General features: G+C 65.4%; 43 protein-coding genes (1 of these 43 running past the window's edge). 23 read left to right on the top strand and 20 right to left on the bottom strand.

Going from position 1 to position 45932, the window contains the following annotated elements; all coding sequences use genetic code 11:
- The 10 genes from IG122_RS16875 to IG122_RS16830 all read left to right on the top strand — a co-directional run.
- Positions 1-512 (top strand): BMP family lipoprotein (locus IG122_RS16875; RefSeq protein WP_193186032.1); only part of this gene is annotated, 512 nt, incomplete at its 5' end.
- 21 nt (positions 513-533) lie between these two features.
- Positions 534-2111, top strand: a complete 1578-nt coding sequence (locus IG122_RS16870) for an ABC transporter ATP-binding protein (RefSeq protein ID WP_193186029.1) — start codon at positions 534-536, stop codon at positions 2109-2111.
- A complete protein-coding gene (locus IG122_RS16865; RefSeq protein WP_193186026.1) occupies positions 2108-3214 on the top strand; it encodes an ABC transporter permease in 1107 nt (368 codons plus the stop codon). The genes IG122_RS16870 and IG122_RS16865 overlap by 4 nt, the downstream gene beginning before the upstream one ends.
- Before the next feature lie 9 nt (positions 3215-3223).
- A complete protein-coding gene (locus IG122_RS16860) occupies positions 3224-4201 on the top strand; it encodes an ABC transporter permease (protein WP_193186023.1) in 978 nt (325 codons plus the stop codon).
- Complete coding sequence (locus tag IG122_RS16855; protein WP_193186020.1) at positions 4198-5022, top strand: purine-nucleoside phosphorylase; 825 nt, start codon at positions 4198-4200, stop codon at positions 5020-5022. Before IG122_RS16860 ends, IG122_RS16855 begins: the two co-directional genes overlap by 4 nt.
- Positions 5015-5743 carry a deoxyribose-phosphate aldolase gene (gene deoC, locus IG122_RS16850; protein ID WP_193186018.1) on the top strand — a complete coding sequence of 243 codons (729 nt, stop codon included), beginning with the start codon at positions 5015-5017 and terminating at the stop codon, positions 5741-5743. The genes IG122_RS16855 and deoC overlap by 8 nt, the downstream gene beginning before the upstream one ends.
- Before the next feature lie 9 nt (positions 5744-5752).
- Positions 5753-7069, top strand: a complete 1317-nt coding sequence (deoA, locus tag IG122_RS16845) for a thymidine phosphorylase (RefSeq protein WP_193186015.1) — start codon at positions 5753-5755, stop codon at positions 7067-7069.
- The gene (locus tag IG122_RS16840) at positions 7066-8289 is read left to right on the top strand and encodes a phosphopentomutase (RefSeq protein WP_193186012.1); all 1224 of its coding nucleotides are present in this window, start codon (positions 7066-7068) and stop codon (positions 8287-8289) included. The genes deoA and IG122_RS16840 overlap by 4 nt, the downstream gene beginning before the upstream one ends.
- A gap of 11 nt (positions 8290-8300) precedes the next feature.
- On the top strand, positions 8301-8819 hold the full coding sequence (locus tag IG122_RS16835) for a DUF2937 family protein (protein WP_193186009.1): 519 nt from the start codon (positions 8301-8303) through the stop codon (positions 8817-8819).
- On the top strand, positions 8812-9399 hold the full coding sequence (locus IG122_RS16830; protein WP_193186006.1) for a uracil-DNA glycosylase family protein: 588 nt from the start codon (positions 8812-8814) through the stop codon (positions 9397-9399). The genes IG122_RS16835 and IG122_RS16830 overlap by 8 nt, the downstream gene beginning before the upstream one ends.
- A 1-nt stretch (position 9400) precedes the next feature.
- Here the strand turns inward: IG122_RS16830 and IG122_RS16825 are convergent, their stop codons facing one another.
- The 6 genes from IG122_RS16825 to IG122_RS16800 form a co-directional block, all read right to left on the bottom strand.
- On the bottom strand, positions 9401-10318 hold the full coding sequence (locus IG122_RS16825) for a DMT family transporter (RefSeq protein WP_193186003.1): 918 nt from the start codon (positions 10316-10318) through the stop codon (positions 9401-9403).
- A 167-nt stretch (positions 10319-10485) separates the two neighbouring features.
- Positions 10486-11661: a YeeE/YedE family protein gene (locus IG122_RS16820; protein WP_193186000.1), complete on the bottom strand. Its 1176-nt coding sequence runs from the start codon at positions 11659-11661 to the stop codon at positions 10486-10488.
- A gap of 10 nt (positions 11662-11671) precedes the next feature.
- The gene (locus IG122_RS16815) at positions 11672-12160 is read right to left on the bottom strand and encodes a DUF302 domain-containing protein (RefSeq protein ID WP_193185997.1); all 489 of its coding nucleotides are present in this window, start codon (positions 12158-12160) and stop codon (positions 11672-11674) included.
- An 86-nt stretch (positions 12161-12246) separates the two neighbouring features.
- Complete coding sequence (locus IG122_RS16810) at positions 12247-12663, bottom strand: nuclear transport factor 2 family protein (RefSeq protein WP_193185996.1); 417 nt, start codon at positions 12661-12663, stop codon at positions 12247-12249.
- 38 nt (positions 12664-12701) lie between these two features.
- Entirely contained in the window at positions 12702-13448 is a 747-nt protein-coding gene (locus IG122_RS16805) for an SDR family NAD(P)-dependent oxidoreductase (protein ID WP_193185992.1), read from the bottom strand.
- A 10-nt stretch (positions 13449-13458) separates the two neighbouring features.
- Positions 13459-14307, bottom strand: coding sequence for a fumarylacetoacetate hydrolase family protein (locus tag IG122_RS16800; protein ID WP_193185990.1), 849 nt, complete (start codon positions 14305-14307; stop codon positions 13459-13461).
- A 116-nt stretch (positions 14308-14423) separates the two neighbouring features.
- Between IG122_RS16800 and IG122_RS16795 the strand changes: the two genes are divergently transcribed.
- Both IG122_RS16795 and IG122_RS16790 read left to right on the top strand, forming a co-directional pair.
- Complete coding sequence (locus IG122_RS16795; RefSeq protein WP_193185987.1) at positions 14424-15356, top strand: 2-dehydro-3-deoxygalactonokinase; 933 nt, start codon at positions 14424-14426, stop codon at positions 15354-15356.
- Between the two features lie 25 nt (positions 15357-15381).
- Positions 15382-16293 carry an NAD(P)-dependent oxidoreductase gene (locus IG122_RS16790; RefSeq protein ID WP_193185983.1) on the top strand — a complete coding sequence of 304 codons (912 nt, stop codon included), beginning with the start codon at positions 15382-15384 and terminating at the stop codon, positions 16291-16293.
- A 112-nt stretch (positions 16294-16405) separates the two neighbouring features.
- On the opposite strand, the gene IG122_RS16785 is transcribed toward IG122_RS16790, so the two are convergent.
- From IG122_RS16785 to IG122_RS16775, 3 genes are all read right to left on the bottom strand, one after another.
- Positions 16406-17458 (bottom strand): SDR family oxidoreductase, encoded by a 1053-nt coding sequence (locus tag IG122_RS16785; protein ID WP_193185981.1) that lies wholly within the window; start codon positions 17456-17458, stop codon positions 16406-16408.
- Positions 17459-17640: 182 nt separating this feature from the next.
- Positions 17641-20835 carry an efflux RND transporter permease subunit gene (locus IG122_RS16780; RefSeq protein ID WP_193185978.1) on the bottom strand — a complete coding sequence of 1065 codons (3195 nt, stop codon included), beginning with the start codon at positions 20833-20835 and terminating at the stop codon, positions 17641-17643.
- Positions 20836-20888: 53 nt separating this feature from the next.
- Positions 20889-22115, bottom strand: coding sequence for an efflux RND transporter periplasmic adaptor subunit (locus IG122_RS16775; protein WP_193185975.1), 1227 nt, complete (start codon positions 22113-22115; stop codon positions 20889-20891).
- 131 nt (positions 22116-22246) lie between these two features.
- Between IG122_RS16775 and IG122_RS16770 the strand changes: the two genes are divergently transcribed.
- The gene (locus tag IG122_RS16770) at positions 22247-22828 is read left to right on the top strand and encodes a TetR/AcrR family transcriptional regulator (protein ID WP_193185972.1); all 582 of its coding nucleotides are present in this window, start codon (positions 22247-22249) and stop codon (positions 22826-22828) included.
- A gap of 18 nt (positions 22829-22846) precedes the next feature.
- On the opposite strand, the gene ppdK is transcribed toward IG122_RS16770, so the two are convergent.
- The 7 genes from ppdK to IG122_RS16735 all read right to left on the bottom strand — a co-directional run bounded on the left by ppdK (position 22847) and on the right by IG122_RS16735 (position 30461).
- A complete protein-coding gene (gene ppdK / locus IG122_RS16765) occupies positions 22847-25501 on the bottom strand; it encodes a pyruvate, phosphate dikinase (protein ID WP_193185968.1) in 2655 nt (884 codons plus the stop codon).
- Between the two features lie 10 nt (positions 25502-25511).
- Positions 25512-27578 carry a glycine--tRNA ligase subunit beta gene (glyS, locus tag IG122_RS16760; RefSeq protein WP_193185965.1) on the bottom strand — a complete coding sequence of 689 codons (2067 nt, stop codon included), beginning with the start codon at positions 27576-27578 and terminating at the stop codon, positions 25512-25514.
- A complete protein-coding gene (locus IG122_RS16755) occupies positions 27571-28494 on the bottom strand; it encodes a glycine--tRNA ligase subunit alpha (protein WP_193185962.1) in 924 nt (307 codons plus the stop codon). Before IG122_RS16755 ends, glyS begins: the two co-directional genes overlap by 8 nt.
- 132 nt (positions 28495-28626) lie before the next feature.
- Positions 28627-28938 carry a hypothetical protein gene (locus IG122_RS16750; RefSeq protein ID WP_193185959.1) on the bottom strand — a complete coding sequence of 104 codons (312 nt, stop codon included), beginning with the start codon at positions 28936-28938 and terminating at the stop codon, positions 28627-28629.
- Between the two features lie 224 nt (positions 28939-29162).
- Positions 29163-29588, bottom strand: coding sequence for a hypothetical protein (locus IG122_RS16745; RefSeq protein ID WP_193185956.1), 426 nt, complete (start codon positions 29586-29588; stop codon positions 29163-29165).
- 66 nt (positions 29589-29654) lie between these two features.
- Positions 29655-30080: a hypothetical protein gene (locus tag IG122_RS16740; protein ID WP_193185952.1), complete on the bottom strand. Its 426-nt coding sequence runs from the start codon at positions 30078-30080 to the stop codon at positions 29655-29657.
- A 6-nt stretch (positions 30081-30086) separates the two neighbouring features.
- Complete coding sequence (locus IG122_RS16735; protein WP_193185950.1) at positions 30087-30461, bottom strand: DUF4170 domain-containing protein; 375 nt, start codon at positions 30459-30461, stop codon at positions 30087-30089.
- 164 nt (positions 30462-30625) lie between these two features.
- Here IG122_RS16735 and IG122_RS16730 point away from each other — a divergent pair, with 164 nt between their 5' ends.
- On the top strand, positions 30626-32134 hold the full coding sequence (locus IG122_RS16730; RefSeq protein WP_193185947.1) for a UbiD family decarboxylase: 1509 nt from the start codon (positions 30626-30628) through the stop codon (positions 32132-32134).
- Position 32135: 1 nt separating this feature from the next.
- Here IG122_RS16730 and IG122_RS16725 read toward each other — a convergent pair whose 3' ends face one another.
- Complete coding sequence (locus IG122_RS16725) at positions 32136-32690, bottom strand: hypothetical protein (protein ID WP_193185943.1); 555 nt, start codon at positions 32688-32690, stop codon at positions 32136-32138.
- Positions 32691-32859: 169 nt separating this feature from the next.
- Between IG122_RS16725 and IG122_RS16720 the strand changes: the two genes are divergently transcribed.
- Both IG122_RS16720 and IG122_RS16715 read left to right on the top strand, forming a co-directional pair.
- A complete protein-coding gene (locus tag IG122_RS16720; RefSeq protein ID WP_193185940.1) occupies positions 32860-34206 on the top strand; it encodes a TldD/PmbA family protein in 1347 nt (448 codons plus the stop codon).
- 135 nt (positions 34207-34341) lie between these two features.
- On the top strand, positions 34342-34827 hold the full coding sequence (locus tag IG122_RS16715; RefSeq protein WP_193185937.1) for a YHS domain-containing (seleno)protein: 486 nt from the start codon (positions 34342-34344) through the stop codon (positions 34825-34827).
- Here the strand turns inward: IG122_RS16715 and IG122_RS16710 are convergent.
- A complete protein-coding gene (locus IG122_RS16710; RefSeq protein WP_193185935.1) occupies positions 34824-35807 on the bottom strand; it encodes a diacylglycerol/lipid kinase family protein in 984 nt (327 codons plus the stop codon). The two genes, IG122_RS16715 and IG122_RS16710, sit on opposite strands and share 4 nt — an antisense overlap.
- 227 nt (positions 35808-36034) lie before the next feature.
- Here IG122_RS16710 and IG122_RS16705 point away from each other — a divergent pair, with 227 nt between their 5' ends.
- The 5 genes from IG122_RS16705 (at position 36035) to lpxK (ending at position 40943) form a co-directional block, all read left to right on the top strand.
- Positions 36035-36805, top strand: a complete 771-nt coding sequence (locus IG122_RS16705) for a UDP-2,3-diacylglucosamine diphosphatase (RefSeq protein ID WP_193185932.1) — start codon at positions 36035-36037, stop codon at positions 36803-36805.
- A 12-nt stretch (positions 36806-36817) separates the two neighbouring features.
- The gene (locus IG122_RS16700; protein ID WP_193185929.1) at positions 36818-37867 is read left to right on the top strand and encodes a glycosyltransferase family 4 protein; all 1050 of its coding nucleotides are present in this window, start codon (positions 36818-36820) and stop codon (positions 37865-37867) included.
- A gap of 117 nt (positions 37868-37984) precedes the next feature.
- The gene (locus IG122_RS16695) at positions 37985-38701 is read left to right on the top strand and encodes a lysophospholipid acyltransferase family protein (protein ID WP_193185926.1); all 717 of its coding nucleotides are present in this window, start codon (positions 37985-37987) and stop codon (positions 38699-38701) included.
- On the top strand, positions 38698-39975 hold the full coding sequence (locus IG122_RS16690; protein WP_193185923.1) for a 3-deoxy-D-manno-octulosonic acid transferase: 1278 nt from the start codon (positions 38698-38700) through the stop codon (positions 39973-39975). The genes IG122_RS16695 and IG122_RS16690 overlap by 4 nt, the downstream gene beginning before the upstream one ends.
- Complete coding sequence (lpxK, locus tag IG122_RS16685) at positions 39972-40943, top strand: tetraacyldisaccharide 4'-kinase (RefSeq protein WP_193185920.1); 972 nt, start codon at positions 39972-39974, stop codon at positions 40941-40943. Before IG122_RS16690 ends, lpxK begins: the two co-directional genes overlap by 4 nt.
- Here the strand turns inward: lpxK and IG122_RS16680 are convergent.
- Both IG122_RS16680 and xseA read right to left on the bottom strand, forming a co-directional pair.
- Positions 40933-41742 (bottom strand): M23 family metallopeptidase, encoded by an 810-nt coding sequence (locus IG122_RS16680; RefSeq protein WP_319024909.1) that lies wholly within the window; start codon positions 41740-41742, stop codon positions 40933-40935. The genes lpxK and IG122_RS16680 overlap by 11 nt on opposite strands.
- The gene (gene xseA, locus IG122_RS16675; protein WP_193185917.1) at positions 41739-43337 is read right to left on the bottom strand and encodes an exodeoxyribonuclease VII large subunit; all 1599 of its coding nucleotides are present in this window, start codon (positions 43335-43337) and stop codon (positions 41739-41741) included. The genes IG122_RS16680 and xseA overlap by 4 nt, the downstream gene beginning before the upstream one ends.
- Before the next feature lie 51 nt (positions 43338-43388).
- Between xseA and purD the strand changes: the two genes are divergently transcribed.
- Together purD and IG122_RS16665 are read left to right on the top strand one after the other, a co-directional pair.
- Positions 43389-44678, top strand: coding sequence for a phosphoribosylamine--glycine ligase (gene purD / locus IG122_RS16670; protein ID WP_193185915.1), 1290 nt, complete (start codon positions 43389-43391; stop codon positions 44676-44678).
- 179 nt (positions 44679-44857) lie between these two features.
- Positions 44858-45932 carry the 5' portion of a bifunctional diguanylate cyclase/phosphodiesterase gene (locus IG122_RS16665; RefSeq protein ID WP_226893608.1) on the top strand. It continues 680 nt past the right edge of the window, so 1075 of the gene's 1755 nt are visible here — the first part of the coding sequence; the start codon lies at positions 44858-44860; its stop codon lies beyond the right edge, outside the window.

The following is a 45932-nucleotide window of genomic DNA, read 5'->3' as shown; positions in this document are numbered from 1 at the left end:
CGTGCGCCTATGGCGGCGGCCCCCTGTGGGCGAACGAGGACATCAAGGTGCTCCAGAACATGACCGGCAGCCCGCCGCCCGCCTGGAACGACCCGACCAAGGGCGCGGAACTGGCCCGCAGCCAGTTCGACCGCGGCTCCGACGTGGTCTTCGCCGCCGCCGGCTCGACCGGCCTCGGCGTGCTGCAGGCCGCGGACGATGCCAAGAAATTCGCGATCGGCGTCGACAGCAACCAGAACTACCTGCATCCGGGCACCATGCTGACCTCCATGCTGAAGCGCGTCGATATCGCCGCCTACAATGTCTTCATGGCCGGCAGCAAGGGCGAGCTGAAGCCGGGTCTCAACGTCCTCGGTCTCGGCGAGAACGGCGTCGGCTGGGCGCTGGACGAGCACAACAAGGCGCTTGTCACCGACGAGATGAAGGCACTGGTCGCCCAGGCGGAAGCTGGCATCAAGTCGGGCGAGATCAAGGTCCATGACTACATGGCCGACAATACCTGTCCGTACTGACGGCGCGCGCCAGATCAGAATATGACATCCGAAAATCTTCGGCCCGTGGCGGGCGGCGGCAAGCCGCCCGCCATCGAGTTAAGAGGCATCTCGAAAAGCTTCGGGCCGGTGCAGGCGAACCGCGACGTGACCTTCAGGGTCATGCCGGGGACGATCCACGGCATCGTCGGCGAGAACGGCGCCGGCAAGTCGACCCTGATGTCGATCCTCTACGGCTTCTATCAGGCCGATGCGGGAGAGATCCTGGTCGACGGCAAGAGCGTGACCATCGAGTCCAGCCGGGCGGCGATCGATCTCGGCATCGGCATGGTGCATCAGCATTTCATGCTGGTGGAGACCATGAGCGTGCTCGACAACGTCATGCTCGGCTCCGAGGGCGGCGCCCTTCTGGAAACCGGGCAGCAGGCGACGCGGAAGGAACTCGCGCGCCTCTCGAACGATTACGGTCTCACCGTCGATCCGGAGGCGCTGATCGCCGATCTCTCGGTCGGCCAGCAGCAGCGGGTCGAGATCCTGAAGGCGCTGGTCCGCGGCGCCCGTATTCTCGTGCTGGACGAGCCGACCGGCGTGCTGACGCCGCAGGAGGCCGACCGGCTCTTTGAAATTCTCGCCGCGCTGAAGGCGCGCGGCGTCACGATCATCCTGATCACCCACAAACTGCGCGAGATCCTGGCCGCGACCGACAGCGTGTCCGTGATGCGCCGTGGCGAGATGGTCGCGCACCGAACCACATCGAAGACAAGCGCCGAGGAACTCGCCGAGCTCATGGTCGGCCGCAAGGTCCTGCTGCGCGTCGATAAGACGCCGGCCGAGCCAAAGGAGACCGTGCTCGCGGTCGAGGGACTGACCGTCACCGATAGCCGCGGCGTCGAGCGCGTGAAGACCGTGTCCTTCCAGGTCCGCGCCGGCGAAATCGTCGGGATCGCCGGGGTCGCCGGCAACGGCCAGAGCGAGCTTCTGCAGGCGCTTGCGGGCATCCAGCGGATCTCGGACGGGTCCTTCGACATCTGCGGCACCCGGACCGTCGAGCATGACACTCCGCTCGATCCGCACGAGGCGCGCCGGCTCGGCATCGCCCATGTTCCGGAAGACCGGCACCATATGGGTCTCGTCACCGCCTTTTCCGCCCATGAGAACCATATTCTCGGCCATCACGACTGGCCGGCCTTCAATCGCGGCCTGCTGCTCGACCGGGAGGCCGCGATCGCCGACTGCACAGCCGAGATGGAACGCTACGACGTCCGCCCGCCCAACCCACAGCTGACCGCCGCCATGTTCTCCGGCGGCAACCAGCAGAAGATCGTGCTGGCGCGCGAACTGGAGACGCAGCCGAAGCTGCTCCTGGTCGGCCAGCCGACCCGCGGCGTCGATATCGGCGCCATCGAATTCATCCACAACACACTGGTCCAGATGCGGGACCGGGGCGCAGCCGTCCTGCTGGTCTCGGTCGAGCTCGACGAGATCATGTCTCTCTCCGACCGTATCCTCGTGATGTCCGCCGGCCGCATCGTCGGCGAGATGGACGCGGCCGGTGCCGACCCGCGCCGCATCGGCCTGATGATGGCCGACATTCCCGAAGACGAAGCCGAGGTCGCATGAGCCAACCGGTCAAACTGCCGCCCTGGATCGATATCGGCGTCATCCCGGCCCTGAACATCCTCGCCGCCCTGCTGGTCTCGGCACTGGTCATCCTCGCCGTCGGCGAGGATCCGGTGAAGGCGCTCGAGGTGATGCTCTACGGCGCTTTCGGATATGACGAGGCGATCGGCTACACGCTCTATTACACGACCAACTTCATCTTCACGGGCCTTGCGGTCGCCATCGCCTTCCATGCGGGCCTGTTCAATATCGGCGGTGAGGGCCAGGCCTATATCGGCGGGCTCGGCGTCGGGCTGCTGGTGCTCGCGCTCGACGGCTGGCTGCCCTGGTACGCCCTCCTGCCGCTGGCCATTGTCGCCGCCGCCCTGTTCGGCGGCGCCTGGGCCGCGGTGCCCGGATGGCTGCAGGCCTATCGCGGCAGCCACATCGTGATCACCACCATCATGTTCAACTTCATCGCCTCGGCGCTGATGGTGCATCTGATGGTGAACGTGCTGATCAAGCCGGGCCAGATGTCGCCGGAAAGTCGCGAATTCGCCGAGAGCGCCTGGCTGCCGATGGCGCGCCAGATCGCTGGCGCATTCGGCTTCGACATCTCCCGCTCGCCGCTCAATCTCTCCTTCCTGATCGCGCTGGTCGCGGCGGTTCTGGTGACGATCTTCATCTGGCGCACCCGCTGGGGCTATGCGATCCGCACGGTCGGGCGGAACGAGACGGCGGCGATCTATGCCGGGATCGATCCGAAAAAGACCGTGTTCTGGACCATGGCGCTCTCCGGTGCGCTCGCGGGCATGGTCGGCATCAACGAGATCATGGGCGTGCAGCACAAGCTGCTGCTGAACTTCACCGCGGGCTACGGTTTCACCGGCATCGCGGTCTCCCTGATGGGCCGCAACCATCCGATCGGCATCGTGCTCGCCAGCCTGCTCTTCGGCGCGCTCTACCAGGGCGGAGCGGAGCTCGATTTCGAGTTCGAGCAGATCACCCGCGACATGGTGGTGGTGATCCAGGGCCTGATCATCCTGTTCTCCGGCGCGCTGGCCTACATGTTCAACCCGATGGTGGCGCGGCTGGTCGGCCGCCTCGCCGCGGCGAAGGGTTAGGAGGGCGCGATGGAAGAATCCTATCTCCTCGTCCTGCTCACCCTCGACGCCACGCTGCGGGTCGCGACGCCGCTGATCCTGGCCGCCATGGCGGGCCTCTTCGCGGAACGCTCCGGCGTCATCGATATCGGACTCGAGGGCAAGATGCTGGCGGCCGCCTTCGCCGCCGCCGCGACAGCTGCGGCCACCGGATCGGCCTGGGCCGGGCTCGCCGTCGCCATCCTCGTCTCGGTGGCGCTCGCCTTGCTGCACGGCTTCGCCTGCATCACTCACCGCGGCAACCAGGTGGTGAGCGGGGTCGCGATCAACGTCATCGCCTCCGGCCTCACCGTCGTGCTCGGCATTGCCTGGTTCCACCAGGGCGGACGCACGCCGACGCTGGACGCGGAGTTCCGCTTCACCGAGCATGCCCTGCCCTTTGCCGAGGCCGCGCGCAGCATTCCGGTCCTCGGCACGATCTATGCCGAGGTGATCAGCGGCCACAATTTCCTCGTCTATCTCGCGCTCGCCATGGTGCCGCTCACCTGGTGGGTGGTCTACCGCACCCGCTTCGGCCTGCGTCTCCGCGCCGTCGGCGAGAACCCGGCCGCGGTCGACACCGCCGGGATCAGCGTCACCGGGCTGCGCTACAGCGCGATGGCGATCGCCGGGCTGCTCTGCGGCATCGCCGGGGCCTACCTCTCCACCGCCCATTCCGCCGCCTTCGTGCGCGACATGACGGCGGGCAAGGGCTACATGGCGCTGGCGGCGATGATCTTCGGCAAGTGGAAGCCGGTTCCGGCGCTTTTCGCCTGTTTGCTCTTCGGCTTCCTCGACGCCCTTGCAGTGCGTTTGCAGGGGGTCGAGATCCCGGTGATCGGCGTCTTCCCGGTTCAGCTCATCCAGGCGCTACCCTATATCCTGACGGTGGTGCTGCTCGCCGGCTTCATCGGCAAGGCGGTGGCACCGAAGGCCAGCGGAACCCCTTATGTGAAGGAACGGACGTGACCCCCTATTACGATGCGGCCGTCGCGATCCGCAAAGCGCTCCCGGGCCGGGACGCGGCGATCGCCCTGGTGCTGGGCAGCGGGCTCGGCTCCGTCGCCGACGCGGTGGAAGGCGCGGCCAGCGTCTCCTTCGCCGATATTCCCGGCTTTCCGAAACCGAGCGTCGACGGCCATCACGGGCGCCTCGTCCACGGCACGCTGTCCGGCCGCAAGGTCTTCGTCCTGCAGGGCCGCGCCCATGCCTATGAGGGACACCCGCTCTCCGACGTTGTGCTGCCGGTCCGGGCGATGGAAGCGCTCGGGGTCGAGACCCTGGTCCTGACCAACGCCGCAGGCAGCCTCCGCGAGGAGATGGCGCCGGGCGACCTGATGATGCTGACCGATCATATCAACTGGTCCGGGGCCAATCCGCTGACCGGTCCAAACGACGCCTCTCTCGGCCCGCGCTTCTTCGATATGACGACGGCCTACGACACCTCGCTCCATGGAGCGCTCCGGCGCAGCGCGGAAGCGGAAGGCGTGACTCTGCACGAGGGCGTCTATCTCTGGGCACTCGGCCCGAACTTCGAAACCCCGGCGGAAATCCGCGCCTTCCGCATCCTCGGCGCCGATGCCGTCGGCATGTCGACGGTGCCGGAAGTTCTGGCCGCGCGCCATGCGGGCCTCAAGGTTGCCGCAATTTCCGGTATAACCAATTACGGCGCGGGCATGGTCGCGAACGAGGTTCTCGACCACGCGCATACCTTGGCGCAGGGGGCGACGATCGCCGAGTCCATGACCAAGTTGCTGCTGCAATTCCTGAAGGATCCGATCCATGAGTGACGCCACGCGCGCCCTCTCCATGCTCGATCTGACGAGCCTCGGGGAGGACGATTGTCCGGACATCGTCGCCGCTCTGCTGAACAAGGCGGAGACGCCGAGAGGCAAGGTCGCGGCGGTCTGCATCTGGCCGCGCTTCGTCGCCCAGGCGAAGACAGCACTGGAGGGCACCGCGATCCGGGTTGCCACCGTGGCGAACTTCCCGCACGGCCGCACCGACATCGCGGCCGCGGTCGAAACCACGCATCAATGCGTGCGCGACGGCGCCGACGAGGTCGACGTGGTCTGGCCCTACGAGGCCTGGCTGAACGGCAACCGCAAAGTCGCGGGCGATCTGGTCGCGGCCTGCAAGGCGGAATGCGGCGACAGCGCGCATCTGAAGGTGATCCTAGAAACCGGCCGGCTGCAGACCGCGGACGCCATCGCCGGCTCCTCGCGCGACGCCATCGCCGCCGGCGCGGATTTCATCAAGACCTCGACCGGCAAAACGCGGATCTCGGCGACGCTGGAAGCGGCCCATATCATGCTGGAAGCGATCCGCGAGAGCGGCAGGCCGGTCGGCCTGAAGCCGTCCGGCGGCATCCGGACGACGGCGCAGGCCGCGGCCTATCTGCATCTCGCCGACAAGATCATGGGACCGGACTGGGCGACGCCGGAGACCTTTCGCTTCGGCGCCAGCAGCCTGCTGGATGCGCTTCTGAAGACCCTCGACGCGGAGCAATAGAACCACGGCATGCTGACGCAGGAAATCATCCGCAAGAAGCGCGACGGCAAGACGCTCTCGGGCGAGGAGATCGCCCTCTTCGTCGAGCGGATGGCGAAGGACGAGGCGAGCCCGGCGCAGATCGCCGCCTTCGGCATGGCCGCCTTCCTCAACGGCATGGAGACCGAGGAGACCGTCGCGCTGACGCTGGCGATGCGGGACAGCGGCAACGTGCTCGAATGGGACGCGGGCGAACTTGGCGGCCCGGTGCTGGACAAGCATTCGACTGGCGGTGTCGGCGACAAGGTCAGTGTCATGCTGGCGCCGATGGTGGCGGCCGCGGGCGGCTTCGTGCCGATGATTTCCGGCCGCGGGCTCGGCCATACCGGCGGCACGCTGGACAAGCTCGACTCGATCAAAGGATACGATACCGCGCCGACGGTGAAGCGCTTCCGTCAAGTGGTCGCCCAGGCGGGCTGCGCCATCATCGGCCAGACCGAGGATCTCGCGCCCGCCGACCGGCGCTTCTACGCGGTCCGCGACGTCACCGCGACGGTGGAATCGATCCCGCTGATCACCGCCTCGATCCTCTCGAAGAAACTGGCCGCCGGCCTGCAGGGCCTCGCGATGGACGTGAAGACCGGCTCCGGCGCCTTCATGTCCGATCTCGAGGGCTCCCGCGCCCTCGCCCGCTCCATCGTCGATGTCGCGAACGGCGCCGGGCTGCCGACCACGGCCCTGATCACCGACATGAACCAGGTGCTTGGCCACAGCGCCGGCAATGCGCTCGAGATCCGGGAGGTGATCGATTACCTGACCGGCGAGCGGCGGGACGAAAGGCTGCATGAGGTCGTCATCGCGCTCGGCGCGGAAATGCTGGTGACCGGCGGTCTGGCGAAAGACCGCGAGGCCGCCCGCTCGACCCTGCTCCGCACCCTCGCCTCCGGCGCTGCGGCGGAGCGGTTCGAGCGCATGGTCTCGGGTCTCGGCGGCCCGACCCACCTGTTGCGCGAGACCTCCGCTCTGAAGACCGCGCCGCATACTGCGGCCGTGCTGCCGGACACGCCCAGCACGGTGACAGGCATCGACACGCGGCAGGTCGGCCTTGCCGTCGTCGAGCTCGGCGGCGGCCGCCGCAGGGCGGAAGACAGGATCGATCACTCGGTCGGCCTCACCGAAATCGCCGGGCTCGGCGAGGAGGTCGGCCCCGATCATCCGCTGGCTGTCGTCCATGCTCGAAATGCGGCCGATGCAGACCGTGCGGCGGCGACGCTGAAACAGGCCTTCACGACCGGCGGCGCGGCGACGGCGCCGGGTCCCGTGATCCTGGAGACGGTGACCGCATGACCCGTGCCTTCCTCATCGTGCTCGATTCCGTCGGCATCGGCGGCGCCCCGGACGCCGCCGCGTTCGGCGACACGGGGTCGGACACGGTGGGCCATATCGCGGACGCCTGCGCCGCCGGGCGCGGCGACAATGCAGAACGGAACGGTCCGTTGCGGCTCCCCAATCTCTGCCGTCTCGGTCTCGGCAGCGCCTCGGAAGCCAGCACCGGACGATTGCCGCCGGGGCTCGCGAGGGCTCCGTCGGATACGGCCTGGGGTTATGCCTCCGAGACCAGCAACGGGAAGGACACCCCGAGCGGGCACTGGGAGCTGTGCGGCGTCCCCGTCAGCTTCGACTGGGGGTACTTCCCCGTGACGCGGCCCTGTTTTCCGCGCGACCTGATGGAGCAACTGGTCGAGGCCGAAAACCTGCCCGGCTGGCTCGGTGATCGCCACGAGAGCGGCACCGTCATCATCCAAGAACTCGGCGAGGAGCATATCCGCACCGGCAAGCCGATCGTCTACACCTCGGCCGACAGCGTGCTGCAGATCGCCGCGCACGAGGAGCATTTCGGCCTGGAGCGGCTGCTGGCGCTTTGCGAGACCGCGCGCGCGCTGGTCGATCCGCTGAATATCGGCCGGGTCATCGCCCGGCCTTTCGTCGGAGAGACACCGCACACGTTCAAGCGTACCGCCAACCGGCGCGACTACTCGGTCCTGCCGCCGGAGCCGACCCTGCTGCGCCGCCATGCGGACCGGGGCGGGCAGGTGATCTCCGTCGGCAAGATCGGCGACATCTTCGCCCATGACGGTACCGGCCGGGAGGTGAAGGCGCCGGACAATGACGCGATGTTCGATCTGATGCTCGCAGAAACGCGGACGGCCGGCGAGCACGCGCTCATCGTGGTGAATTTTGTCGATTTCGACGTTCATTACGGCCATCGCCGCGATCCGGCGGGCTATGCCGCCGCGCTGGAGCATTTCGACCGCCGCCTGCCGGAATTCGAGGCCCTGCTCGGTCCGGGGGACCTCGCGATCATCACCGCCGATCACGGCTGCGACCCGACCTGGCCCGGCAGCGACCACACGCGCGAGAACGTCCCGGTTCTTACGCTCGGCGGGGCGCGGCCTGCCGGTCCGGTCGGGCACCTTTCAAGTTTCTCTGATGTAGGTCAAACTCTGGCACGTCATCTCGGGATTACCGACATGCCGCACGGCCGCGCCTTCGCGCGGACAGCCTGAGGAGGACGGCGATGAAAATGTTCCGCGACCTGTTCCTCATCGCCTTCATCGCCTGCGGGGCCGTCGGCGGCTCGCAGTTGCCGCAGCTGGTCCAGGAATACGAACAGCGCCTCGGTGGTGCCCGGGACGAGGCGATGGCGGCGCATCGTCAGGATGTCGCGGAAGCGGCCGCCTTCGGGCTCACCCTCGAGGGCTTCGCCGAGCGCTACCGGGCTTCGGAGGACCAGGCGGTGCGGGCCGGCGCCGACCGGATGCTGCAGCGGCGCGACCGGGCGGAAAGCCTCGACGCCGCCTATCGGGAGCTGCAGGCCGCGCCCTACCTTCTGCGACCGTGGGCGGCTGTCTCCCATGTCGATACCGGCATCGCGGAAGCCGCTTGGAATTCCTACAAGCCCACCCTGACGCTCGATATCCGGTTCGGGATCGCCGGCATCCTGCTCGGCTGGATCCTGCACGCCCTTGTCTCCGTGATCTGGCGCGCGATGTTCCGCCGCCCGCCGGAAGAGCGGAACCGGTTCCGCCGTGCCTGATGACCTGAAGAACCTGACCGCGCGGATATCCGCTTGCCGGATCTGCGCAGACCACCTGCCGCTCGGTCCGCGCCCGGTCGTGGTGCCGCGTCCGACCGCGCGCATCCTGATCGTCGGTCAGGCGCCCGGCACCAAGGTTCACGAGAGCGGCATCCCGTGGAACGACCGCTCTGGGGACCGGCTGCGCGAATGGCTCGGGCTCGACCGGGAAACCTTCTACGGCTCGGAACGGATCGCCATCATGCCGATGGGCTTCTGCTATCCGGGCGTACTGCCGAACGGCGGCGATGCGCCGCCGCGCCCGGAATGCGCCGCCGAATGGCACGAACCGTTGCTTGCCCACATGCCGGAAATCGAACTGGTCGTGCTCGCGGGCATGTACGCCCAGGCGCATTATCTCGGCAAGGCGCGGAAGAAGACGCTGACGGAAACCGTGAAGAGCTGGCGTGAGTACGGCCCGCGCTACCTGCCGCTGCCGCATCCGAGCTGGCGCAGCGGCAACCTTCTGAAGAAGAATCCCTGGATCGAAGCCGAGATCCTGCCGCATCTTCGCGCCGAGGTGGCGCGGCTGCTGGCCTGAGCTAGAGGCTGGAGCGCTTCAGGCGCGGCTTCTTCAGGCCGAGCTTGGTCTCGCGATAAAGGATGAACAGACCCGCACCGGCAATGATCGCGGCACCAGCGATCACCTGGCCGGACGGTACGCTGTCGAAAACCAGATAGCCGAGCGGCACGGCCCAGATCATGGCGGTATAGTCGAACGGCGCCACGACCGCTGTCGGCGCCTGCCGGAACGCTTCGGTCATGAATATCTGCGCCACGCCGCCGATCACGCCGACGCCCGCAAGCAGGGCAAGGTCCATCGGCTCCGGCGTCACCCATTCGAACGGCATAAGAACCCCGCCGAGAATGACCCCAGCGAGGGTGAAATAGAACACCGTCGCGGCGCTGCTGTCGATCGTGCCGAGCTTGCGCATCACGACCATGATGCAGCCATAGGCGAAGGCGGCGGCGAGGGCCAGAAGGGCGTAGAGGCTGATCCCGCTGCCGTCCGGGGCCGCCGCCAGGACCACTCCGGAAAACCCGATGAGAACGGCGGAGACGCGGCGGATGCCGACCTTCTCGCCGAGGAACGGGATCGCCAGCAGGGTACCGAAGAGCGGCGCCGAGTAGCTGATCGTGACGTAGGAGGCGAAATCCATTCGTGCGAGCGCGTAGAAGCCGACGAACATCGAGAGGACGCCGATGGTGGCGCGCAGGAACTGCAGGTCCGGGCGCTTGGTCAGCAGCGCGCGCCAGCCGCCCTGGTTCGGCAGATACAGCATCAGCGGAATCAGCGCCGGCAGGCTGCGGAAGAAGATGATCTGGGAGGTCGGATAATGGTCGCCCAGCCCCTTCACGAGCACGCCCATGATCGAGAACAGGAAAATCGCGGTGACCTGGCAGGCGATACCGCGTCCATAGCCGGCCGGTGCGGCAGCTGCAGTAATGGCGGCGGGCATCGCGCGGCCTCCTTCGGGCAACAGTTCTTGAAGCCTACGCCTCGATGCGCCGGCTCACTCATGCAAAGATTGCAGGCCAGCCGGTTAACGAAGTTATAACGCCCTGAGAGAAAAGGATAATTCGTCGCATTTGGAATGCGTGTGTCGCATAGAGGCTATTTATGCCGCTATCCGAGGCGGAAGAACGGCCGGAACCTGACCCCGATGATGTTTCCGACGATGGCGACCGCGATCCAGACCCAGCCATGCAGACTGGTCGAGGCGACGCCGGAAAAGAAGGCGCCGATATTGCAGCCATAGGCCAGCCGCGCACCATAGCCCAGCATCAGGCCGCCGAGCACCGCCGCGAGGAAGGGCCGCCAGCCCATGGCCAGCTTCGGCGCGACCTTGCCCGCAAGCGAGGCGGCGATCCCGGCACCGAGAATAATGCCGATATTCATCAGCGAGGTCGGCTCGACCAGCACGCCCTCGCGGAGCGCACCCTGACGCCACCCCACGGCCCAGAAGGTGCTGCTGCTCGGATCCCAACCGACCATCTCCGCCACCTTCGCGCCCCAGAGCGTGAAGCCCCAGGTGACGCCCCATGGAAACCCTTTGGCGAGCAGGGTCGCGTAGTTCAGCACGGCAAGCGCGACGGCGCCGAGGAGCAGCGGCCAAGGACCCTGCAGCAGCGTGCGCCCGTTCAGCGGATGCTTGCGGTCCCAGAGCGGTTTCTTCAGGCGCGCGCCCCAGAGCCAGAGCAGGCCGAGAATCGCGGCAAGCGCGCCGACCTGCATCAGTACCGCAATCGGATACCCGAACTCGCGTCCGAGCGAGACCGCGCCGAGCGACGGCAGACCGCGCCAGAACGGAATATCGAGCGAGCCCCAGAAAGAGCCGGCGCAGAAAAACACCAGCACGACCATCATCCGCGCGTTGCCTCCACCCGCAGTGAAGAGCGTGCCGGAGGCGCAGCCACCGGCGATCTGCATGCCGAGGCCGAAGATGAAGGCGCCCGTGACCAGCGAGACGTTGAGCGGCGCAACGGCGCCGCCGGCCTTCAGACCGAACGCCTCCCCGTCGCTCAGAACCGTCGCGAAAAGGATCATTGCGACCGTCAGCATCACGGCCTGCGCGACGATCCCGCTGAGATCGCGTTGCTGGATCAGGTTTCGGTAGGCCGCGGTGAAGCCGAAGGCGGCGTGATAGAGCGCGACCCCGAGCCCGCCGCCGATCGCGAGCAGCGCAAGGCGCCGGAGCTCCCCGTCCAGCAGATGCAACGCCGCGATCGCGGCGAAGATCCCGCCGAGTGTCAGGGCGAGCGGCTTCTGCGGCAGCGGAGTGGTCGGGACGGCGATACTCATGGCGCCCCTCTTACCCGCCGTTCCCCGATTTCGCAATGTCGAGAATGGCACGAACGTCCTCGTCCAGCTCCGCCCCGAGCTGATCCAGCGCCGGAACCTCGTAGGCGCCGAAGACATGGGATGGCAGGCGGTAGGTCACCCGCGCACTGCCGTCCTGTCCCTCCGTCACATAGACCCGGATCGGCGCTTCGATGCCCGCGGCCTCCGACGCCGCCAGCATGCGCACCGCGTAGGCGGGCTTGAAGAAGAAGAAGACCCGGTTGCCCGGCACGGTCACGCCTTGCGATTTCGCCGCGCAGGTCGCGCAGGCGACGCCGACGATGTTGAAGCCGTGCACCTTGATCGCTTCGGGCAGCGTCTTCACAAAGGCGTCAAAAGGCTGCCCGGTCTCGATTGTCACTGTACCGGAATAAGGTTTTTCGACTGCCGCTAAGGCTGCCGGGCCTCCTGCCGTCGACCAAAGCAGGAATGCAAACAGGACCGCACAGATCCGTCTCATGGCCAATCCTCCGAGGGAGAGTATCCGACCGATTAGCCACGAATCATGGGCAACGGGAAATAAACAGCGCGTGACGGGACCGCGAGCTATTGCAGCAGGCGCGGCGACGGTACGTCCGCATGGGACGCCATCTCGCTCGCGAGCGGTCCCGCCTGATGGTGCACCAGCACCCAGTCGGAGGATTCGAGCGCGAAGATGTTGGTCGCCGCGAGCGTCTCGCCGCCGATCCGCTCGTAACAGACGACCAGAGCCAGGTCCTCGCTCAGGAAGTGCACCTTCGGCTCGAGGCATTGCAGCGCGGTTTTCACCGGGCCGGAGAGGATCTGCGCCCAGCTCTCGATCACCGCATCGCGGCCGAAAAGCGGCGGGGTGCCGGGATGAATGCAGCTCACGTGCAGTTCGCCCGCCCAGAGCGCTTCCATCGCCTCAAGGTCACGGGTCGTGAAAGCGTTGTAGAACGCCTCGTTACGGATCAGCACGTCAGACTGCCGGGCCCTGCTCATCCCTCGCACTCCGCTTACCCAAATCCGGACAGCCGGGCTCAGTAGGTCGCCCGGCCTCCGGAACAATCGAATACGCCACCGGTGCTGAAGCTGCAATCCTCGGAGGAAAGCCAGGCGACGAGATTCGCGATTTCCTCGACCAGCCCGAAGCGCTTCATCGGGATCTTCGACAGCATGAAGTTTATGTGCTCCTCGGTCATCTGATCGAAGATGTCCGTCTTCACCGCCGCCGGGGTGACGCAATTCACGGTCACGCCGCTCTCCGCCAGCTCCTTGCCGAGCGATTTGGTGAGGCCGATCACCCCTGCCTTGGCCGCGCTGTAGGCGGGCGCGTTGGGATTGCCCTCCTTGCCCGCGACGGAGGCGATATTCACGATCCGCCCGTACTTGTTGCGCAGCATGTAAGGGACAGCCGCGCGGCAGCAGAGGAAGGTACCGGTCAGGTCGATATCGATCACCTTGCGCCAGTCCGCGACGCCGTACTGCCAGGTCGTGGTGTTCGGCCCGGTGATGCCGGCGCTGTTGACCATGATGTCGAGCCGGCCGAATTCGCGCTCGACCTCGGCGGCGGCACGGTCGACCGCCCCGTCGTCGGTGACGTCGACCACCGCCGTATGAATCGTGCCGCCGATCTCGCCAGCGGCCTCTTCAAGCTTCGCCGCATCCGCGTCCCAGAGGCTGACCGAGGCACCCGCGGCGGAGAGCCGCGCCGCGATCGCCTTGCCGATCCCGCGCGCGCCGCCGGTCACGACGGCGGCACGTCCGGAGAAATCATACTCGACCATGGGCCGGCGATCAGCTGTCGGCGACGCAGGTCTGGCGCTGCGCGCCGAGCCCGTCGATGCCAAGTTCCACCACGTCGCCCGCTTTCAGGTATTTCGGCTCCGGCTTGAAGCCCATGCCGACGCCCGGCGGTGTGCCGGTCGGGATCACGTCGCCCGGATGCAGGGTGAAGAACTGGCTGAGATAATGCACCAGGAAGGCCGGACCGTAGACCATGGTGTTGGTGTTGCCGTTCTGCCGGAACTCACCGTTCACCTTGGCCCAGATGCCGAGTTCCTGCGGGTTCGGGATCTCGTCCTTCGTGACCATCCAGGGACCGGTCGGCCCGAAGGTGTCGCAGCTCTTGCCCTTGGTCCACTGGCCGGAGCGTTCCGCCTGGAACTCGCGCTCGGAGACGTCGTTCACGACGCAATAGCCGGCGACGTAATCCAGCGCATTCGCTTCCGAGACATATTTCGCCGTCTTGCCGATGACGATGCCGAGCTCGACCTCATAGTCCAGCTTCTTCGAACCGCGCGGCACGATCGTGTCGTCGTTGGGGCCGCAGATCGCCGAGGTCGCCTTCATGAAGATGATCGGCTCTGGCGGCACTTCCATGCCGGACTCGGCGGCGTGGTCGCTGTAGTTGAGACCGACGCAGATCATCTTGCCGACCCCGCCGACGCAGGCGCCGAGACGCGGGTTGCCGGAGACGACCGGAAGCGAGCCGACATCCGCGGCGACGATCTTCGCCAGTCCTTCCGGGCTCAGCGCGGCCCCGTCGATGTCGCCGACGATGCCCGACAGATCCCGGATCTTGCCGTCGCCGTCCAGAATTCCCGGCTTTTCGGCACCCGACGCGCCATACCGCAGCAGCTTCATGGGATAGCTCCTTCCCCCAAACGATTTTTGATTGCAGCCTAAAAGACAGGCGGCGAGGTTTGCAGCCGGATACCGCCAAGTCAAGCAGCGGCAGCGCCGCGTCGGGGAACGTGACCATGGCCGAGATGACAGCAGAGGATGCGGCGGTTCTGGCCGTCGATTGGGGAACCACCAGTCTGCGGGCATTCCGCTTGGCTGCCGACGGCACCATTCTGGACCGGCGCCGCGCAGCGGCCGGGATCCGGGCGATCGACGACGGCGATTTCGAGAGCGCCTTTCACCAGATCGTCGGCGACTGGCTGCCGGCCGATCCGGCAAGAGCGCCGCAGATCGTCCTGGGCGGGATGATTGGCAGCCGCCAGGGCTGGATCGAGGCGCCCTACCTGCCCTGTCCCGCCGATCCGGCCGGCCTCGCCGCAGCGGCCGTTTCGGGCAGGATGAAGTCGGGCCACGCCTTCTGGATCGCGCCGGGTCTCTCGACACAGCAGGACGGCCGGGCCGACGTCATGCGCGGAGAGGAACTGCAGATCCTCGGAGCCCTGGAACAGCTCGGCGGCGGTCGCCACCTGATCTGCCTGCCCGGCACGCACAGCAAATGGGCGCTGCTGGAAGACGGCATCATCCGTGACTTCCACACCTACATGACCGGCGAACTGTTCGACCTGTTGCGCCGCCATTCGATCCTCGGCTCCACGATCGAGCATGCGGCCTGGTCCGAGGAAGGATTTCGGGATGGTCTCGCGGCGGCGGGAAAAGAGGGCGGAATGCTGGCCCAGCTCTTCACGGTCCGGGCCGGAACCCTGCTCGGAACGCTCCCGGTGGAGAAGAGCGGCGCCTTCCTTTCCGGCCTGCTGATCGGCAGCGAAGTTTATGCCGCAGCGCACAATATTCCTGCCGGATCAGAGGTTTGCATAATCGGCAACCCAGACCTCACCGATCTCTACACCCCGGCGCTTGCCGCCCGTGATATACGCTGTCGCCAACTGGGAGAGTATACAGGCGCCCATGGCTTGTTCCGACTGGCCAAGGATCTTCTGAAAAGAGGATAGCGGGGCGCGCGACGAAGGGATGGGAATGACACCGAATGTCACCTTTCTCGGCATCGGGCGGATGGGCCAGAGCATGGCCACCAACATCGCCCGCGCCGGCTTTCCGCTGACGGTCTGGAACAGGACTCAGGGGAAGGCGGAGGCACTCGCCACGCATCACGCCACCATTGCCGACAACCCGGCTGAGGCGGTCGCGGAGGCCGACATTGTCTGCACCTGCGTGACCGACGCCGATGCGGTCAGCGAGATCCTGTTCAAGCGCGGAGTCGCGGAAGCGATGAAGCGGGGCGCGATCTTCTGCGACATGAGTTCGATCGCTCCCCTGGCCGAGCAGGAATTCGACACGCAACTCACCAAGCTCGGCCTCCGCCATCTGGACGCACCGGTCTCCGGCGGAACCCAGGGCGCCGAACTCGGCAGCCTCGCCATCATGGTCGGCGGCGAGAAGGACACTTTCGTCGAGGCGACCCCGGTGCTCGCCGCGATGGGCCGCCCGTTCCGCGTCGGCCCCTGCGGCGCCGGCCAGCTCACCAAACTCTGCAATCAGGTGATCGTCGCGATCTCCATCGCCGGTCTTTCCGAATCCATGCTGCTGGCCGAGGCCGGCGGTGCCGACCCGTCGGCGGTGCGCGACGCGCTGCGCGGCGGCTTCGCCGAGAGCCGCGTGCTGCAGGAGCATGGCGGCCGCATCCTCGAGCGCAACTGGAGCCCGGGCGCGCCGGTCCGCAACATGCTGAAGGACCTCAATACGGTGCTCACGACCGCGGAGCGATGCGGGATCGAGCTTCCGCTTCTCGGCCTCGTCCGGGATTTCTACGACAAGCTGAGCGCCCGTGGCTTCGCCGAGCATGACCAGACCTCGCTGCTGCTCGAGCTCGAACACCGCAACGCCCCGCACCGCGTCGGCAACAAGCCGGATAGCGGCCCGGAGGTTTAGGGCCGCATTTCCCTAATTCGTCATCCCGGACCCCGATCCGGGACCTCGCGGAGACGAACTCCGCCCTATGTTCGATGAGGTCCCGGCTTTCGCCGGGATGACGGCTCAATAATCAAGGAATCGCCTTCCGCGCGCGGAACTCCTCGAACAGGTCGAGGAACATCTCCTCGGACCGGACATAATCGTGGAACCCGGCCATGCGGATCTTCAGCGTGTCGGTCATGACGTCCCAGTCGGTGCCGAAGACGTAATCCGCGAAGGGCCAGGCGGCGATATCGGCATAGGGCGTGTGCATCAGGCCGTATTTCTCCACCATCCGCTCCCAGAGCGGCGCCTTGTCAGCCATGAACTCGGTCAGCGGAATGGTCTGCACGTCGCCCGGCTCCATGCCGAAATGCGCGGCGAATTTCGGCCAGACATTCTTCCAGCGGAAGAAATCGCCGTTGGTGATGTTGAAGACCTCGTTGCGGGCGCTCTCCGCCGTGGCGCAGAAGACCATGGCGCGCGCCAGCAGGGCCGAGTCCGTCACCTGATAGACCGCCTCGTACGCTCCGCGCTTGCCCGGAAACCGGAGCGGCAGGCCGAGTTCCTTCGAGATCGCCGCATAGACCGCGATACAGGTGGAAATATTCATCGGATTGCCGACCGCGAAGCCGCAGACCGTATGCGGGCGCAGCGCCGACCAGCTCCAGCGCCGGTCCTTCTGCGCGGCGCGCAGCCAGCTCTCCTGCGTGTGGTAGAAATTCGGCAGCATGTGCGGAGGGTCCTCCTCCCTGGCCGGGGTCCTGAACGGCCCGAGATGACTGCCGTAGATCTTGTTGCCCTCGATCAGCTGGACATGTTCCAGCCCCTTGGAGGCCGCCGCGACCGGCTCGACCGAATTGACCAGCATGGCGAGATTCGGCGCATCGTGCTCCGCCCAGGTCGGGCGGGCCTGAAAGGCGCAGTAAAAGATATGCGTGATGTCGGTGAGGGAGCCGAGCTTGGTCTCGGCATCCGCCCGGTCGAGCAGATCGGCGGAAATGTGCGCCGCCCGTGTCGGGAAATCCGGCGCCCGCCGGCTGACGCCGACGATGTCCCAGCCGCCGATCTCCTCCAGATGCTGCACCAGCCGGCGCCCGATCACGCCGAGCGCCCCTACGACCAGAGCCTTTTTCTTCGCCATCGTCCCCTCCGTACGCTCTTTCGAAAGAGTGTGCGAGGCGCGCCGGATGCCGTCAACGCGGCTTCAGGATCATGGATACGGCACCTCCGTGGAGGGATCGGACCAACCTGGACGAAGTTCTACGAGCCAAGGCGGAATGGAAGTGCCGGAATCCGCTCCGCTTTGATCGACGGCCCGCGCGCTCAGGCGGAAAGCGCTTTCTGTTGCGGCTCGCCCTCGCCGTCCCCGCCTCCCGGACGGCGCAGGGGCCGGTTGCCGCCAAGCCCCCGGAGGAGGACGTAGAAGACCGGCGTGAAGAAGATGCCGAACAGGGTCACGCCGATCATCCCCGAGAAAACCGTCAGGCCCATGGCGTAGCGCATCTCCGCGCCCGCTCCGCTCGAAAGGATGAGCGGAACGACGCCCATGATAAAGGCCATGGAAGTCATCAGGATCGGGCGGAGACGCAGCCGGCTCGCCTCGATCGCCGCTTCGACCGGTGTTCGTCCGCCGAACTCCAGCTCGCGGGCGAACTCGACGATCAGGATGGCGTTCTTCGCCGATAGCCCCACCAACACGATCAATCCGATCTGGGTGAAGACGTTGTTGTCCTCCCCCATCAGCCAAATGCCTGTCATGGCGGCCAGCACGCTCATCGGAACGATCAGAATGATAGCAACCGGCAGACTCAGGCTCTCATACTGCGCTGCGAGCACCAGAAAGACGAGAAACAGGGCAAGCGGGAAGATCAGGGCGGAAGAATCGCCCGCCAGGATCTGCTGGTAGGTGAGATCCGTCCATTCGAAGGCGAAACCCGCCGGGAGTGTCTCCTCGGCGACCCGCTCGATCGCCGCCTGCGCCTGACCGGAGGAGAATCCCGGTGCTGGCGCGCCGCTGACATCGGCGGCGACAAAGCCGTTGTAACGCAGCGCCCGTTCCGGCCCGTTCGCAGGTTCGACGCGCAGGAGCGCCGAGAGTGGCACCATGGCCCCGCTGTCCGAGCGGACTTTGAGGGCTCCGATGTCCTCCGGACGCGCCCGGTAGGCGGCATCGGCCTGGACACGAACAGAGTAGGTTCTCCCGAAGCGGTTGAAATCGTTCACATAAAGGCTTCCGAGATAGACCTGCAGAGTCTCGAATACATCGGTCACCGAAACCCCGAGTTGCTCCGCCTTGGTGCGGTCGATATCGGCATAGAGCTGCGGTACGTTCACCTGGAAATTGGTGAACAGATTGGCGAGCTCGGGCGCTTGGCGCGCGGCGGCGAGGAAGGCCTGCACGGTCTCGTCCAGTTCCTCGTAGCCCCTCGAGGCGCGGTCTTCGACCTGCAGCTTGAAGCCGCCGGTGGTCCCGAGTCCCTGGACGGGCGGCGGCGGGAAAATCACCACGAAGGCGTCCTTGATGCCGGCGAACTGTGCATTGAGACGTCCGGCGATCGCGCCGGCACTGTGTTCCGCTCCCTTGCGCTCGTCGAACGGCTTCAGGGTCGCGAAGACGATGCCCGCGCTCGAGCTGTTGGTGAAGCCGCTGATCGAGAGTCCCGGAAAGGACACCGCATGCTCCACGTCCGGATCGTCGAGGGCGATCTGGCTCATCTCGCGGATGACCTCCTCTGTCCTGTCGAGCGAGGCGCCGTTCGGCAGCTGCGCGAAACCAATCAGATACTGCTTGTCCTGCATGGGAACGAAGCCGCCGGGCACGGCGTTGAAGACCGTGTAGGTCGCACCAAGCAACAGAAGGTAGAGCCCGAAGGTCACGGTCTTGTGCCGGGTCACCCGGGCGACGCCGCCGCCATAGGCGTTCGCGCCGCGCCGGAAGACGGCATTGAAGCCGCGAAAGAGCCAGCCGAGGGAGAAATCCATCGCCCGCGTCAACCGGTCCTTCGGCGCGTCGTGCCCCTTGAGCAGCAGGGCGGCGAGCGCGGGCGAGAGAGTCAGCGAATTCACCGCCGAGATCACCGTGGAGATCGCGATGGTCAGCGCGAACTGTTCGTAGAACTGCCCGGTCAGACCGGTGATGAAAGCGAGCGGCACGAAGACCGCCACCAGCACAAGAGCGATGGCGACGATCGGTCCGGAGACCTCGCGCATTGCCCGATAGGTCGCCTCGTTCGGCGCCAGCCCTTCCTCGATGTTCCGCTCGACGTTCTCGACCACGACGATCGCATCGTCGACGACGATGCCGATCGCCAGCACCAGGCCGAAGAGCGAGAGCGCGTTGATCGAGACGCCGAGCAGATGCATAGCGGCGAAGGTGCCAACGACGGAAACCGGGACGGCCAGCAGCGGAATGATCGAGGCCCGCCAGGTCTGCAGGAAGAGGATCACCACGAGGACGACGAGCGCCACCGCCTCCAGCAGCGTATGGATGACGGACTCGATGGAGGCGCGGACGAAAAGCGTCGGATCGTAGACGATCTCGTAATCCACACCCTCCGGCATGTACTGCTTCAGTTCCGTCATGGTCGTGCGGACATTGTCCGAGATCTCGATCGCGTTCGAGCCTGGAGCCTGGAAGATCGGGATCGCCACCGCGGATTTGTTGTCGAGCAAGGAGCGTAACGCGTATTCCGAAGCGCCGAGCTCGATCCGCGCGATATCGCGCAGCCGCGTGACGGCGCCTTCGGCGCCGGTCTTCACGATGATGTCGCCAAACTGTTCCTCGGTCTCAAGACGCCCCTGCGCATTGACGGGAAGCTGCAAGTCGACCCCGACCGAATTGGGCGAGGCGCCAATCACGCCGGCCGCCGCCTGGATGTTCTGCTCGCGGATGGCGGTGACGATATCGCCGGCGGAAAGCCGGCGTTCGGCAGCCTTCTGAGGGTCGAGCCAGATGCGCATCGCGTAGTCGCCGGACCCGAACAGGCGGACCTGACCGACACCTTCGATCCGCGCCAGCCGGTCCTTGACGTTGAGAACGGCATAATTGCGCAGATAGGTCATGTCGTAGCGGCCGTTCGGCGACAGCAGGTGGACGACCATGGTGAGGTCCGGCGAGCTTTTGACTGTCGTCACGCCCAGACGGCGAACCTCCTCGGGCAACCGCGGTTCGGCCTGACTGACCCGGTTCTGCACGAGCTGCTGAGCCTGATCCGGATCGGTGCCGAGACGGAAGGTGATGGTAAGGGTCATCAGGCCGTCGGTGGTGGCCTGGCTGTTCATGTAGATCATGCCCTCGACGCCGTTGATCGCCTCCTCGATCGGCGTCGCCACGGTGGCGGCGATGACCTTCGGGTTGGCGCCCGGATACTGCGCCGTGACGACCACGGTGGGCGGCACGACCTCCGGATATTCCGAGATCGGCAAGGTCCGCAGGGCGAGGAGTCCCGCGACGAGGATAAGAACCGACAGCACCCCGGCGAAAACCGGACGGTCAATAAAGAAGCTCGAGATGTTCATGACAGGAGTCCGGTTTCGCGGTTGGGGTGAGGCGCTCGTTCGGGAAGACAGCGTCAGTTCGAAGCGGTCTGCACCGGCTCGACCGGCTCCATTTCGACGATCTCGGGCGCCACGCGCATGCCCGGGCGCACCCGCTGCAGGCCATTGACGACAATGCGCTCACCGGACGTCAAACCGCTGATCACGGTCCGCAGCCGTCCGACGCTCCGCCCGAGGATGACCTCGCGATAGCTGAGCGTGTCGTCCGCGCCGACGACGAGAACGAATTTCTTGCCCTGATCGACGCCGACCGCGCGCTCAGTGATGAGCATGGATCGCTCTGCCGTCGCCCGGCCCATGCGCAACTTAGCGAACTGGCCCGGTATCAGGAGCCCGTCCGGATTGTCGAACTGGGCACGCACCCGAACCGTGCCGCTGTTGCTGTCGACGATGTTGTCTATCAGCTGCAGATGGCCGCGGACTGTCACCTCGCCGCTATACGCGGAGTCCATCTCGACAGGAATGCGCGAGACGTCACGACCTGTACCGGGGGCCGCTTTCAGGTCGCGGATCGCCTGCAGTACCACCTGTTCGTCGGCATCGAAGCTCGCATAGATCGGATCAACCGAGACGAGCGTGGTTAGCGCCGGCGCGCCGGCACCGGCCGGCACGAGGTTGCCAGCATTGACCAATATCCGGCCGACCCGGCCGGCGACGGGCGCGCGGATTTCAGTATATCCGAGATCGAGCTTCGCCCGCTTCAGGGCTGCGTCGGCCGCCTTGTAATGGGCCTGCGCCTCGCGGAAGGCATTGGCGCGCACATCGCCCTCACGGACCGGCAGGGTGCGGCTGGCGACCAACTTGCGAGCCCGCTCGTCCTCCTTTCTGGTGAAGGAGAGGCGTGCTTCGGCGGCGGTCAGATCGGCTTCCGCCCGCGCCACTTCGGCGGCGAAAGGAGCCGGATCGATGGTAACGAGAAGGTCACCCGCCTGCACGAGGCTGCCCTCACGGAAATGCACGGAGAGAACCTGCCCGGCGACGCGGGAGCGGATCTCGACATTTTCGACCGCTTCGAGGCGGCCGGAAAATTCTTTCCAGCCGGGCAGATCCCGCTCGACCACAGCGGCAACGGAGACCGCGACTGCCTGCGGGGCTGCCGGCTTCGCGTCCTCGGTCTGGGCAGCGGGGCCGCCCGACAGAGACGGCGTGAAGAGGATTGCGCCGGCCGCGATTGCCGCCGCTACACTTGCAGCGGCCACGGTGACGCCATATTTAGAACGCTTGCTTTCTCGGACGGCCATCGGATCGCTCCAATCCATATTTTGTACCGATTGATACAGAATGACAGGCCGGATATGGACCCTAGACACGGGGCCTTCAAGCCCCCACCTTACCAATCGGTACAAAAAAATATTTCGGAGGAAACAGAATCATGAGCCGGCCGCGCAAATTCTGCGAGGAAGCCGCACTTGAGAAAGCACTGGAAGAGTTCTGGCGCGCTGGATACGAGGGCACCTCAATTTCGCGCCTGACTGAGGTGATGGGCATCAACCGGCCCAGCCTCTATGCCACTTTCGGCAACAAGGAAGAGCTGTTTCAGAAATCCGTGGCCCGCTACGTGGCCATGAAGAACCGCTATATCGATGAGGCTCTGAAGGCGCCAACTGCGCGAGAAATGGTCGAGCGGCTGCTCTATGACTCCGCCGACATTCTCACCGACGACTGCCACCCACTGGGCTGTATGGCGGTGCAGAGCGCGCTCGCCGTCGGCGACAATACGGAGCGTGTACGCCAGGAGATGGTCCAGATCCGTGAAGCCTTCAGCGACCGTATCAGGAAACGCTTCGAAGAGGAGTGCCGGGATGGACGTCTGCCACCCGGGACCGATCCGGAAGTGCTGGCGCAGTTCATCAGCACGGTGCAGCACGGCATGTCCGTGCAAGCAAGTTCCGGCGCCAGCCGCGAACAGCTCCGGAAGGTGGTCGAGATGGCGATGCGCGCCTGGCCGGCATAGGGCCTCAGGCTGAGCCGATCAGATCGAGGCCTGAGCGGCGGCGATGCGGGCGACCGGCAGGCGGTTCGGCGCGCAGGAAACATAATCGAGGCCGATCGAGTGGCAGAACCGGACGGTCTTGGCATCGCCGCCATGCTCGCCGCAAATGCCGATCAGCAAATCCTTGTTCTCGGCCCGGCCGCGCTCGGTCGCGATCCGCACCAGTTCTCCGACACCCTCGATATCGAGGGTCACGAACGGGTCGAGATCGACGACGGAATTGTTCATGTAGGTGGTCAGGAACGCATCGGCGTCGTCGCGCGACATGCCGAAGACCGTACGGGTCAGGTCGTCGGTGCCGAAGCTGAAGAAGTCGGCGCTCTTGGCGATCTCGCCGGCCCGGAGCGCCGCCCGGGGCAGCTCGATCAGGGTACCGACGAGGTAATTGATCGTACAGCCAGTCTCCTGTTCCACGTCTGCAGCGACGCGGTCGACGATAACGCGGACGAAGTCGAACTCACGCTTGCCGACGACCAGCGGTACGGTGATCTCCAGCGTCACGGTCTCGCCGAATTCCTGCATCACCGCGCTCGCCGCCTCGAACATGGCGCGGACCTGCATCTCGGTGATCTCGGGATAGGAGATCGCGAGGCGGCAGCCGCGATGGCCGAGCACCGGCACGATCTGGCGCACCGCGGCGACCCTCTTACGCACCGCCTCCACCGGCAGCCCGAGCGCCTCTGAGGTCTCCTGATAATCCTTGTCGGTCTCCGGCAGCACCTCGTCGAGCGGCGGATCGAGCAGGCGTACTGCCACGGGGAAACCGCGCAACTCGCGGAACAGCCGGGTGAAATCGGCGCGCTGCAGCGGCAGCAGTCGGTCGAGCGACGGGCGGCGCTCGCGCTCGTTGCGCGCCAGCGTCAGCTCGCGCACCGTCATGATGCGGGCGGGCGCGAAGAAAGTATGCTCGGTGGCTACCAGGCCGATACCGTCGGCACCATAGCGGCGTGCCGCGCTCGCATCTTCCATAGTTTCGACATTGGCCCGGACGGCGAGGTGCCGGATCTCGTCCGCCCAGCCGACCAGGGTCCTCAGGTCTTCCGAGAGCGTCGGCTCAACGGTCGGAATCCGGCCGAGATAGATCCCGCCGCCGGTGCCGTCGAGGGTGATCTCGTCGCCGTCTCTTACCGTCACGTCGCCGGCGGTGAAGGAGGCGAGATCGGAGGCGATCCGCACGCCGCTGGCGCCGCAGATGCAGGGCCGTCCCATGCCGCGCGCAACCACCGCCGCGTGGCTGGTGAGCCCGCCGCGCGCGGTGACGATACCGACCGCCGCATGCATGCCGTGGATATCGTTCGGACTGGTCTCCTTGCGGACCAGGATCACGTCCTCGCCGTCGCGGGCGCGGCGGATCGCGTCGTCCGGATCGAACACCGCAATGCCGCTCGCCGCGCCCGGGGAGGCCGGGAGGCCGCGGGCGATCGGACGGGCCTTCGCCGCGGGATCGACAGAGGGATAGAGCAGGCTGTCGAGATCGTCCGGATTGACCCGCATTACCGCCTGCTCGCGGCTGATCAGGCCCTCGCGGTGCATGTCGACGGCGATCTTCAGACCGGCCTCGACCGTGCGCTTGGCCGGCCGCGTCTGCAGCAGGAAGAGCTTGCCTTCCTCGACGGTGAATTCGATGTCCTGCACGTCGCCGTAATGCCGCTCGAGCCGGTCGCAGAGCGCCAGCAGGTTGTCGAACAGCTCCGGTGCATGCTCCTGCAGCGATACCGCCTCCCCGGCCTCGGCGTGTGCCGAACTCTCGACCAGCGGCAGCGGGGTGCGCAGACCGGCCACGACATCCTCGCCCTGCGCATTGGGGAGGTATTCCCCGTAAGGCTCCTTCACCCCGGTCGAGGGATTGCGGGTGAAGGCAACACCGGTGACGCTCCGCTCGCCGCGATTGCCGAACACCATGGCCTGCACGGTGACGGCGGTGCCGAGATCGCTCGGGATATTGTGCAGCGTCCGGTAGATCACCGCGCGCTGGTTGTTCCACGAACGGATGACCCCGCCGATGGCGCCCCAGAGCTGTGTTTCCGGAGTTTCGGGAAACGGTTCGCCGGTTTCAGCTTTCACGATCTCCTTGAAGCGCCGCGCCATTTCCACAAAGACGTCGGCGGTCAGATCCCGCTCGAAGGCCGCCCCATGATCTTCCTTGATCTCGTCGCCGGTTTCCTCGAACAGGAAACTGTCGATATCCAGTACCACCTCGCCATACATCTGGATGAAACGACGGTAGCAGTCGTAGGCGAAGCGGCGGTCGCCGGTTTTCTCGGCGAGCCCTTCGACCACCGCGTCGTTGAGCCCGAGATTGAGGACGGTATCCATCATTCCCGGCATCGAGGCCGCGCCGCCGGAGCGCACGGAGACGAGCAGCGGATTGGCGGGGTCGCCGAACTTCCGCCCTCGGGCCGCCTCGAGCTTGCCGAGTGCGTCGCGCACGGCCTCTTCCAGCTCCGGAGGGAAACTGTCGTCATGGCTGTGATAATAGGCGCAGACGCCGGTCGCGATGGTGAAGCCGGGTGGCACCGGCAGTCCGATGACGCTCATCTCGGCGAGATTGGCACCCTTGGTCCCCAGCAGATCCACCATACCGGCAGAGCCTTCCGCAGCGCCCTCCCCGAATGTGTAGATCCACTTTTCCATCACGCCGTCGCTATCCCTCTATCTGGGAGAAATCCGCAATCCTGTTAGCCGTCGCCCCGACCCGGGCCAGAAGCGCCAACCGGTTCTTCCGGACAGACGCGTCATCGGCATTGACCGTGACCTTGTCGAAGAAAGCGTCGACCGGACCGCGCAATCCGGCAATCGCCGCCATCGCGCCCTCGAAATCCTCCGCCGCGAGCGCCTTGTCGGCACCTTGCTCGGCGATCACGAGGGACTGCGACAGCGCCTTCTCCTCGGCCTGATCCAGCAGGCCCTCGTCCGGAGCGCCGTCGTAGGACATGCCGTCCTTCTTCTCTTCCGCCTTCACGATATTGCCGGCCCGGCGCACGCCCGCGAGCAGGTTCGCGCCGTCCTCGGTGGAGAGCACCGATTGCAGCGCCTCGACGCGGGCAAGCAGACGCACCAGATCGTCCTCACCGCCGAGGGCGAAGACCGCGGAAACGAGATCGTGCCGCACGCCCCCTTCACGCAGATGCACCTTCAGACGGTCGGCGAAGAAATCGAGAATGCCCTCCGGCGCCCCTAGCCCCTGATAGAGACCGGCCGCCTCGGCGAAGGCCTCGCCGAGCGGCAAGCGCAGCTTGTTCTCGACGATCAACCGGATCACACCGAGCGCCGCGCGGCGGAGCGCGAAGGGATCCTTCGAGCCGGTCGGTTTCTCGTCGATGGCAAAGAAACCGGCGAGCGTGTCGATCTTGTCGGCCAGCGCCACGACGACGCTCTCCGGCGCGGTCGGACAACGGTCGTTCGGGCCCTGCGGGGAATAGTGATCGGCGATCGCGTCGGCCACTTCCGGCGCCTCGCCGTCATGCAGCGCGTAATAGCGGCCCATGATGCCCTGCAGCTCCGGGAACTCGCCGACCATCTCGGTCACGAGATCCGCCTTGCAGAGTGCGGCGGCGCGCCGCGCCTTGCCGGCATCGGCGCCGGGGACATGACCCGCGAGCCAGGCGGCCAGCTTTTCCAGCCGCGCGACCTTGTCGGCGACGGTGCCGAGCTTCTGGTAGAACAGGATGTCCGAGAGCTTGACCCGGCGGCTTTCCAGCTTCACCGCGCGGTCCTGGTCCCAGAAGAACTTGGCGTCGGAGAGACGGGCACGCAGCACCTTCTCGTTGCCGGCCCGGATCGTCGCATCGCGCTTCGCGTCCGCCTTCATGTTGGAAACGGTGATGAAGCGCGCGGCGAGGCTGCCGTCGGCGGTCTCGGCGGAGAAATATTTCTGATGGCTCCGCATCGAGGTGACCAGCGCTTCCGCGGGCACATCCATGAAGGCCTCGTCGATCCGGCCCATCACCGGCACCGGCCATTCGACGAGACCGCAGACCTCCTCGAGCAGGCCCAGATCCGGCTTCAGCGTCAGGTTCTCTGCCTTGGCCAGCGCGGTCGCGCCGTCCATGATGATCTGCTTCCGCTCCTCGCGGTCGACGATCACGTAGGCGGCACGGAGTTTGGCCGCGTAATCGGCAAAATCCGTCACCGTGAAGGCATCCGGCGCAAGGAAACGATGGCCCTTGGTCTGGTTGCCGAAGGTCAGCTCGCCACCGCCGAGGTCGATCGCGCCCGCGAGCGTCTCACCGCCGAACACCGCCAGCACGCCATGCATCGGGCGGACCCAGCGGAAGGCGTGACGGCCCCAGCGCATGCTTTTCGGCCAGGCAAAGTCCTTCACCGCATCGGCGACGATGCCTGGCAGCACGGCCTTGGTCTCCGCGCCTTTGGTCTCGACCACGGCGTAGAGGAAGGTTCCTTTCGGGGTTTCCCGCTTTTCGCACTGCTCCAGCGTCAGGCCGACGGACCCGAGGAAGCCCTCAAGGGCTTTCTCCGGCGCATCCGCCTTCGGGCCGCGGCGTTCCTCGCGCGTGTCCGGCTGCTTCTCCGGCAGGCCGTCGATCACCGCGACCAGACGGCGCGGCGTCACGTGGGAGACGGCCGAGCTGTATTCGAGACCGGCCTTCTTCAACTTGTCCGTCAGCAGCTGGAGCAGGTCGTCCGCCGCCTTCTTCTGCATGCGGGCGGGGATTTCCTCGCTGAACAGTTCGACGAGAAGCTCAGACATTCGCGGCCTCCTTCTGGGCCTTGCCCGCCTCGACCCAGCGCTCGCAGCAGCTCTTCGCCAGCGCCCGCACCCGGCCGATATAGGCCTGGCGTTCGGTGACACTGATCACGCCGCGCGCGTCCAGCAGGTTGAAGACGTGGCTCGCTTTCATGCACTGGTCATAGGCCGGAAGCGGCAGCGGCCGGTCATCGGAGAGAATGCGCTCGCATTCCGCTTCGGCATCCTTGAAGTGCTGGAACAGGGTCTCGGTATCCGCGATCTCGAAGTTCCAGGTGGAGAATTCCCGTTCGGCCTGCTTGTAGATGTCGGCGTAGGTCTTGCCGCCCTGATCCTTCGGCACGCCGTCCCAGTCGAGGTCGTAGATCGAATCCACGCCCTGGATGTAGGTCGCGATGCGTTCGAGGCCGTAGGTCAGCTCCAGCGGAACCGGATCGCAGTCGATGCCGCCGACCTGCTGGAAATAGGTGTATTGCGAGATTTCCATCCCGTCGCACCAGACCTCCCAGCCGAGCCCCCAGGCGCCGAGCGTCGGGCTTTCCCAGTCGTCCTCGACGAAGCGGATGTCATGATCCATCGGGTCGAGGCCGATCGCCTTCAGCGAGCCGAGATAGAGCTCCTGGCTGTCCGCGGGGGACGGCTTCACCAGCACCTGGAACTGGTAATAATGCTGCAGCCGGTTCGGGTTCTCGCCATAGCGGCCGTCGGTCGGACGGCGGGAGGGCTGCACATAGGCCGCCTTCCAGATCTCGTCCGGACCGAGCGAGCGCAGCGTCGTCGCCGGGTGGAAGGTACCGGCGCCGACTTCCATGTCGTAAGGCTGCAGGATCACGCATCCCTTGCTGGCCCAATAGCTCTGCAAGGTCAGGATCAGAGACTGAAAGTCGGTTCGCGGAACCGCTTCGCCGTGTGTCGACATGTAAACGCGCTCGCATCATTGGGGTTTTGCGGTGCGGCAAAGTAATGGAAGCGCCACCGCCACGGCAAGCGGTGAGTTGGCGGATATCCGTGTCTGCGAAAACTTGACGCCGCCGCGCGGCGCCTCGGCGTCCTAGCGCCGCCCTGCCGCCCGGTCCGCGTCCTCGATCCGGGCCTGGAGCCAGGACCGCGCGGCACAGTAATTCTCGACCTGCAGCCACGGCAGACCGATCTCGTCGTAGATCGCGCTGATCTGCGCGGAGGTTACGCTCGGAGCGGTAACCTTGGTCAGATTGAAGGCGATGGCGCACATTCCCTTTGCCACCCTCTCCGCAAGGCTCTCTTTCAGGCGCGTGATCGACTCGTCGATCAGCAATGCGTCGGTGACATAGTCGAGATACTGCGCGAAAGGCTGTCCGCGCAATTCATCCACACGCGAGTCCATGTCCCGCGCGTAGACCTCCATACGTTCCCGATTTGCCGTTCCTTCAACACATACTTTGAAGATCCGGCCGTCCATTTCGATGCGGTAATCACCGTGAGGTTCAAAGTCCCGCACGCCCGCGCCTCCGCATTTATACTTAACTTGTTCAAGAAAAGAGAGCGGCAGGCGAAAAATTGCAATACAATTTTTAGAGGTGCCGGCAAGAGCAAATTATAAAAGCTGGATCAGGACTTAGCGCGCTTCGAGCTGGCTTGCGATATCTGATCTTCGAGCCATGGCTTTGCTTCCTCGTAACTCTCGAACTCACGCCACGGGAGACCGAACTCGTCGTAGAGACCTCCGATTTGCCCCGCCACGGTGAGCCGATAGTCGGATTGGCTGAGATTCAGTGCCGCCGCGCACATTCCGGCCGCTATCCTGGCCCCGATGTTGTTTCGGAGCGTGGCTTCCGCATCATGTGTCAGAAGAACCTGGGGATCGTAGGCGGAATAGATTGCGAAAGGCTCGCCCTCGAAGCTCCGGATCCGATCCAGCACGTCGCGCGCATAGGCAGCGATGGTTTCCTGGTTCACCTGACCGGATGCGTCGAGCTTCAGGATATAGCCGTCGCATTCCAGACGATACTCTCCATGCTGTCTGAACCCGGGCAAACCATGGACTCCAATGCCGCAAATGTCGGAGCGGCGACCATCACTGAACTCAGTATTTAGAATAAATCATTCTTTCGCCACGTGATCGAGACGTTCGAGGACCCATGCCATCGCGTCCTCTGCGTCTGCTGCCTCGAACCAGGGGACTCCAACACCCTCGTAGACCCGTGTCACCTGCGCCTTGACGAGCGACTTGTAGTCGGCGGATTCGTCAAAATAGAATGCGACGCAGCTCCACCCCCTGGCAACGCGGCTGGCCGCGCTCCTGACCCAGGCGTCCTCCGCCTCCGGGGTCATGATCATGCCACTGCCGAAATCGCAGACCATTCCGTATGGCTGCCCCCGAAAGCCCTCGACGATCTCGTTGCTCCTGGCATTGTGGATCAGCAGCATTTCGAGATTGACCGACCCCGACGCGGCGACCTGGATCACCTGATCATGTTCCGGGTCGAGCCAGATCTCGTAATTCCCATGCGGGGCGTATTCGGGCACGATGGCTCAGCCGCTGACTTTTTCGATGCGGTAGCGGGTATGCGCGTCGTCGACACTTTCCCAGGCGCGCTTCTGCCACTCCGCCTTTGCCGCCTCGTAGCTGTCGAACGGACCGATCCGGTTTTCCGGCGAACCGTCGATCGTCTCGCTGAAATCGGTCGACTTGTAGGTTCCGCCGACGACCCAGAACTGCTCCGATCCATCGTCCCAGATCCGGTAGCGAGTATGCGCGTCGTCCACATGTTCCCAGGCAAGCTTGCCCCAGACTGACTTCGCGCTCTCGTAGTCGGGGAACGGACCGATCTTGGTTTCCGCGTCGCCGCCCTTGATATGCGTGAAGGAAGTGTCGGTATATTCGCCGCCGATAACCCAGAAGGCCATGAGGAATCTCCGTGCCGAATTTCTGGGGACGGTATACCCCTGACGGCAATCGCTCGCAATCGCGGCGCAACATCGTCCGGATGCGCTCCCCGCTGGCCGATGGCACTTCGCGCCGCTATATCTGACCGGCGGCCGGGCGACGCGGCCGACGGACGGAGTGCCATATGCCCTATTCATCCCTGCGCGATTTCATGGCTCAGCTCGAGAGCAAGGGACGCCTGCATCGCGTGAGCCAGCCGGTCTCGCCGATCCTCGAGATGACCGAGATCCAGACGCGGTTGCTGGCCGAGAACGGCCCCGCGGTGCTGTTCGAGAATGTCGTCGGACCGGACGGTCGCAAATACGGGATGCCGGCACTGGCCAATCTCTTCGGCACGGTCGAGCGGGTCGCCTGGGGCATGGACCGCGAGCCGGAACAGCTGCGCGAGGTCGGCGAGACGCTGGCTTTCCTGCGTCAGCCGGAACCGCCGGGCGGCTGGCGCGAGGCGCTCGACATGCTGCCGCTGCTGAAGACGGTGATGGCGATGAAGCCGCGCACGGTCGGCTACGGGCCGTGCCAGGACGTCGTGCTGCAGGGAGACGAGATCGATCTCTCCCGCCTGCCGATCCAGAGCTGCTGGCCGGGAGAGCCGGCGCCGCTGATCACCTGGCCGCTGGTCGTGACCAAGGGGCCGGGCAAACGCAGGGAAGACGATTTCAATCTTGGCATCTACCGCATGCAGGTGCTGGGCAGGGACAGGACGCTGATGCGCTGGCTGAAGCATCGCGGCGGGGCGCAGCATTACCAGCGCTGGAAGAACGAGAAGCCGGAGCCGCTTCCGGCGGCCGTGGTAATCGGCGCAGATCCCGGAACCATCCTCGCCGCCGTTACGCCAGTGCCGGACACGCTCAGCGAATACCAGTTCGCCGGCCTGCTGCGCGGCAAGAAGGTCGATCTGGTCGATTGCAGGACGGTGCCGCTGAAGGTCCCGGCCGAGGCGGAGATCGTCATCGAAGGCCATGTCTCGCTCGACGAGTATGGCGACGAGGGGCCTTACGGCGACCACACCGGCTATTACAATTCGGTCGAGAAGTTCCCCGTCTTCAACGTCTCCGCCATCACCATGCGGCGCGATCCGGTCTACCTCACCACCTTCACCGGCCGTCCGCCGGACGAGCCGTCCGTGCTCGGCGAGGGATTGAACGAGGTCTTCATTCCGCTGATCCAGCAACAGTTTCCGGAGATCGTGGATTTCTGGCTGCCGCCGGAGGGCTGCTCCTACCGGATCGCCGTCATTTCCATGAAGAAGGCCTATCCGGGCCACGCCAAGCGCGTGATGATGGGCGCCTGGTCCTATCTCCGGCAATTCATGTACACGAAATGGCTGATCGTCGTGGATGACGACATCAACGCCCGCGATTGGAAGGACGTGATGTGGGCGGTCTCCACCCGCATGGACCCGGTCCGGGACGTGACGATGATCGAGAACACGCCGATCGACTATCTCGACTTCGCCAGTCCCGAATCAGGCCTCGGCGGCAAGATCGGCCTCGACGCCACCAACAAATGGCCGCCCGAGACCAAGCGGGAATGGGGCGAGGAGATCCGGATGGACAAGGAGATCATCGACCTGGTCGACCGGAAATGGTCCTCGCTCGGGTTGCCGGGCAGCGGCAAGGCGATCTGGAAGTAGCCTATTTCGCCGGATAGTCCCGCTCAATCCGCTCGAGTTCGTAATTCGCCAGTGTCGCGTCGATCTCCAGCATGGCGTCGAGGAACCCCTCGCGGCAGGCCGCGATATGTTCCGTCTGATGGCCTTCCTCGGCCTGCTCGACCCAGCAGTCGAATTGCGCCTGTGCACGGGCCGAGGCATGGGGTGCAAGGATGCGCGCATCGCGTTCGAAGGCCCGCAGCAGACGGTGCCGGGAGGATTTGAGGGCCGGCAGTTGCGCCTCCCCGAGCTTCCAGTCTTCCAAACGTTCGGGCGGCACGGTCTCACCGCGTGCCGAGGCGAGGGTCTTCCGCGCGAACTTCTCTGCATCGATCCAGTCCACCATGTCGTCCGCCTCGAAGAGCGCGAGACGCCGGTACTCGTTGGCAAGGCTGTGCTCGAAACCGTCGTTCGGTACGGATTGTCCGCGCACGGCGGCGACGGCTTCATAGAGCTGGAAGGGCTGCGCCGAGACCGCTAGGGAAGACAGCGGCGACAGGGCTGCGGAAAGGGCAAGGGCAGTCAGGATCCGCTTCATCGGTTCCTCCTCGAAAGATCCGGATTGTCCCCTTTCTGCCCGCGACCTTTGGCGGGATGAGGACGGACCTCGCCACAATCGATCTCATTTCGGAGGCACGCGTCCGGTTGCGCGCGTCGCCGATCCGCCCTATGTCAACAGCCGGTCCTGTGACGTAGGTGGGAATGACATGTCTGATATCGGCGGCCTCGAACTGCTCGACAGCCTGATCGGGAAGGCACGGAAGGCCGGCGCCGACGCGGTGGACGCGGTTCATCTCACCGGACGTTCGCTCTCCGTCTCCCAGCGCCTCGGCAAACCCGAAGCGATCGAGCGCTCGGAAGGCAACGATATCGGGCTCCGCGTTCTTGTCGGCAAACGGCAGGCCTCCGTCTCCGGTTCGGACACCTCGGCGGACGCGCTCGACGAGCTTGTCGAGCGTGCGGTCGCGATGGCGAAGGTGGCGCCGGAAGACCCCTATGCCGGGATCGCCGATGCCAGCCAGATCTCGACCTCCCATCCCGAGATCGAGATGTTCGATCCCTACGAGCCGACGGCCGAGGACCTGACCGACCTTGCAGCCAAGGCCGAGGAGGCCGGGCTCGCCGTAAAGGGCATCACCAATTCCGAGGGCGGCGATGCCGGCTGGAGCACGACCGAGGTCGCGGTCGCGGCCAGCAACGGCTTTTCCGGCCAGTACCGCCGCTCCAGCTTCTCCGTCTCCGCCGTTATGCTCGCGGGCGAGGGCCAGGGCATGGAGCGGGATTACGACTACACGGCCAAGGTGTTCTTCGCCGATCTCGAGGATGCGGCCGAGATCGGCCGCCGGGCCGGCGAGCGCACGGTGAAGCGGCTCAACCCGAAACGACCGAAATCCCAGCGCGTCCCGGTGATCTTCGATCCGCGGACCAGCCGCTCTTTCCTCGGCCACCTCTCTTCCGCCATTAACGGTGCGTCGATCGCGCGCGGCACCAGTTTCCTGAAGGACAAGATGGGCGAGCAGATCTTCGCCGATGGCGTTCGCATCGTCGACGACCCGCTGCGCAACCGGGGCTTCCGCTCCCGCCCGTTCGACGCCGAGGGACTTGCCTCGGAAAAACTGATGATTGTCGAGGACGGCCGGCTTTCGACATGGCTGCTCGATCTCTCGACCGGCCGCCAACTCGGCCTCGAAAGCAACGGCCGGGCCTCGCGCGGCGCCGGCGGCCCGCCGAGCCCGTCGGCAACCAATCTCTATCTCGAACCGGGCGATACCAGTCCCGAAGAGCTGATCAAGTCGATCGGAACCGGTCTCTATGTCACCGACATGATGGGCTCCAGCGTCAGTATCGTGACCGGCGACTACAGTCGGGGTGCGGGCGGGTTCTGGATCGAGAACGGCGAGCTTGCCTATCCGGTCTCCGAGATCACCGTCGCAGGGCACCTCAACGACATTTTCAGAAACCTGAAACCGGCAAGCGACCTCACCTTCAAGTACGGCAGCGATGCCCCGACACTTCTCGTGGAAGGCCTGACGCTTGCCGGATCGAACGGCTGATCCAGCCGAAGGCCCGATTGTTTCGTCTTGGGCGACAGTCTGTTTCACTTGATCGTGAAACGAAAGCATTGGCAATTCGGCCCGCCACTCCCCAAATCAGCGGCAATCGAGAAAATTTCTTATCGGAGTAACAAGATGAGCTACAAGCGTGGCTTATCGCGACTGTTCCTTGTTGTCCTTGCCATCGGACTGGCCGCCGCGGTCGCCCGCGAGCCGCAGACCAAGGAACATGGCGCGCTGGTCGAGCCGTCGCTGAGCGTCAGCAACGGGCTCGCCATCAACGGATACGACCCGGTCGCCTATTTCAGCGACTATGCCGCCGTCCGTGGCGAGGAATCTCTGGCCGTCGAGTTCGACGGCGCACGGTTCCTCTTCTCGGCACCGGAGAATCGCGACAGGTTCCTGAAGAACCCGGAGCGCTACCTGCCGCAGTTCGGCGGGTTCAGCACGTTCGGCGTGGCAAAGGGCAAGCTCTATTCCGCGGACCCGGAAGTCTTCGACATCATCGACGGGCGTCTCTATCTCAGCCGCAACGAGAAGGTGCGCGAACTCTGGCAGCGCAATCCTGAAGGCTATATCGACCTCGCGGAGAATAACTGGCGCGACATTCGCGCGCGCTAGCCGACCGGCCCCGGGACGACAAGTTTCAGCGGACCGGGAGACAGCGAGATGCTGGCCGGCAAATTGGTGACGATGTCGCCATCAGCCTGCACCGGATCGCCGCTATAGGCCCCTTCTTCTGCCCAGATCGAAACCGACCGGGTCCGGACGATCCGGTACCCGGCGGTCTTTGGCAAGCGCCCGGACATCATGTTCGCCGCGTAGCGGATCGCGTTCCAGCGTCCCGCCCGCTCGAACAGACAGACATGAAGCATGTCCTCGTCGAGCCGGGCGTCCGGCGCACAGATGAAGGTGCCGCCGTAATAATGCGCCTTGGCCACCACCACCGAGGCGGCCCGGTAGGTCTCTCCGTCGACGGCAACCCGGTAGTAATGCGGCCTGTACGTGGCGAGCTGGTGCAGGGTGGTCAGCACATAGGCCCCCTTGCCGAGCCAGGCTTTCACCTTCGTGTCGACGCTGGCGACCACATCGGCGTCGAGCCCGACCCCGGCCATCAGCGTAAACCGGTGGCCGTTGACATCGCCGAGCCGCGCCGAGATGGCAGGGCCACGCCAGATCGTATCGGCGATCGCCTCCGCTTTGACCTCCAGGCCGATCTCGGCAGCCAGCACGTTGGCGGTTCCGAGCGGCAGGATGGCGAGCGGCAGGTCCCCGCCGCTCATCCCGTTCACCACTTCGTTGATCGTCCCGTCGCCGCCGGCTGCGACCACAGCGTCGGGTGCGTCTTCGGTATGCATCAGACTGTGCTGGCGGGCATGGCGTGCAAAGGCCTCCGCGTCGCCGCGCGCGCCTGTCTCCAGGACCGTGACCTTGACTCCGCGCGCTTCCAGCCAGGCGATGACCGCAGAGAAGAGAGGATAGCGCCGCTGCCCCGCTTTCGGATTGTAGATGACGACCACGTGGCGGCGACCGCCCTCCGGAACGGACCCCGAGGCTCCGTCCGCAAGCATCCGGCCCGATTCGCCGGTCAACTGGTCCAAATGAAACCCCCGGGACTCCGCCTTCCGGCGGCTTGTGTGATGACAGTTTTATTAAGCTGCCGCCTTATCCCGACAGATTTAAAAACTTTTTTTATTTCACTTTTGTGAATTCATACAAAGTTCATTTTACAACATATGGGCATCTCCATAATAGATCGCGCCAAATAAACTACGGCGTTGAAGTTTTCCTTGGAATTTTGACCAAATTAAGGAAATGGAAGACGGAGATGAACAGTCAGAAAGGCATCGACCGCTATCGGGCGATCTGGATCTCCGACATTCATCTCGGGACCAAGGGGTGCCAGGCGGAATATCTTCTCGATTTCCTGCGCCACACCGAGTCCGACTATCTCTACCTGGTCGGCGATATCGTCGATATCTGGCGCATGAAGCGCTCCTGGGCCTGGAGACAGAGCCACAACGACGTGTTGCAGAAGCTGCTGCGCAAGGCGCGCAAGGGCACCAAGGTGATGTTCCTACCGGGCAATCACGACGAGATGTTCCGCGGCTTCCTCGGCGAGAATTTCGGCCAGATCGAAGTCCGCGACGAGCATATACATGTCACCCGCGACGGGCGCCGCTTCCTGATCCTGCACGGCGACCAGTACGACGTGGTGGTGAAGTACAACAAGTGGCTCGCCCTGGTCGGCGACGGCGCCTACAACCTCGCCCTCACGCTCAACACCCGCTTCAATCAGGTGCGCCGCTTCCTCGGCTACCCCTACTGGTCGCTTTCGGCCTACCTCAAGAACAAGGCCAAGCGGGCGGTCGAGTTCATCGGCAATTTCGAACATGCGCTCGCCGAAGAGGCGATGAAGCGTGGCGTCGACGGCATCATCTGCGGCCATATCCACAAGGCCGAGATGAAACAGATCGGCAGCGTCACCTACTGCAACGACGGCGACTGGGTGGAGAGCTGCACGGCGCTGGTCGAGCACAACGACGGCCGCATGGAAATCCTGAACTGGGCCGAGATCCGCCATCTCACCTTCGCCTAAGGGACCTTCGCCATGAAAATCCTGCTCGTCTCGGATGCCTGGTTCCCCCAGGTGAACGGCGTCGTCCGCACGCTGAATACGGTGATCGGCGAACTCCGCGCCATGGGCCACGAGGTCGAGACGATCACGCCGGATCTCTTCAGGACCGTTCCCTGCCCGACCTATCCCGAGATCCGCCTCGCCTGCTGGCCTTTCTTCAGGGTCCCGGCAATGATCGAGGCCGCCCGGCCGGACGCAATCCATATCGCCACGGAGGGCCCGCTCGGCATGACGGCGCGACGTTATTGCGTGCGCAACAATCTCCCCTTCACCACCGCCTACCACACCCGCTTTCCGGAATATGTGCAGCCGCGGCTCGGCGTCCCGGTCGCCTGGACCTACAGGGTGATGCGCCATTTCCACGGCAAGTCAGCCGGTGTGATGGTGGCGACCAAATCGATCCGCGCCGATCTCGAGGCGCGCGGCTTCGACAATATCAAGGACTGGAGCCGGGGCGTGGACACCGAGCTGTTCCGTCCGCAGGCGAAAGACGCGATCGACGGCGCTACACCCATTGCGCGTCCCGTCTTCATGTTCGTAGGCCGGGTCGCGGTGGAAAAGAACCTGCCCGCCTTCCTCGAACTCGACCTGCCCGGCAGCAAGGTCGTGGTCGGCGACGGACCGGACATGGAGATGCTGAAGCGCAAGTTCCCCGATACCGTCTTTGTCGGCGCGAAAAAGGGCGAGGAACTGGCCCGGCACTATGCTGCCGCGGACGTCTTCGTCTTCCCGAGCCGCACCGATACGTTCGGGCTCGTGATGCTGGAGGCGCTCGCCTCGGGTGTACCGGTCGCCGCCTTCCCTGTTCCGGGACCTCTCGACGTGATCGCCTCGGAGAAAGTCGGCGTGCTGTCGGAGGATCTGCGCGCGGCGACCCTCAAGGCGCTGGAGCTGAAGCCGGAAGACTGCCGCGCCTATGCGCTCGGCTTCAGCTGGCGCGCCTGTGCCGAACAGTTCCTCGGCAATCTCGCAACGTTAGACGCAGAGGCCGCCTTCGGCCCCGCGGAACGCCGCGCCGCCTGAGCCTGCCCGGACAATAAGACCTTGGCGCCGCAGCATGGCGCTAGTATGCATTCCTGTGACCGTAAGGCCCGACCTTGCCCGAACGGTCGGCCCGGCCCCGGAACCAGAACGGAAAGCATGCTGAAGCGACTGTTGCGCACGGAAACCGGCCGCGAGGTCGCGAGCCGCCTTCTGGCGGCACTGATCCGGGGGCTCTCGCGCACCATCCGCTGGCAGGTCCTGAATTCAGAGATCCGGGACGAGGTTTTCGCGAGCGACCGTCCCATCATCGGCGCCTTCTGGCACAATCGCATCATGTTGATGTCAGAGATCTGGCAAGCAGGCCGTCCCTTCGCGATGCTGCAGTCGAAACATCCCGACGGACGTCTGATCGCGCGCACCATCGAGCATCTCGGGATCGGCGATATCGAGGGTTCGGCCGGGAAAGGCAAAGGCGGGGCGCAGGCCATGCGCGCCATGCTCCGCACGCTGAAAGACGGTATTGCCGTCGGCCTGACCCCCGACGGGCCGCGCGGGCCGCGCATGCGCGCCGGCGCCGGCATCATCGCCCTCGCCCGGATGAGCGGTGCGCCGATCTATCCGGTGACCTGGAACGTCCGGCGGCGCCGGGTGCTGAACAGCTGGGACCGCTTCATTCTGGCCCTGCCCTTTACCCGCGGCGTCTATATCTGGGGCGCTCCGCTCAGCGTGCCCCGAGACGCGGACGAAGAAACGCTGGAAGCCCTGCGCCTCGAACTTGAAAAGCGCCTGAACGATCTCTGCCAGGAAGCGGACCGGACGCTCGGCACCGAACCCATCCTCCCCGCCGATCCCGATCCGGCGGCCGCGGCATGATTTTCCAGATCTACAACGGCGCGATGCGTCTCGCGTCCCCCGTCCTGGACCTTCTGCTGAGACGCCGTCTTGCCCGCGGCAAGGAGGATCCGGCGCGGATATCCGAGCGGCGCGGGGAAGCGTCTCTTGCACGCCCGGAAGGACCGCTCTTCTGGGTGCATGGCGCCAGTGTCGGTGAGTGCCAGACCGCACTCGCCCTCATCGAACGTCTGCTCGACCGCGATCCGGCTCTCAACGTCCTCCTGACCAGCGGCACCCTGACCTCGGCGAGACTGATGGCCGACCGGCTCCCGTCGCGCGCCATGCACCAGTTCGTACCGCTCGATCACCCTGCCTGGATCTCCGCTTTCCTCGATCACTGGAGGCCGGACGCCGCGATCTTCGTCGAATCCGATCTCTGGCCGAACCTCGTGCTCGCGGCGGGACAGCGGAAAATTCCGCTCATTCTCGCCAATGCCCGGATGTCGCAGGGTTCCTTCGAGCGGTGGCGACGGCTCTCGCTTTTCACCAGGCGCCTATTTGCGGATTTCTCGCTCATCCTCGCGAGCAATCCGGCGCAGAAGGCGGGCTTCGAAAGCCTGACCCGGGCGCCGGTGCAATATGTCGGGAACCTCAAGCGCGCCGCCGCGCCGCTGACGGCCGACCCGGCAAGCCTCGCAGAACTGAGAGATGCGGCGGCAGGCCGCCCGGTGATCCTTGCCGCCAGCACCCATGCGGGCGAGGAAGACGCCGCGGCGGAAGCGCATCGGATCGCCGCCGCAGTTCGTCCCGATCTGCTGACAATTATCGCTCCGCGTCATCCGAACCGGGGCGCCGAGATCGCCGCTTCGCTCGAAACTCAGGGCCTGCGCTGTGCCCGCCGTTCCCAAAATGCCCTGCCGTCTCCGGAAACCGAGATCTATGTCGCCGACACGTTGGGCGAGATGGGCACCCTGTTCGAGCTGGCGGACGCGGTCTTCGTCGGTGGGTCGCTGATCCCGGTCGGCGGGCACAATCCGCTGGAGCCGGCGCATTTCGCCAAGCCTGTGCTGTTTGGGCAATTGATGGCGAAGAACGCGGACATCGCGACCGACATGATCGGCGCACGGGCCGCGCTCGAGATCGCCGACGCGAAAGATCTCGGACGGCGGCTGCGGGACCTGCTGCAGAACGATGCGCAGCGGGCCGAACTCGGCGCCAACGCGAAAGCCTTCGCCGAAGGTCAGGGCGCCATCGCGGACGAGATGGCCGGGCGCATCTGCGCCGCAGTCGACGCCCATGGAGAAAGAAGGTGAGGGCCCCCGGCTTCTGGCGGAGCGGCGGACTGCTGCCGGCCCTGCTGACGCCAGCCTCCTGGATCTACCGTGCAGGCGCGGCCCTGCGTGCCGCCGCCACACGGCCCTACCGGGCACCCGTTCCGGTCATCTGCATCGGCAATCTGGTCGCGGGAGGTGCCGGCAAGACGCCCGTCGCTCTCTCGCTCGGACGGGCGCTCGGAAAACGCGGACTCAAGGTCGCCTTCCTCAGCCGGGGTTACGGCGGCCGCCTCGCCGGGCCGCTTCAGGTGCTACCGGAGCGGCATAGCGCCGCCGATGTCGGGGACGAACCCCTGCTCCTGGCCGAGGCCGCGCCGACCTGGATCTCGAGGGACCGCGCGAAAGGCGCCGATATGGCCGCCGCGGCCGGGGCGGACGTCATCGTCATGGATGACGGTTTCCAGAATCCGACGATTGCGAAATCCGCGGCTATTCTCGTCGTCGACGGCGGCTACGGCTTCGGCAATGGTTGCGTGATGCCTGCCGGTCCGCTGCGGGAAACGGTTGCGGGCGGGCTCGCCCGCGCGGATGCAGCCGTCCTGCTCGGAGAAGACAAACAGGGTCTTGCCGGACCGCTCTCAAAGACGCTTCCGGTCCTGCGCGGCAGGCTTGCGCCGTCGCGCTCGGCGCTTGGCCTCAAGGGCGAGCGTGCCATTGCCTTCGCCGGAATCGGGCGACCGGAAAAGTTCTTCGAAACCCTGAGGGACCTCGGCGTGAAGCTGCTGGAAACACGTTCCTTCGGCGATCACGAACCCTATCGCGGCGAGGATCTGATCGACCTGATCGCCCGTGCGGAGAAAGAGGACGCGCTGCTGCTGACCACGGCGAAGGACCATGTCCGCCTGCCGGAGGAACTGCGGCTCATGGTCCGGCGCGTCGACGTGGATCTGGTCTGGGACGATCCGGAAGCTCTCGGTGCCCTGCTGGACCGGCTGGTCACTCCATAGGCGGCACGAGCACCGCCGCGTCGACCCGGACGTCGAACCAGTTGATCCGCCAGTCGAGATGCGGTCCGGTCGCCCGGCCAGTCGCGCCGATGGTGCCCATCGAATCGCCGCGCTTCAGTTCCTGACCAACCTTCACATTCACGTCCTGCATATGCAGGAAGGCCGAGGAAAGACCGTGCCCGTGGTCGAGAATGACGGTGCCGCCGGTATAGTAGAGATCCTTCTCCGCCAGCCGGACGATGCCGCCCGCGGGCGCCACCACGGGCGTGCCGACGGGCGCCGCGACATCGACGCCGAAATGCGGCCATTTAGGTTCGCCGTTGAGGATGCGCTGGCTGCCATAGACGCCGGAGATCCGGCCCTTCGCCGGCCAGATGAAGCCGTCGGCGAAATAGGCGCGTTCGGTGTCAATCTTCCGAACCTCCTTGATCTGCTCGTTCTCCCGCTTGATGCGGGCCAGAACCTCGGCCGGCGGCTCGACATATTTCTGCGGCAGACCGTCGATCCGCTGGATGTTGTAGTCGCGTTTCGCGATCTCGAGAGTCCGGTGCTGCGCGCTGCCGTCCGCGCCGCGCACCGAGAGTTCCGCTTTCGGTTCCGCCTCGCGCCCGAAGCCCAGCACGAACACACCGTCCGCGCCGACCCGGACCGGCTTGCCGTCGAGTGTGAGCGTCGCGCCTGGATCCGTACGACCCATGATGATGCCGCCCTGGGTAAAGGCGCCGTTCATCTCCAGCGAGACCGCGCCGGCCGGCCGGGCCGCCAGAACGAGAAGAGCAAGCAGAAGGAAGCGGATCACAGCAAACTCCCCTGGGCCGGATCGGTGTTTCCCGGTTTCGGCTTCGCCGCGGGTTTCGCGGCCGCCGGTTTCTGGGGCCCGCTCTTCGGAGCCGCTCCGTCGGTCGCGCCCGCACCAATGACAGCATCGCGGCTGCCGTCGCCGAAATGGATCGAGACCCCGTCACCTTCGGAAAGCACCGCGGCACTGGTAACGGGCGCTCCCTCAGCATCGCGCACAAGCGCGAAGCCGCGTTTCAAGGTCTGTTCGTAGGAATTGCTCTCGAGGATGCGGCCGACCGAGGTCAGCCGGTCGCCCTGCTGGGCGAGGACACGGTCGACGGCGCGCTCGATCTGGCTCCATGCGCGCGCCGCGTCGCGTCCGCCGAGGCCCATCCGCTCGGTAACAGGTTCGAGCCGGAGGCGTACCGATGCCGCCCTCAGATCGCTCGCGGCATTCTGCCGGACCGTGTCCATCACCGAATCCATCCGCTGCCGCGCGGTCACGAAGCGGTTTTCCAGCCGGCCGAGCTCCGCAGCCGGCTCCGGGATCTGAGATGCCAGATCGCGCACCCGGTCTGCGAGACGTGAAAGCATCCGGTCCGTCGCGGCGCTCGCACTCTGCCAGCGGTAATCCACCGTCTGCGCCTTCGCCTCGATGATCGAGCGCGGATCGCCGAGCCCGCGGGAAAGCCCGGTCAGACGCGTCTCCGCCTCGCCGAGCTTGCGCTGCAGACCGTTGAAGAGCCGCGACTCGTCCTGCATCAGCGTGGCGAGCAGTTCCGCTCGTACCGGCACCGCCATCTCGGCCGCCGCCGTCGGGGTCGGCGCCCTTCTGTCCGAAGCAAAATCGATCAGCGTGGTGTCGGTCTCGTGCCCCACGGCGGAGATCAGCGGGATCTCGCTCGCCGCCGCCGCGCGCACCACGATCTCCTCGTTGAAAGCCCAGAGATCCTCGAGGCTGCCGCCACCGCGCGCCACGATGAGCAGATCCGGACGCGGCACCGGTCCGTCCGGCGCCATCCGGTTGAAGCCCTCGATCGCGGCCGCGACCTGGTCCTTAGCACTTTCGCCCTGCACCAGTACCGGCCAGACCAGCACATGGGTCGGGAAGCGGTCCGAAAGGCGATGCAGGATATCCCGGATCACCGCGCCGGTCGGCGAGGTGACGACGCCGATCACCTTGGGCAGGAACGGCAACGGTCGCTTACGCTCGTCGGCGAAGAGGCCCTCAGCGGCGAGCTTGCGCTTGCGCTCCTCCAGCAGCTTCAGGAGCGCGCCCTCGCCGGCGAGCTCCATCTGCTCGATCACCATCTGGTACTTGGATCGCCCGGGGAAAGTCGTGAGCTTGCCGGTGCAGATCACCTCCATGCCCTCTTCCGGGCGGATCGAAAGCCTCTCCGCGGTGCCGCGCCAGCAGACCGCGTCGAGCACCGACTTCTCGTCCTTCAGGGTGAGATAGACATGGCCCGACCCGGCCCGGGTCGGACGCGAGATCTCACCGCGCACGCGGACATGCTCGAAGGCGCCCTCCACGGTCCGTTTGACCTGGTTGGAGATCTCGCTGACGGAGAATTCGGGAATGTTGCCGGTGGGCTGCGGGCTATCGTCTTGCATCCCCGGAATTTATGCTACAAGGCCGCCGAGCGAAAGCATGGGGACACGAAAATGAGAATTCTGGTCGTCGGATCCGGTGGGCGTGAACATGCCTTGTGCTGGGCCATCTCTGCCTCGCCGCTGTGCGATCACCTCTACTGCGCACCCGGCAATGCCGGCATCGCGGAGGTCGCGGAGTGCGTCGGGGTGAAGGCGGAGGACCTGGACGGACTGGTCTCCTTCGCGAAGGAGAAGGCCATCGACTTCGTCGTGGTCGGGCCCGAGGCGCCGCTCGTCGCCGGACTGGTCGACAAGCTGGCAGCCGCCGGCATCAAGGCTTTCGGACCGAGCGCCGCCGCGGCCCAGCTCGAGGGCTCCAAGGCCTTCACGAAAGGCATCTGCGACCGGCACAACATCCCGACCGCCGCCTATGCCCGCTTCACCGATCTTGAGGCCGCGAAGGATTACGTGACGAAAATGGGGGCGCCGATCGTCGTCAAGGCGGACGGGCTCGCCGCCGGCAAGGGCGTCACCGTGGCGCAGACCGTGAACGAGGCGATCTCGGCGCTCGAGGACGCCATGTCCGACAAGGCCTTCGGCGCCGCCGGCGAGGAGGTCGTGATCGAGGAATGCCTGATCGGCGAGGAAGCCAGCTTCTTCGCCCTTTGCGATGGCAGGACTGCCCTCCCGCTCGCGGCGGCGCAGGACCACAAGGCCGTCGGCGACGGCGACACCGGACCGAATACCGGCGGCATGGGGGCCTATTCGCCGGCCCCGGTGATGGACCAGGCGATGATCGACCGGGTCATGATGGAGATCGTGCAGCCAACCGTGGACGGCATGGCGGCGGAAGGCATGCCGTTCAAGGGTGTGCTCTTCGCCGGCCTGATGATCACCGCCGACGGCCCCAAGCTGATCGAGCACAATGTCCGCTTCGGCGATCCCGAATGCGAGGTCCTGATGATGCGCCTGACGAGCGACATCCTGCCGGCCCTGATCGCCTCCGCCGACGGACAGCTCGACCAGATCACGCTCCGCTGGCGCGACGAGGCGGCCCTCTGCGTGGTCCTCGCATCGAACGGCTATCCCGGTTCCTACGAGAAGAACACCCTGATCGCGGAGCTGCCCAAGGATACCGGCACAGTGACAACGTTCCATGCCGGCACGACGCGGACCGACAAGGGCGTGCTGCTGGCGACCGGAGGCCGGGTGCTCGTCGTAACCGCCCGCGGCGCCTCCGTATCGGAAGCACGATCCCGCGCCTACGAAGCCGTCGGGACGGTGAACTGGCCGCACGGGTTCTGCCGCAAGGACATCGGCTGGCGGGCAATTGCGCGCGAACAGGGCGCCGCCGATCAATAAAATTTTGCCGAAAACAGTAGAAATTCCAAGAAATCGGTCATCTAACCTTCACACACAAAAGGATTTAAAACGCCGCGAAATGAAATAAAAAGGGTACGTAAGTATGCCCTAATTTTTTGTGGCGAATCGCAGTGCTCAATTCGAATTCGGCCGCTTCACGCGGCGCGGAAATGCTCCAGTTGAGCGGCCACTTTCCGCCGATGGACGCATTGACCGCAGGACTTCGGCACGCCTTCCAGCCCATCGTCCATCTCGATACGGGCCTGACCCACGGCTTTGAGGCCTTGTTGCGCGGGACGGCGGAACTCGGTTTCGAAAGCATTGCCGATCTCTTCGACCGCGCCGCCGAGCACGGCCAGGTCGAGGAGCTCGAGGCCCGCCTGCTGAACAAGGCCCTCCGGGATTTCGCCGCGCTATCCTGCGCGGACGGCCTGCACCTGTTCTTCAATATCGATGCGCGCAGCCTGCCGCATCTGAGCAACCGGACCACGGGCATTCTGGAGGCCATGGCCGGGCTCGGACTCTCGAGCACGCAGCTTTGTCTCGAGGTTTCCGAGAAGTCGGACATTTCCCAGGACAGCGCCGCCACCAAGGCGCTCCGCCAGGCGCGCGATCACGGTATCCAGATCGCGCTCGACGATTTCGGCGAAGGCTATGCCCGCCTGCGCCTGCTGCATGAAGAGCATGCCGAATACGTGAAGTTCGACCGCTACTTCATCAACAATGTCGCCCGCGACCCGAAGAAGAAGCTGTTCGTCTCGAGCCTGATCGACATGTTCGAGGTATTGGGTATCCAGACCATCGCCGAGGGTGTGGAGACCGAGGAGGACCTGAGCAGTTGCCGCGAGCTCGGCTTCGATCTGGTTCAGGGTTATCTGGTGGCGCGGCCGACGCTGGAGCATGAGAGCCTCAGCCGGAGCTACGAGACCCTGATGACGGCGCGCCGCCGCGACCGGCGGGCCCGTTCCTCGGACCAGCATATCCTGCGCGAACAGATCGTCGCCGTACCGACGCTCAAGATCGAGACGCCGATGCAGGACGTGTTCGATGCCTTCCGCACGAACGAGAGCGCCCGGCTGTTTCCCGTCCTCGACATGAACGATCGTCCGCTCGGGATCGTGCGCGACGTCGACCTCAAGGCCTACGCCTTCTCACCCTACGGCAAGGACCTGATCGTGAACCGCAGCTTCGGCAAGCGGCTCGGCGATTTCGTGCGCCCCTGCCCAATCGCGGACATCCACACACAGGCCGAGC

Source organism: Nisaea sediminum (assembly GCF_014904705.1).
In the GTDB taxonomy this organism is placed as follows: Bacteria; Pseudomonadota; Alphaproteobacteria; order Thalassobaculales; family Thalassobaculaceae; genus Nisaea; species Nisaea sediminum.
This window is presented reverse-complemented; position numbering and strand designations above follow the sequence as displayed.

Bases quoted from the DNA above. Each gene is read 5' to 3' on its own strand.
- IG122_RS16870 (WP_193186029.1), top strand. From the start codon at position 534: ATGACATCCGAAAATCTTCGGCCCGTGGCGGGCGGCGGCAAGCCGCCC.
- IG122_RS16865 (WP_193186026.1), top strand. From the start codon at position 2,108: ATGAGCCAACCGGTCAAACTGCCGCCCTGGATCGATATCGGCGTCATC.
- IG122_RS16860 (WP_193186023.1), top strand. From the start codon at position 3,224: ATGGAAGAATCCTATCTCCTCGTCCTGCTCACCCTCGACGCCACGCTG.
- deoC (WP_193186018.1), top strand. From the start codon at position 5,015: ATGAGTGACGCCACGCGCGCCCTCTCCATGCTCGATCTGACGAGCCTC.
- deoA (WP_193186015.1), top strand. From the start codon at position 5,753: ATGCTGACGCAGGAAATCATCCGCAAGAAGCGCGACGGCAAGACGCTC.
- IG122_RS16840 (WP_193186012.1), top strand. From the start codon at position 7,066: ATGACCCGTGCCTTCCTCATCGTGCTCGATTCCGTCGGCATCGGCGGC.
- IG122_RS16835 (WP_193186009.1), top strand. From the start codon at position 8,301: ATGAAAATGTTCCGCGACCTGTTCCTCATCGCCTTCATCGCCTGCGGG.
- IG122_RS16825 (WP_193186003.1), bottom strand. From the start codon at position 10,318: ATGCCCGCCGCCATTACTGCAGCTGCCGCACCGGCCGGCTATGGACGC.
- IG122_RS16820 (WP_193186000.1), bottom strand. From the start codon at position 11,661: ATGAGTATCGCCGTCCCGACCACTCCGCTGCCGCAGAAGCCGCTCGCC.
- IG122_RS16815 (WP_193185997.1), bottom strand. From the start codon at position 12,160: ATGAGACGGATCTGTGCGGTCCTGTTTGCATTCCTGCTTTGGTCGACG.
- IG122_RS16810 (WP_193185996.1), bottom strand. From the start codon at position 12,663: ATGAGCAGGGCCCGGCAGTCTGACGTGCTGATCCGTAACGAGGCGTTC.
- IG122_RS16805 (WP_193185992.1), bottom strand. From the start codon at position 13,448: ATGGTCGAGTATGATTTCTCCGGACGTGCCGCCGTCGTGACCGGCGGC.
- IG122_RS16800 (WP_193185990.1), bottom strand. From the start codon at position 14,307: ATGAAGCTGCTGCGGTATGGCGCGTCGGGTGCCGAAAAGCCGGGAATT.
- IG122_RS16795 (WP_193185987.1), top strand. From the start codon at position 14,424: ATGGCCGAGATGACAGCAGAGGATGCGGCGGTTCTGGCCGTCGATTGG.
- IG122_RS16790 (WP_193185983.1), top strand. From the start codon at position 15,382: ATGACACCGAATGTCACCTTTCTCGGCATCGGGCGGATGGGCCAGAGC.
- IG122_RS16785 (WP_193185981.1), bottom strand. From the start codon at position 17,458: ATGGCGAAGAAAAAGGCTCTGGTCGTAGGGGCGCTCGGCGTGATCGGG.
- IG122_RS16780 (WP_193185978.1), bottom strand. From the start codon at position 20,835: ATGAACATCTCGAGCTTCTTTATTGACCGTCCGGTTTTCGCCGGGGTG.
- IG122_RS16775 (WP_193185975.1), bottom strand. From the start codon at position 22,115: ATGGCCGTCCGAGAAAGCAAGCGTTCTAAATATGGCGTCACCGTGGCC.
- IG122_RS16770 (WP_193185972.1), top strand. From the start codon at position 22,247: ATGAGCCGGCCGCGCAAATTCTGCGAGGAAGCCGCACTTGAGAAAGCA.
- ppdK (WP_193185968.1), bottom strand. From the start codon at position 25,501: ATGGAAAAGTGGATCTACACATTCGGGGAGGGCGCTGCGGAAGGCTCT.
- glyS (WP_193185965.1), bottom strand. From the start codon at position 27,578: ATGTCTGAGCTTCTCGTCGAACTGTTCAGCGAGGAAATCCCCGCCCGC.
- IG122_RS16755 (WP_193185962.1), bottom strand. From the start codon at position 28,494: ATGTCGACACACGGCGAAGCGGTTCCGCGAACCGACTTTCAGTCTCTG.
- IG122_RS16750 (WP_193185959.1), bottom strand. From the start codon at position 28,938: ATGGACTCGCGTGTGGATGAATTGCGCGGACAGCCTTTCGCGCAGTAT.
- IG122_RS16735 (WP_193185950.1), bottom strand. From the start codon at position 30,461: ATGGCCTTCTGGGTTATCGGCGGCGAATATACCGACACTTCCTTCACG.
- IG122_RS16730 (WP_193185947.1), top strand. From the start codon at position 30,626: ATGCCCTATTCATCCCTGCGCGATTTCATGGCTCAGCTCGAGAGCAAG.
- IG122_RS16725 (WP_193185943.1), bottom strand. From the start codon at position 32,690: ATGAAGCGGATCCTGACTGCCCTTGCCCTTTCCGCAGCCCTGTCGCCG.
- IG122_RS16720 (WP_193185940.1), top strand. From the start codon at position 32,860: ATGTCTGATATCGGCGGCCTCGAACTGCTCGACAGCCTGATCGGGAAG.
- IG122_RS16715 (WP_193185937.1), top strand. From the start codon at position 34,342: ATGAGCTACAAGCGTGGCTTATCGCGACTGTTCCTTGTTGTCCTTGCC.
- IG122_RS16705 (WP_193185932.1), top strand. From the start codon at position 36,035: ATGAACAGTCAGAAAGGCATCGACCGCTATCGGGCGATCTGGATCTCC.
- IG122_RS16700 (WP_193185929.1), top strand. From the start codon at position 36,818: ATGAAAATCCTGCTCGTCTCGGATGCCTGGTTCCCCCAGGTGAACGGC.
- IG122_RS16695 (WP_193185926.1), top strand. From the start codon at position 37,985: ATGCTGAAGCGACTGTTGCGCACGGAAACCGGCCGCGAGGTCGCGAGC.
- IG122_RS16690 (WP_193185923.1), top strand. From the start codon at position 38,698: ATGATTTTCCAGATCTACAACGGCGCGATGCGTCTCGCGTCCCCCGTC.
- xseA (WP_193185917.1), bottom strand. From the start codon at position 43,337: ATGCAAGACGATAGCCCGCAGCCCACCGGCAACATTCCCGAATTCTCC.
- purD (WP_193185915.1), top strand. From the start codon at position 43,389: ATGAGAATTCTGGTCGTCGGATCCGGTGGGCGTGAACATGCCTTGTGC.